The organism is Hyphomicrobium sp. MC8b, from assembly GCF_905067615.1.
GTDB lineage: Bacteria > Pseudomonadota > Alphaproteobacteria > Rhizobiales > Hyphomicrobiaceae > Hyphomicrobium_B.
In genome coordinates this window covers 1301271-1358196 of sequence record NZ_LR898465.1, presented here as the reverse complement: position 1 = coordinate 1358196, position 56926 = coordinate 1301271, and the positions used below count along the sequence as shown (strand labels likewise).

Annotated in this window: 54 protein-coding genes and 1 riboswitch (2 of these 55 only partly in view); of the genes, 32 read left to right on the top strand and 22 right to left on the bottom strand. The window is 60.4% G+C overall.

The window, feature by feature from the left end; all coding sequences use genetic code 11:
* A protein-coding gene (locus ACLB1Z_RS06610; RefSeq protein WP_409562586.1) for a sensor histidine kinase crosses the window boundary here: on the bottom strand, nt 1–221 show its start. Its footprint begins 910 nt before the window's first position; 221 of the gene's 1131 nt are visible here — the first part of the coding sequence; its start codon is at nt 219–221; the stop codon falls past the left edge of the window.
* A gap of 95 nt (nt 222–316) precedes the next feature.
* On the opposite strand from ACLB1Z_RS06610, the gene ACLB1Z_RS06605 reads away from it, so the two are divergent.
* The 7 genes from ACLB1Z_RS06605 (at nt 317) to ACLB1Z_RS06575 (ending at nt 6894) form a co-directional block, all read left to right on the top strand.
* Nucleotides 317–697, top strand: a complete 381-nt coding sequence (locus ACLB1Z_RS06605) for a DUF930 domain-containing protein (protein ID WP_013946719.1) — start codon at nt 317–319, stop codon at nt 695–697.
* Nucleotides 698–977: 280 nt separating this feature from the next.
* Nucleotides 978–2150, top strand: a complete 1173-nt coding sequence (locus ACLB1Z_RS06600; protein ID WP_409562585.1) for an acyltransferase family protein — start codon at nt 978–980, stop codon at nt 2148–2150.
* Nucleotides 2151–2332: 182 nt separating this feature from the next.
* Nucleotides 2333–3940, top strand: coding sequence for an OmpA family protein (locus tag ACLB1Z_RS06595; RefSeq protein WP_409562584.1), 1608 nt, complete (start codon nt 2333–2335; stop codon nt 3938–3940).
* 401 nt (nt 3941–4341) lie between these two features.
* On the top strand, nt 4342–4551 hold the full coding sequence (locus ACLB1Z_RS06590) for a cold-shock protein (protein WP_409562583.1): 210 nt from the start codon (nt 4342–4344) through the stop codon (nt 4549–4551).
* 125 nt (nt 4552–4676) lie between these two features.
* On the top strand, nt 4677–4859 hold the full coding sequence (locus tag ACLB1Z_RS06585) for a hypothetical protein (RefSeq protein ID WP_409563236.1): 183 nt from the start codon (nt 4677–4679) through the stop codon (nt 4857–4859).
* A 143-nt stretch (nt 4860–5002) separates the two neighbouring features.
* The gene (locus tag ACLB1Z_RS06580; protein WP_409562582.1) at nt 5003–5794 is read left to right on the top strand and encodes an alpha/beta fold hydrolase; all 792 of its coding nucleotides are present in this window, start codon (nt 5003–5005) and stop codon (nt 5792–5794) included.
* Between the two features lie 623 nt (nt 5795–6417).
* A complete protein-coding gene (locus ACLB1Z_RS06575) occupies nt 6418–6894 on the top strand; it encodes an HXXEE domain-containing protein (RefSeq protein ID WP_409562581.1) in 477 nt (158 codons plus the stop codon).
* 104 nt (nt 6895–6998) lie between these two features.
* Here the strand turns inward: ACLB1Z_RS06575 and ACLB1Z_RS06570 are convergent, their stop codons facing one another.
* From ACLB1Z_RS06570 to ACLB1Z_RS06560, 3 genes are all read right to left on the bottom strand, one after another.
* Nucleotides 6999–7616, bottom strand: a complete 618-nt coding sequence (locus tag ACLB1Z_RS06570) for a GNAT family N-acetyltransferase (RefSeq protein ID WP_409562580.1) — start codon at nt 7614–7616, stop codon at nt 6999–7001.
* A 129-nt stretch (nt 7617–7745) separates the two neighbouring features.
* On the bottom strand, nt 7746–9071 hold the full coding sequence (locus ACLB1Z_RS06565) for a DUF1254 domain-containing protein (protein ID WP_409562579.1): 1326 nt from the start codon (nt 9069–9071) through the stop codon (nt 7746–7748).
* A gap of 608 nt (nt 9072–9679) precedes the next feature.
* Complete coding sequence (locus ACLB1Z_RS06560; RefSeq protein ID WP_409562578.1) at nt 9680–10282, bottom strand: DUF1285 domain-containing protein; 603 nt, start codon at nt 10280–10282, stop codon at nt 9680–9682.
* Between the two features lie 189 nt (nt 10283–10471).
* On the opposite strand from ACLB1Z_RS06560, the gene ACLB1Z_RS06555 reads away from it, so the two are divergent.
* The 12 genes from ACLB1Z_RS06555 to ACLB1Z_RS06500 all read left to right on the top strand — a co-directional run bounded on the left by ACLB1Z_RS06555 (nt 10472) and on the right by ACLB1Z_RS06500 (nt 25647).
* Complete coding sequence (locus ACLB1Z_RS06555) at nt 10472–11470, top strand: AAA family ATPase (RefSeq protein ID WP_013946707.1); 999 nt, start codon at nt 10472–10474, stop codon at nt 11468–11470.
* 7 nt (nt 11471–11477) lie between these two features.
* Complete coding sequence (locus ACLB1Z_RS06550; RefSeq protein ID WP_409562577.1) at nt 11478–12473, top strand: DUF58 domain-containing protein; 996 nt, start codon at nt 11478–11480, stop codon at nt 12471–12473.
* Nucleotides 12473–15469 (top strand): DUF4159 domain-containing protein, encoded by a 2997-nt coding sequence (locus tag ACLB1Z_RS06545; RefSeq protein WP_409562576.1) that lies wholly within the window; start codon nt 12473–12475, stop codon nt 15467–15469. Before ACLB1Z_RS06550 ends, ACLB1Z_RS06545 begins: the two co-directional genes overlap by 1 nt.
* Before the next feature lie 12 nt (nt 15470–15481).
* Complete coding sequence (locus ACLB1Z_RS06540; RefSeq protein WP_409562575.1) at nt 15482–17623, top strand: hypothetical protein; 2142 nt, start codon at nt 15482–15484, stop codon at nt 17621–17623.
* Between the two features lie 19 nt (nt 17624–17642).
* Nucleotides 17643–18431, top strand: a complete 789-nt coding sequence (locus ACLB1Z_RS06535; RefSeq protein ID WP_409562574.1) for an NAD(P)-binding domain-containing protein — start codon at nt 17643–17645, stop codon at nt 18429–18431.
* Between the two features lie 118 nt (nt 18432–18549).
* Nucleotides 18550–20220 (top strand): DUF4332 domain-containing protein, encoded by a 1671-nt coding sequence (locus tag ACLB1Z_RS06530; protein ID WP_409562573.1) that lies wholly within the window; start codon nt 18550–18552, stop codon nt 20218–20220.
* A gap of 95 nt (nt 20221–20315) precedes the next feature.
* A riboswitch (TPP riboswitch) is annotated at nt 20316–20425 on the top strand.
* Between the two features lie 103 nt (nt 20426–20528).
* Nucleotides 20529–22373, top strand: a complete 1845-nt coding sequence (gene thiC / locus ACLB1Z_RS06525) for a phosphomethylpyrimidine synthase ThiC (protein WP_409562572.1) — start codon at nt 20529–20531, stop codon at nt 22371–22373.
* 118 nt (nt 22374–22491) lie between these two features.
* Nucleotides 22492–22881, top strand: a complete 390-nt coding sequence (locus ACLB1Z_RS06520) for a hypothetical protein (protein WP_409562571.1) — start codon at nt 22492–22494, stop codon at nt 22879–22881.
* Between the two features lie 5 nt (nt 22882–22886).
* A complete protein-coding gene (locus ACLB1Z_RS06515) occupies nt 22887–23618 on the top strand; it encodes a hypothetical protein (RefSeq protein ID WP_409562570.1) in 732 nt (243 codons plus the stop codon).
* Between the two features lie 129 nt (nt 23619–23747).
* Nucleotides 23748–24158, top strand: coding sequence for a hypothetical protein (locus ACLB1Z_RS06510; RefSeq protein WP_409562569.1), 411 nt, complete (start codon nt 23748–23750; stop codon nt 24156–24158).
* 17 nt (nt 24159–24175) lie between these two features.
* Nucleotides 24176–24874: a glutathione S-transferase C-terminal domain-containing protein gene (locus ACLB1Z_RS06505; protein ID WP_409562568.1), complete on the top strand. Its 699-nt coding sequence runs from the start codon at nt 24176–24178 to the stop codon at nt 24872–24874.
* A 122-nt stretch (nt 24875–24996) separates the two neighbouring features.
* Nucleotides 24997–25647, top strand: coding sequence for a hypothetical protein (locus tag ACLB1Z_RS06500; RefSeq protein WP_409562567.1), 651 nt, complete (start codon nt 24997–24999; stop codon nt 25645–25647).
* A gap of 641 nt (nt 25648–26288) precedes the next feature.
* On the opposite strand, the gene ACLB1Z_RS06495 is transcribed toward ACLB1Z_RS06500, so the two are convergent.
* Nucleotides 26289–27587 (bottom strand): polysaccharide deacetylase family protein, encoded by a 1299-nt coding sequence (locus tag ACLB1Z_RS06495; protein WP_409562566.1) that lies wholly within the window; start codon nt 27585–27587, stop codon nt 26289–26291.
* 221 nt (nt 27588–27808) lie between these two features.
* Here ACLB1Z_RS06495 and ACLB1Z_RS06490 point away from each other — a divergent pair, with 221 nt between their 5' ends.
* The gene (locus tag ACLB1Z_RS06490) at nt 27809–28138 is read left to right on the top strand and encodes a hypothetical protein (RefSeq protein WP_409562565.1); all 330 of its coding nucleotides are present in this window, start codon (nt 27809–27811) and stop codon (nt 28136–28138) included.
* A gap of 234 nt (nt 28139–28372) precedes the next feature.
* Nucleotides 28373–28888 (top strand): polymer-forming cytoskeletal protein, encoded by a 516-nt coding sequence (locus ACLB1Z_RS06485; RefSeq protein WP_409562564.1) that lies wholly within the window; start codon nt 28373–28375, stop codon nt 28886–28888.
* Nucleotides 28889–28976: 88 nt separating this feature from the next.
* Here ACLB1Z_RS06485 and ACLB1Z_RS06480 read toward each other — a convergent pair whose 3' ends face one another.
* Nucleotides 28977–29291, bottom strand: coding sequence for a hypothetical protein (locus ACLB1Z_RS06480; RefSeq protein ID WP_409562563.1), 315 nt, complete (start codon nt 29289–29291; stop codon nt 28977–28979).
* 209 nt (nt 29292–29500) lie between these two features.
* On the opposite strand from ACLB1Z_RS06480, the gene ACLB1Z_RS06475 reads away from it, so the two are divergent.
* The gene (locus ACLB1Z_RS06475; protein ID WP_409562562.1) at nt 29501–30466 is read left to right on the top strand and encodes a magnesium transporter CorA family protein; all 966 of its coding nucleotides are present in this window, start codon (nt 29501–29503) and stop codon (nt 30464–30466) included.
* A 2-nt stretch (nt 30467–30468) separates the two neighbouring features.
* Here the strand turns inward: ACLB1Z_RS06475 and chrA are convergent, their stop codons facing one another.
* A complete protein-coding gene (gene chrA / locus ACLB1Z_RS06470; RefSeq protein ID WP_409562561.1) occupies nt 30469–31797 on the bottom strand; it encodes a chromate efflux transporter in 1329 nt (442 codons plus the stop codon).
* Between the two features lie 613 nt (nt 31798–32410).
* On the opposite strand from chrA, the gene ACLB1Z_RS06465 reads away from it, so the two are divergent.
* Nucleotides 32411–32935, top strand: coding sequence for a septal ring lytic transglycosylase RlpA family protein (locus ACLB1Z_RS06465; RefSeq protein ID WP_409562560.1), 525 nt, complete (start codon nt 32411–32413; stop codon nt 32933–32935).
* A 139-nt stretch (nt 32936–33074) separates the two neighbouring features.
* Nucleotides 33075–33749 carry a septal ring lytic transglycosylase RlpA family protein gene (locus ACLB1Z_RS06460; protein WP_409562559.1) on the top strand — a complete coding sequence of 225 codons (675 nt, stop codon included), beginning with the start codon at nt 33075–33077 and terminating at the stop codon, nt 33747–33749.
* On the opposite strand, the gene ACLB1Z_RS06455 is transcribed toward ACLB1Z_RS06460, so the two are convergent.
* Nucleotides 33728–34111 (bottom strand): lysozyme inhibitor LprI family protein, encoded by a 384-nt coding sequence (locus ACLB1Z_RS06455; RefSeq protein ID WP_409562558.1) that lies wholly within the window; start codon nt 34109–34111, stop codon nt 33728–33730. The two genes, ACLB1Z_RS06460 and ACLB1Z_RS06455, sit on opposite strands and share 22 nt — an antisense overlap.
* 233 nt (nt 34112–34344) lie before the next feature.
* Here ACLB1Z_RS06455 and ACLB1Z_RS06450 point away from each other — a divergent pair, with 233 nt between their 5' ends.
* Nucleotides 34345–35142, top strand: a complete 798-nt coding sequence (locus ACLB1Z_RS06450; protein WP_409562557.1) for a helix-turn-helix domain-containing protein — start codon at nt 34345–34347, stop codon at nt 35140–35142.
* Between the two features lie 105 nt (nt 35143–35247).
* Here the strand turns inward: ACLB1Z_RS06450 and ACLB1Z_RS06445 are convergent, their stop codons facing one another.
* The 3 genes from ACLB1Z_RS06445 to ACLB1Z_RS06435 all read right to left on the bottom strand — a co-directional run bounded on the left by ACLB1Z_RS06445 (nt 35248) and on the right by ACLB1Z_RS06435 (nt 38187).
* On the bottom strand, nt 35248–35766 hold the full coding sequence (locus ACLB1Z_RS06445) for a DUF3280 domain-containing protein (RefSeq protein ID WP_409562556.1): 519 nt from the start codon (nt 35764–35766) through the stop codon (nt 35248–35250).
* A 98-nt stretch (nt 35767–35864) separates the two neighbouring features.
* Entirely contained in the window at nt 35865–36962 is a 1098-nt protein-coding gene (locus tag ACLB1Z_RS06440) for a patatin-like phospholipase family protein (RefSeq protein WP_409562555.1), read from the bottom strand.
* A 319-nt stretch (nt 36963–37281) separates the two neighbouring features.
* The gene (locus ACLB1Z_RS06435; RefSeq protein ID WP_409562554.1) at nt 37282–38187 is read right to left on the bottom strand and encodes a metallophosphoesterase family protein; all 906 of its coding nucleotides are present in this window, start codon (nt 38185–38187) and stop codon (nt 37282–37284) included.
* A gap of 95 nt (nt 38188–38282) precedes the next feature.
* On the opposite strand from ACLB1Z_RS06435, the gene ACLB1Z_RS06430 reads away from it, so the two are divergent.
* From ACLB1Z_RS06430 to ACLB1Z_RS06415, 4 genes are all read left to right on the top strand, one after another.
* A complete protein-coding gene (locus ACLB1Z_RS06430; protein ID WP_409562553.1) occupies nt 38283–38735 on the top strand; it encodes an NUDIX domain-containing protein in 453 nt (150 codons plus the stop codon).
* Between the two features lie 49 nt (nt 38736–38784).
* Complete coding sequence (locus ACLB1Z_RS06425; protein ID WP_409562552.1) at nt 38785–39303, top strand: GNAT family N-acetyltransferase; 519 nt, start codon at nt 38785–38787, stop codon at nt 39301–39303.
* 174 nt (nt 39304–39477) lie between these two features.
* Nucleotides 39478–41670, top strand: a complete 2193-nt coding sequence (locus ACLB1Z_RS06420) for a DUF1217 domain-containing protein (RefSeq protein WP_409562551.1) — start codon at nt 39478–39480, stop codon at nt 41668–41670.
* Between the two features lie 251 nt (nt 41671–41921).
* A complete protein-coding gene (locus ACLB1Z_RS06415) occupies nt 41922–42230 on the top strand; it encodes a hypothetical protein (protein WP_409562550.1) in 309 nt (102 codons plus the stop codon).
* 16 nt (nt 42231–42246) lie between these two features.
* Here ACLB1Z_RS06415 and ACLB1Z_RS06410 read toward each other — a convergent pair whose 3' ends face one another.
* From ACLB1Z_RS06410 to glmM, 8 genes are all read right to left on the bottom strand, one after another.
* On the bottom strand, nt 42247–43083 hold the full coding sequence (locus tag ACLB1Z_RS06410; RefSeq protein WP_409562549.1) for a hypothetical protein: 837 nt from the start codon (nt 43081–43083) through the stop codon (nt 42247–42249).
* A 239-nt stretch (nt 43084–43322) separates the two neighbouring features.
* Complete coding sequence (locus ACLB1Z_RS06405) at nt 43323–44117, bottom strand: YdcF family protein (protein WP_409562548.1); 795 nt, start codon at nt 44115–44117, stop codon at nt 43323–43325.
* Nucleotides 44118–44152: 35 nt separating this feature from the next.
* Nucleotides 44153–45442: an adenylosuccinate synthase gene (locus ACLB1Z_RS06400; protein ID WP_409562547.1), complete on the bottom strand. Its 1290-nt coding sequence runs from the start codon at nt 45440–45442 to the stop codon at nt 44153–44155.
* A gap of 100 nt (nt 45443–45542) precedes the next feature.
* The gene (locus ACLB1Z_RS06395) at nt 45543–47234 is read right to left on the bottom strand and encodes a mucoidy inhibitor MuiA family protein (RefSeq protein ID WP_409562546.1); all 1692 of its coding nucleotides are present in this window, start codon (nt 47232–47234) and stop codon (nt 45543–45545) included.
* A gap of 155 nt (nt 47235–47389) precedes the next feature.
* Entirely contained in the window at nt 47390–48559 is a 1170-nt protein-coding gene (locus tag ACLB1Z_RS06390; protein ID WP_409562545.1) for a phosphoserine transaminase, read from the bottom strand.
* 91 nt (nt 48560–48650) lie between these two features.
* Entirely contained in the window at nt 48651–49520 is an 870-nt protein-coding gene (locus ACLB1Z_RS06385; RefSeq protein ID WP_409562544.1) for an outer membrane beta-barrel protein, read from the bottom strand.
* 274 nt (nt 49521–49794) lie between these two features.
* Nucleotides 49795–50586 carry an outer membrane protein gene (locus ACLB1Z_RS06380; protein ID WP_409562543.1) on the bottom strand — a complete coding sequence of 264 codons (792 nt, stop codon included), beginning with the start codon at nt 50584–50586 and terminating at the stop codon, nt 49795–49797.
* A 242-nt stretch (nt 50587–50828) separates the two neighbouring features.
* Nucleotides 50829–52181 (bottom strand): phosphoglucosamine mutase, encoded by a 1353-nt coding sequence (glmM, locus tag ACLB1Z_RS06375; protein ID WP_409562542.1) that lies wholly within the window; start codon nt 52179–52181, stop codon nt 50829–50831.
* A gap of 352 nt (nt 52182–52533) precedes the next feature.
* Here glmM and ACLB1Z_RS06370 point away from each other — a divergent pair, with 352 nt between their 5' ends.
* From ACLB1Z_RS06370 to ACLB1Z_RS06360, 3 genes are read left to right on the top strand one after another with little or no spacing between them, the layout of a single operon-like run.
* Nucleotides 52534–53442, top strand: a complete 909-nt coding sequence (locus ACLB1Z_RS06370) for a ParA family protein (RefSeq protein WP_409562541.1) — start codon at nt 52534–52536, stop codon at nt 53440–53442.
* A gap of 26 nt (nt 53443–53468) precedes the next feature.
* Entirely contained in the window at nt 53469–53942 is a 474-nt protein-coding gene (locus ACLB1Z_RS06365) for a hypothetical protein (RefSeq protein ID WP_409562540.1), read from the top strand.
* Nucleotides 53943–53977: 35 nt separating this feature from the next.
* On the top strand, nt 53978–55306 hold the full coding sequence (locus ACLB1Z_RS06360) for an APC family permease (protein WP_409562539.1): 1329 nt from the start codon (nt 53978–53980) through the stop codon (nt 55304–55306).
* On the opposite strand, the gene ACLB1Z_RS06355 is transcribed toward ACLB1Z_RS06360, so the two are convergent.
* From ACLB1Z_RS06355 to folP, 3 genes are all read right to left on the bottom strand, one after another.
* On the bottom strand, nt 55307–55930 hold the full coding sequence (locus ACLB1Z_RS06355) for a pyridoxamine 5'-phosphate oxidase family protein (RefSeq protein ID WP_409562538.1): 624 nt from the start codon (nt 55928–55930) through the stop codon (nt 55307–55309).
* A 15-nt stretch (nt 55931–55945) separates the two neighbouring features.
* Nucleotides 55946–56539 (bottom strand): glutathione S-transferase family protein, encoded by a 594-nt coding sequence (locus ACLB1Z_RS06350; protein ID WP_409562537.1) that lies wholly within the window; start codon nt 56537–56539, stop codon nt 55946–55948.
* A 124-nt stretch (nt 56540–56663) separates the two neighbouring features.
* Nucleotides 56664–56926: the final stretch of a dihydropteroate synthase gene (gene folP, locus ACLB1Z_RS06345; protein WP_409562536.1), read on the bottom strand. The gene runs 841 nt beyond the window's last position; only the last 263 of its 1104 coding nucleotides appear in the window; the start codon falls outside the window, past its right edge — the gene reads right to left on this strand; the stop codon is at nt 56664–56666.

The window sequence follows — 56926 nt, the reverse complement described above, 5'->3', positions numbered from 1 at the left end:
ATTGTCAGCGCAACGAGAAGCACAGTGATCGTATAGCGTAGCGCCTTCGGCACGGAGCGGGCAGCAAGAGCAGCCCGGTGAATAGTAGCGACCCAAGTATCCATGCCGATCAATACGCTCCCGCCGCCAAAATCGTTCAAGTTGTCATATAGGACGTTCCAAGGCCCGTCTCGCAATGCAACCGAGAGCGGTTCACCTACGTTAACAAGCGTCAGCGTCAAGATTTCCTCCCTGTTGGCATAACTTTTTTGACGCCAGCCACGATGGGCGTTAAGTCGGGTCCGTCCGCAGCGTGACGCGCGACGAGGGAGGGGAAATGCATCTGTGGTTGCGACTATTGGCACTCATCGGCTTGATTACGCCGGCATCCGCAGCGTCCATGGATAAGACGCTGATGAAGCTCGAACCTGAAGAGCGTGCGCATCAGGCGTGCATTCTGCGCGGCATGGACACGCTCAAGCGCGCCAAAAAACTGAAAAAGATCGACCGGCTGAAAACGAGCATTCTTTCCCGAGCGACATTCGACGGCGCCACCGTAGTCGCCAAGGGCGCGGCCGTTCGGGCCGACGGCCACTGGTATCGGCTCAAGTTCACCTGCACTGTTGGCGAAAACCAGATGACAGCCACATCCTTCACCTACGATCTCGGGACCGAAATTCCGGAAGACCGCTACGAAGACCTGGGCCTCTGGAAATAATGGCAATCGCCGATCTGTACGAGGCTATTGAGTAATCGTTTGCACATTTGGCAAATTCGCGAACGAGCTTCGTATCGCTGCCTTCACGAGAAATGCCATGTTCACGACGCTGCGATATGTTTAACGGACGCGGTCTGCGGATCGCTCTCCGAATGGAGTAGCACGCCGCAAGCTTTCGGAACGTATACACCGTAATTAGTCTTTTCGGCGGAATGTCGAGGGCCCGAATCTTGCGCTAACCTTCAAGGCGGCCGCAAAAGCCAAATTCCGGGGGCCTTTCATGCGCGCCCACATATATCCGCTTGATGCAGTCCGCTTTTTTGCAGCGCTCTGCGTCATGCTCTTTCATCTGAGCTTTTACGATTGGGCATCGACGAACTCCGTCGTCGGCCAAATGTTCGCAAACGCGACGTCCTTTACGCAGGCTGCGCCCTTTACATCGTTCGGCTGGGTCGGCGTCGAGATATTCTTCGTCATTTCCGGCTTTGTAATCGCCAATTCTGCCAACAATTCATCGCCCATTGCGTTCCTCAAAAGCCGGGTGCTCAGACTCTATCCGGCCGCATGGATTTGCATTTGCTTCACAGTTGCAGCGTGGCTTCTCGCGGGCGGCGTGTCGGGACGTCATCTTAGCGGAGAATTCTTGCGCTCCATCACGCTTTGGATTTTCGGACCATGGGTCGATGGCATCTACTGGTCGCTCGCTGTGGAATTGGTGTTTTACGCGATCATCTTTTTCCTTCTACTCAGCAGCCGGTTCGATTGTCTGACGCATGTGGCGTGGGCGTTGACGACGATCTCAGGGGCATTTCTGATCTCCGTCAGTTTTGTCCCGAGCGCCCACAAATCCCATCTTGGCTGGCAGATCGTGGCGTATTCGGACGTACTGCAGCTCCGATATGGATGTTTTTTCGCTTTCGGAATCTGGATGTGGCTTTTTTCGAGGCGCACGCTGGGAGCAGTCAACGTGTTCGGCATGGTTTCTGCGTTTGCGATCTGTATTCTCGAAATCGTAAGCCGCTCACACGATATGGCGAAATGGGAAGTGCACCCCGGTGTTCCTGTTTCCCAGGTCCTGCCAGCCGCTGTGTGGATCGGCACGATCATGTTTATGCTGGTGATCGTCCGAGACGACAAGCGCTTCACACCAGAGTCGCCCAGGCTGCAAAATGCCTTCAAAAACCTGGGGCTGACGACGTATCCGCTTTATCTCATTCATTCCGTCGTCGGGGCCTTCTTGATCCGAGTGATGGTGCGATCCGGAATAAATCCTTGGATTGCTTTGACGATCGCTGTTCTGTCGATGCTGTCGATAGCTTACGAAGTTTCGCTCTATGGCGAGCCGCCCGTTCGCAGACTGTTGCGCGCAGCATGGGAGCGTGGCGAAGCCAGCCTTCGGAGTGTGCAATCGGCGGCGTTCCTGTTCAGATCCGGCGGCCGTATCGCGACGTAGAAACCTACGCACGTGAACCCGGAGCCGGGACACACGATGCGCTACGAGAATAAATTTTTACCTGGGAATATTGGCGGCCGATCGCGCCGCCTCGCTAACCAAAGGCTTTGAAACCCATCGCGGCCTGCCGCGCGCTTTGATTTAAGATCGACAAATCGCCCCTCGATGGACGCAGCAGTACGGTGACACGGACAACGACCATAATTCTCATCCTGCTCCCGACGCTATTTGCTTGCGCAGCGTCGGCTGGAGAAGTGGCCTACACGTGCAATTATCAGCTTGGCTCCGAAGCGGAAGCGACCCGAAGAAAAATCGGATCCGCCATCATCGGCATCAACATTGCCGCCAAAACCGCCAGGGTCGATTTCGGCAAGGGCTGGTTCAAGACGATGTCACTTTTGGTTGACGGCACGGACGTTAAGGAAACGTCTCCGCCAGCAAGCGGCGATGAACTCGGTTTTTTCTATTTCGACTTGGCAGCCAACAGCGGCGGCTTTTCGGGTGGCGGTAAAAATCGCGAATTTTTCGACTCGTGCGTGCGCACCAAAATCGCTGACATCGTCGCCCAATCGAACCGAGCCTCGGAAACCCCACAACGATCCGAGCCAGTTCCAGGCCAGACGGCATCGCCGCCTACTCAGAAGGCCGAGCCGAACATCGAACCAAAGCTCGCCGCTAAACCTGCGCCGAACGAAGCTCAACCACCACCGCTGTCAACGACGCCAAACATGTCTTCCGCACCTGCGGCGACGGACGACGCTAGGGTTGAAGCGAAAGGCGGCAAAAACCTTGCGGCAGGCGCGCCCGGCCCGCTGCCTGAACCCAATCCCGTCCCCGAACCGGAGAAAAATGCGGCCGAGCCGCTCTCCGCCGCGCCTCCGGCAAGTCTGACCACTGCGCCTCCGTCATCGGCACAGCCGACGAACGGCGATACCCTCAGCGCAGCGAAGGCATCCGAGCCACCGCCGGAACCACGTTCCGTCGAATCGCCCCAAAGCGCGCCTGGGCCGGCGCCCGCCGCGCCGCCGTCAAGCGTACCCGCCTCACCTCCGGCCGACGCCCAGGCCGCAACCGACTATTCCGGCAACATCAGCGATTCTGCGAAAACGCCGACCGCACGATCCGAACCGAGTGCGACCGTCGAACCCCGAAAAAATGCGCAGGTGTCGACACCCCACACACCGCCGTCAAGCACCTCGACGGCAACTGCTGACGCCGCGCAAGCTCCTGCAGCAAGTACCGGCACAGAAGAAAGACCGTTGCTACACGCCCCACCGTCACCGAGCGCGTCCACCGAACCCGCTGTGACCGTTCAGACCCCAGCGTCAAACCCTGGAGCGGAGGAAAAACCATCGGCACCCCGCACTCCTCCGCCATCCGCCGCGTCGACCGTCGCCGTCGTGCCTGCCGTGGAACCCTGCCGTCAAACGCTCGATAGCGAAATCCATGGCGCAGCGATCACGTTCGCGAACGCTAGCGCAATCCTCTCGAACGATAGCGTCGCCGAACTCAGAAAAATTGCCGAGATCGCCCGCAGTTGCACGAATGTAGCAATAGAGGTTGGCGGTCACACCGACACTTTCGGCACCCGCCTCGGCAATCGTGAGTTGTCGCAACATCGAGCCGATGCCGTAGTCGGCGTCCTCGTTAGCGAGGGCGTCCCAGCCGAGAAATTGCGCGCCGTCGGGTACGGGCAGGATCAACCGATCGCATCCAACGCTACTGCCGCAGGTCGCCGTCTGAACCGCCGCGTCGAATTCCACATCACGCCTGCCAAGTCATCAGGCTGAACGTCAATCTGGGCACAGCATCCAACGTAGCGCAAAAGCTTCCATTTGCTGTGGGCCCAACAACGGAATATGCGGTTCTTCCGTTCGCGGCATCAGGTCCACGAGACCCGGATTGTTCCTCACCTCGACCACCTAATCGTTAAAATCGCGATCGTCGCGCCGGCGAACTCCTCAGATCCTTGGCTTCGCGACGTCCGACTGAAAACACGTTTTCGCGCGCTGCGCCGATTGCGCTTGCATAGGAGCAGCATTTTTTCTATTGTTTATCCGTTCGAGCTTCGCTGATAACGACTTGGCCTCGCCCGCGAAGTGCGCGCCTGACCGACGACCTTCCCAACAAATCTCGACTGTCAGTCCCGGCATTGTCGGGAATAAACGCGCATAAACTAAGGATTTTACCTATGCAGACTGGTACCGTGAAATGGTTCAACGGCCAAAAAGGCTACGGCTTCATCCAGCCGGATGATGGCGGCAACGACGTTTTCGTGCACATCAGCGCCGTCGAGCGTGCGGGCTTGAACGGCCTTAACGAAGGCCAGAAGGTCTCGTTCGATGTCGTCGCAGACCGCCGCAGCGGCAAGTCGTCGGCCGATAACCTGCGCGCCGCTTAAATCTCGCGATAAAAATCGAGATCGGCCGGCGCCGACTGGCCACCAACAGGATGAACGAACCCGCGTCTGCTCGGCCAGCCGCGGGTTTTTGTTTGCCGTCACACGTAAGGAGCGATTGCATGGCTATGCCCCCGAAGGACCTGTCGAGTGCGGCTGCGCTCAAGCTGCGGAAGGCTCAGGAAGCATCGCAAGCGATGAAGGAACACGAGGCCGAACGCCAAGCCGTTCGCGCCAAAACCGAACGGCTTCGCGCCGAGCGGCTCGCCCGGGAAGCAGCCAATCCCCCCGCGACCAAAAAGAAACGCTGACGACGTTCTTCAAAAACGCCATAAACATCCCGACGGCACTCTCCGAATTGTACTTGCTCTCAGCGCTGCTGACAGCAATGCTACCCCTGCTCATCACGTCGATGGCTTATTTCCTGCAGGATCAGCCGTAGGGAACATACCGGATGCCATTCCTCGACAAGGACGGCATTGCCCTGCATTACGAAAGCATCGCGGGCGCGGCGCAACCGATCGTCTTCATCCATGGCTGGTGTTGTGATCACACGTTCTTCAAACCGCAAGCCGCGCATTTCGCTGCCCTCGGACACCACATAATTTCCCCCGACCTGCGCGGCCACGGCGAAAGCGATAAACCCGAACAATCGTATCCGATCGCTGCCTTTTCCGACGACGTCGTCTGGCTGTGTCGCGAGCTGAACGTGAATCGCCCGATCCTCATCGGCCACAGCATGGGTGGCATCATCGCGTTCGACATCGCGACGCGCTATCCCGATTTTCCGGCGGCCATTGTGATGCTGGATGCAGCAATCGTGTTGCCGGATACCGCGCGTGCAGTCATCCCTGCATTTCTGGAAAGTTTAGAGGGTCCAGACCACGCGAACGCACTGCGCGACTTCGTGGGCTCGGTTTTCTTCATCCCGACCGACGATCCGGATCGGAAACGCCGTATCCTGGACGTTATGGCGAAGGCCCCGCAGTACGTCATGGTGTCGGCCTATCGGGGACTTGCAGATTATGCTGCGGAAAAAACGCCGAGCCGCGTCGCCGTTCCCTCGCTCTATATCGTCGCCGACGAGCCCTCGGCGCGAACCGACATGGCGCGCCTCCAAATGCTCATTCCCGATTTACATATCGGCCGGACGGTCGGATCAGGCCATTTCTGCCAGCTCGAAGTGCCCGATGAAGTCAACGCCATGCTGTCACGTTTCATCGCGACAGCGGTGCTCCCCGACTGAGCTGCTCAACGCAACAGCCAACGCCATCGGCGGCCGGCTCCGCGTAGCGGAGTCGCCGATGGCATACCAAAGCCCCATCGGCGGCCGGCTGAAACTGGCATGCGCCGACGGCCGGCTCTGCGGAGCAGAGTCGGAGGCGCCAACAACCAAGGGCCAGGGCGGCGGGGCCTCGCTCTCATATCTTGTTGTACTTCGGATGCAGCCTTCGCCGCCCCGGGACAGTGCCAAGTCTTGTTCATGCACCCAGCGGCGGCCGAACCGGCATTCCGGGGCACTCGCAACCTGAAAGGAAGCGAGCTTCCTTTCGAGCCGTGAACCCACCATCCTCCCGTGCATCTCGAGTTGGAGCGGGAGTTGAACCGCGATACCACGCCATGGTGGTCCGCTCGCGGCCGGCAGGGATCCCCAGGCGCGCCGATATCGCTGGCGGCCCGGCACGCTCCCATCCGCACGCAAAACCCCATGCTCGAGTTTCGCGCCCTTGCAAGTCGCGGCGGGAGGAGAGGGAGTATGCGGGAGCGCGAGAGAGCGGGGATAAGTTTGATCGCAAATTATTTCCGCTCAGCGTAAAGACGATTGCCCGGACGTCGCGTATCGTGCCGCAAACCAAGGGAGCGCCCGCCATGGACCTCACGCACTGGATCTGGCTCGCGACTGGCGCCTACGGCGTCCACGCTTTCGAGGAATTCGAGCTCGACTGGCGCAACTGGGCGCGCGCCGTCATCAAGCTGCCGGTCGAATGGCACGACTTCTACGTCGTCAATTTCCTTGTGATCGTGCTCGGCATCGTCGCGGCGGAACTCGCGACCGCGATGCCGGGCGTGGCGCTCGCGTTCCCGGCGCTGATGCTGATCAACGCCGTCTTCTTCCACATCGCGCCCTACGTCGTGACGAGAGGACGCTTCTCGCCGGGACTGATCACCGCCGTGCTGCTGTTTCTGCCGATCGGAACGATCTGCTACGTCGTCGCGAACGATGCGGGCGTGCTCGACACCACCAACCTCATCGGATCGTTCGTGCTCGCAGCACTCCTGATGGCCATGCCGATCGTGCTCCTGCACATCAAGTCGCTGGCATATTTTCGGCAGGACCGACCGTGAGCTGAGCGACAGCCGGTTAGTTGCGTGCGCGCCCTTGCAAGTCGCGGCGGGACGAGAGGGAGTATGCGGGAGCGTGAGAGAGCGGGGATAAGTTTTTTTACCCGTCACCGCTCCAACAAAGGAATTTGCGGCGCGGCCGTTCGCGGCAGCAGGCCAGCGAGGCGCGGATCGTTCTCCACCTCGACCATAAAGGCATAGGGCCAAAAGCCGGACCGCCGATAGAACGCCAATGCGTCCGGATGATCGAAGCTGCAGGTGTGCAGCCACAGCCTGCGAATGGGATGCGCCCACGCCGTGTCGATTGCGAAATCCATCATGAACCGGCCCGCGCCTTTGCCGATCGCATCTTTGACAACGCCGAACCACGTAATCTCGCACTCTTGATCTTCACGAAAATCCAATTCGAGCAGACCGATGCGCGCGTCGCCGTCGTGCAGGACAAAAACTTCGATGCCCGGATCGCTGAGGACGGCCGCCAACGCCTCATCAGTCAGCCGGAGGCGCGACCACCACAACCAATCTTCACCGACGGCCCGGAACAGTGCGCGATACGCATCGAGATCGGGAGATCTCCACCGCGATATCGCAAGCGATGACGAGCCATTCGTGGCGCGCGGGGGCGTCGGCCGCTCGCACATCTCGACGAATGTCACAGCATTGACCAGCTTCCCCGCCGGTATCGGCGAATAGCCGTCTGGAAGGTGCGGATTAGGAGTTTCCATCGCGGGAGGGTATGGCGGAACGCGAAGCCGCAGGCAACGCGTCCAGCAGTCTCGGCAGGCGGCGGGTCCAAAGCGCCCGCGAGTCGAGCGGGCGGCGTCTTGGCGACAACCGCGCGCGTCTTGCGATCACTACTCGTTCTTACCCTTTTCGCCCGTGCTCGCACCCAATGTTCCGCTGTCAGGCGCAGCTGGACCGGTATTGACGACAGCGGGAGGCGTCCAGCTGCCGTACATCGGCGGCAGGATCGACGGCGGCGTTTCCTTCGGCCAATACATTCGCATCATGAGCAGGAACTCGCCCTTCGGCGACGGCAGCCAATTCGCTACCTTGTCGCTCCCCGGCGACGCATGCTGGAAGTACAGCGTCAACGAACCGTCATCATTGAACTTCGGATTGTCACGCATACTGACCGTGAACTTGTTGAGCGGGTTCGGGTAGAACCAATAACCGCCGTCGTCGTAGTACATCGTGATTGACCAGAAGCCATCGACCGGCGGAGTTTGTCCCTTGGGGAAGGTCACCGTATAGGCGTTGGCGCCATTCAAAGGCTGGCCGTCACCGTCCATTTTCGCGACCGGATAGATGGCATCTTTGGATAGATTGGCCGGCCAACCGACAGCGGCGATCAAGGCGCGTTGGGCGTAATTGGTCCCATATGACCCGGCAGACGCTGGGATAAGCCAGCCGTTCTCTATTTTACCGCCCGTCTTCTGCAGGGCCATGATTTGGTCGTAGCTGATCTTCGGTACATCCGTCAGCGCTGCCTGCACGGCCGGATCGAGCTTTGAAATGTCGAATGGTTGACCTGGCACGAGACCGATTTTCGCCATCTCAGCGACGATGGCCTTATCCTCGGGCAGCGGCGGCGCTGCGCCTCCCATCAGCGTTGCCATCATGTTGAAGTAGGTCGAGACGTCCATTGCATTGATGACGTCCTGAGGCTTGTCAGTCATGCTGAAGCCCGGGTTGGAATCCACTTTTCCCGGAGGCGGCGTGTACGGCTTTCCGAATGAACTCAGAGGAACCAGCGAGTACTGCTCCTGCAAAGCGTTGACCGCTTTGTAATCCTCCTCGGTTCCATCAGCGTAAGTGCGCCCGAGGATCACCAGATAGCGCGTCGGCGATTTTATCTCAGTCATGTTCGCCGGCACGGTGCCGCTCCAGCCCGGGCCGGTGATCAGATAATTTGCAGCCTTCCCGCCGGCCGTCCGCGCGCCGGGCGACTCAATCACCGGCATCCACAGACTGTACATGGGGAAGAGATAGTATCGCTTGCCCATGTCGGGGTGCGAAAAGACCATCGGCTCGGCGCCGACGTCGGCCCAAGCAAGTGAATAGAGAGTATCAGCATTGGGAGCTGAAACGCCGCGATAGTCGCCGGGCGGGTAACGTTTTACGTTCGTAAAGTGTCCCATCGGAGCGCGAAGCTCTTTTGCTTCGGCAACGTTGGTCATTTGTACGCGCGTGACTTCAGTGGTGATCAGCGAATATCCGTAAATATATGCGTCTGTCGCGATCGCGCGAGCCTGTTCCGGGGTAAGAGGTTCAGCCGCGCGTGCTGAAGTTCCACCGAAGAGCAAACAAAAAGCAGCCACGGCGGCCAAGCAATTTGCGAAGCGGTATGCGACTCTCTCGTATTTTGACATTGAATTTTCCTATCTGAAAAACCGGCGTTATTCCGCCAAGCGAAGCGGAATTTCGGCGTGGAGTATGCTTCGCCGATGACCGCGTCGCGGTGATCGGCATATGGGGAAATCTCAGTCGTCGAATTTGGAAAGTGTCGGCAGATCGCCTAGCCGCCCGAGCAGGCAGCGGGATCAATATCGATAGTTATGTGATTGGGTGGAGATCGCGGATCAAAATGCAGCACGGGCCGAGGAACGCCTCGGCCGAAATGACAACCCATCCCAACCTCCCGTCGGATAGGGTAGCGCCGCACCCATATCAACTTTAGCATATGATTTTCGCAAGATCAGCCGACGGATGAAAAAAAATTGCTTTGGCAAAATCGATGCGAAGTTAGGGCTGCCTTGGGTCATAAGAGGACATTCATCAACACGAATTACCCCATCCCCCACCACACGCCCCCACTCCACACACCCACCTCCTCGCCGCCCACATCCCCGGCCACCGCCAGTTCCACCAGCTCCGCATAAACAGCGCGCGTGCACAGCGCCTCCAGCCTCCCGCGCACGAGCACGTACGGCTTCAACCCACCATCGGGTCCGCTCGGCGCGAACCGCAACGGATGCTCCGCATCGACCGTCACGACGTCATCGAGATTGGTGCGGAACGTCAGCCGCTGCGCTTGCCCCTCGCCCTCGACTGCCATCTCGACGGCAAGGAACGGCGCGTCCTCGACTTGAACGTCGACCTTCTCCGCAGGCGTCACGAGATACGTTCGTCCGTCATCGTCCTTTCTCAGGATCGATGCGAACAGCTTGACGAGCGCGATGCGTCCGATCGGGCTCCCCTGATAGTGCCACGTCCCGTCGCGGCGGATCGCCATGCCGATGTCGCCGCAGTACGGCGGATCCCACTTTTCCACCGGTCTTATGCTCGACGCGCCACCTTCTGACGCCGCCCGCAAAAGCGCATCCAATCCACCCGGTCGTGCGTCAGAATTTCCATTCCCGGACGCAACTTGCAGTTTTTCATTCGGCATTTCTGCCCGCGCCCTCAAGGTGCCTTCAGATGCACCTCATCCTAACGTAACATTCACTTGACCCTATGAGGGCTGGGCAGGATCGTCTAGGCTGATGCTTAAGGCCGAGTACGCAGCCGCTCGGCCATTGTTTTGTAAGGCGAATTCGCCCCTAAGAATGACAAGAAGCAGCTGCGCGAGGCCCCCTTTATGAGCACTGTCGTCGAAACGCATACCGATATCGTGCCCCGGCTCGAAGCCGCCGCCGAGCGCGTACAGCGCGCCCACAAAGCGGCAGCCAGCGTCATATTCGGTCAGGATCAGGTGATCGAGCGGACGCTCATCACGATTTTGTCTGGCGGGCACGGCCTTCTGATCGGTGTTCCGGGTCTCGCCAAGACGCTGCTCGTCGAAACGCTCGGCCGCGTGCTGGGCCTCGACGCCAAGCGCATTCAGTTCACTCCGGACTTGATGCCGTCCGACATCATCGGCTCCGAAGTCCTCGAAGATGAGCCGGGCCGCGGCCGCGCCTTCCGCTTCATCAAAGGTCCGATCTTCACGCAGCTTCTGATGGCGGACGAAATCAACCGCGCTTCGCCGAAGACGCAGTCGGCGCTGCTGCAGGCGATGCAGGAGCATCACGTCACGGTCGCCGGTCAGCGCCACGATACGCCCGCGCCGTTCCACGTGCTCGCCACGCAGAACCCGCTGGAGCAGGAAGGCACTTATCCGCTGCCCGAAGCCCAGCTCGACCGCTTCCTGCTGCAGATCGACGTGACGTATCCCGATCTCGTCGCCGAGCGGCGCATGCTCTACGCTACGACCGGCACGGAAACGCCGAAGCTTGAAACCGTCATCTCGGCACAGGAACTGATGGCGACGCAGCGCCTCGTCCGCCAGATCCCGGTGCCCGATAAAGTTGTCGAGGCCATTCTGAAACTCGTGCGCTCGGCACGTCCGGGCACCGGCGCGAACGCCGACACGGATAAGTTCGTCGCCTGGGGCCCCGGCCCGCGCGCCAGCCAGGCGCTGATGCTCGCCGTCCGCGCCAAGGCGCTGATCGACGGCCGCCTCGCCCCGTCCGTCGATGACGTCATCGCGCTCGCGGAACCGATCCTGAAACACCGCATGGCGCTGACATTCGCCGCCCGCGCCGAAGGCGAAGATCTGAACCATATCATCGCGCGTCTCGCGGCGGCTGTGGAGTAGGTGCGGGATGGCGAGCCCAATAGGGCGGACAGGAACGTCAGGCGAAGGCAACAGCTCCGAAAGGCGGCGCGTCCTCACGCTTGAGCGCGAAGCCGTTACGCTTGTCGACCGGATGCCGGAACTGCTGATGGAAGCGGCGCGCATCGCCTCGACCGTGGCGCAGGGCATTCACGGACGGCGCCGCGCCGGACCCGGCGAAACGTTCTGGCAGTTCCGCCAATATCAGTCGGGCGAGAATGCGAGCCTCGTCGATTGGCGCCGCTCGGCAAGCTCCGATCATCTCTTCGTTCGCGAACGCGAGTGGGAAGCCGCGCACACGCTCTATCTCTGGCCCGACATTTCGCCGTCGATGGACTTCAAGAGCCATCTCGCGCCAGTCACCAAGCGCGACCGCGCGCTGGTGCTGACACTCGCCGCCGCCGAGATGCTTGTTCGCGGTGGTGAGCGCGTTGCATTGCTCGCGCAGATGCTGCCGACAGCCAGCCGCAACGCCGCGACGCGTATTGCCGAAACGATTGCCGCCAACGCCAATTCCGAAACGACGCAGAAAAGCCTGCCGCCCAACGCCGGCCTCAACCGCTTTTCCGGCCTGATCCTGTTCAGCGATTTTCTCGCCCCCGTGCATGCCATCCGCGAACGCCTCGAAGGCTACGCGGGCAACGGCGTCGGCGGTCATCTCGTGCAAGTCATCGACCCTGCGGAAGAGACGCTGCCTTATCATGGCCGCACCGAATTTCTGACGCCATCCGGCAGCCAGCGTTGGGTTGCCGATCGCGTTGAATCGCTCCGTCCGAAATATCAGGAACGTTTCGCCGCGCATCGCGCTGAAGTCGCAGAGATGGCGAAACGCTTCGGCTGGTCGCTGCTGACCCACCACACGGATCGCCCGGCCTCCGAGCCGCTGCTGTCGCTATTGATGCGTCTCAACGGTTCGGCCCAGGGCTACCGTTGGATGTCGTCCAGCTCCGACGCCGTCAGCTCCGACGATAAGGAGCGCGCCTGATGAGCTTCGGCCCGCTCGCCTTCCTCAATCCCTGGCTGCTCGCCGCGCTCGTCACGCTGCCGCTGATCTATTGGCTGCTGCGCGCGGTGCCGCCGCGCCCGACGCAGATCGAATTTCCCCCGACCCGCATTCTCGTCGGCATCGAGAACGACGAAAAGACCGCAGAGAAGACGCCGTGGTGGCTGACGCTCCTGCGCCTCATCGCGGCGACGCTCGTCATTCTCGCGCTCGCCGACCCGATGCTCAATCCCTCGAAGGAAAAAGGCCTGACCGGCACCGGCCCCGTTGTCATTTTCGTCGATAACGGCTGGGCGGCAGCATCGCGCTGGCCTGAGCGCGCCAACATCATGCAACGCCTCATCAGCGAAGCGGAAAGCGGCGGCCGCCCTGTCATGCTGGTGCCGACCGCCGCCGCCACGAAGCTGCCCGCGATCAAGATCGAGCCGCCCGGCGAAGCGCGCAGCACGGCAGCGGCAATCGAACCGCAACCATTCGAACCTGATCGCGAAGCCGCCGTCGCCGCCCTGCAAACGGCGCTGTCTGACGCCGCCGTGAAAAATTCCTCGATCGTCTGGATCGAAGACGGCATCGATCACAGAGGCAAAGTCAGCGACGTCGCAACGAAACTGCAGAATCTAGCTGGTGGCGGTACGCTTTCCGTCATCGATGAAACCAAAGGTCGCGAAGCCTTGGGCCTCGTCGCCGACCTCGCCGAGCGCGGCAAGCTCGAAGCAACGGTGCTCTCGACCGGTGGCCCGGCGCGCGAAGGTGTGGTCAACGCCTTTTCGGCTCGCGGCGAACGTCTCGGTGAAGCGCCCTTCAAGCTCGGTCCCGGCGCAACATCCGCGAAAGCTAAATTCGAAATGCCGCTCGAACTGCGCAACCAAGTCGCTCGCATCGAAATCGCAGGCGAACGCTCAGCGGGCGCCGTCAGCCTGATCGACGCCATGACGCAATGGCACCGCGTGGGTCTTCTCTCAGGCGAAAGCCGCGAGGAAGCTCAGCCGCTGCTCGCGCCACTCTACTACATCGAGAAGGCGCTGAAGCCTTACGCCGACGTCGTCGCTGCCAAAAACGCCAACCTCGTGGAAGGCCTCGACGCCGTCCTGAAGCAGAACATCTCCGTTCTGGTTCTCGCCGACATCGGCACGATCAGCGGCGAAGCCGAAGAAAAGGTCGACGAGTTCGTCAAACATGGCGGCCTGCTCGTGCGCTTCGCAGGACCGCGCCTCGAAAAGGCCGGCGACAATCTGCTGCCCGTCGTACTGCGCAGCGGCGGCCGCTCGCTCGGTGGCGCGCTCTCGTGGTCGTCACCTCAGGCGCTTGCACCGTTCGATGAGAACAGTCCGTTCGCCGGTCTGACCGTGCCGAAAGATGTCACCGTTACGCGCCAGGTACTGGCCGACCCGGCCGAGCTGACTCCTGACGTCGAGATCTGGGCGCGGCTGCAGGACGGCACGCCCCTCGTCACCTCCGCGAAACGCGGCAACGGCCGCCTCGTGCTCTTCCACGTCACCGCCAATTCCGACTGGTCGAACCTGCCGATGTCCGGGCTATTCGTCGAAATGCTTCGCCGCCTCTCGACCATGGGAACGGTCGGCGCTGCAGCATCGGCGGAACCGCAGTCGGATACGGCCGCAGCCGATACCGCAACGAAAGCCAATACCGTGTCGGCAAGCGTGCTTGCACCTCTGAAGACGCTGAGCGGCGTCGGAACGCTCGTCTCACCACCGCCGACTGCCGAACCTCTGAAGGCTGCCGAGATCGGCGCGATCCGGCCGAACTTCGAGCATCCGCCGGGCTACTACGGCCAGGCCGCGGCACCTCGCGCCGTCAACGTGTTGACCGTGAAGAGCACGCTTGCGCCGTTCCCGGAACTGCCCGCGAGCATCGAGAGGTTGACGTATGACAACGCTGCCAGCACTTCGCTGAAGCCTGCGCTGTTAGCATTGGCGCTCGGCCTGCTGTTCCTCGACATCATCGCCGTCATGATCCTCCAGGCGGGCGGCGTCGCCGGTCTCTTTTCACGCCGGCCCGGCTCGCGGCGCCGCGCCGCGACGGCTTCCACGATCGTGCTCGGTCTCCTTGCCTTGGGCGCAGGCGTCATCGCCGTCGGCACCGATGCCAAGGCGCAGGAATTTCCGTCCGAGTTTCGCGACGCCATTCCTCAGTTCGATGGCTTCAGTCCGGTAAGCCCGTCCCAGCAGCAAGGCCCGGTGATCGTACGCCCTCCTGCATCGCCCGCCGATAATGCCGCCATCGACGCAACGAGTAAGGTCACGCTCGCCTACGTGTTGAGCGGCGATCGAGAAACCGACGACACAAGCCGCGCGGGCTTGAAAGGCCTCGGCCGCGTGCTGCAAACCCGCACTGCTGTCGAGCCCGGCGAACCCGCAGCCGTCGACATCACGAAAGACGAGATCGCGTTCTATCCGGTGCTCTATTGGCCGGTGCTGAAGACGGCAAAGGCGTTGCCCGACGCAATCATCGCCAAGATCGACGCATATATGAAAGAAGGTGGCCTCATCATCTTCGACACCCGCGACTATGGCGACGGCGGCGCCGACATGCTGCCGATGGCAGGCCAGGGTGGCACCGCCATCCAGCGGCTGTTGAGCAAACTCGACGTTCCTCCGCTCGAACCTGTTCCCGAAAATCACGTCGTGACGAAATCGTTCTATCTGCTGCGCTCCTTCCCTGGCCGCTGGGACGGCGGCCAGCTTTGGGTCGAAGCGACACCGAAAGACGAAAACGAATCCCACAAGGCTCGCGTTTCAGATGGCGTGACCTCGATCATGATCACGTCGAACGATCTTGCTGCTGCCTGGGCGCTCGATGACCGCGGTCGCCCGCTTTATCCGGTCGTGCCCGGCGGCGAGATGCAGCGCGAGATGGCGTTCCGCGGCGGCATCAACATCGTCATGCACGCGTTGACCGGCAACTACAAAGCCGATCAGGTCCACGTTCCCGCGCTGCTTGAGCGGCTCGGTCAGTAGAGGCATTAGGTTTTGAACTGGTCGATTACCTTCGCGCCCCTGATTCCGATGCCGATCCTGATCGGCCTGTCGGTACTGGCGGCCGCGCTGATCCTCATTCTTCTGTTCCGCCGTTCACGTGGCGCTTTTCTGCGCGCTGGTGCGCTGGCGGCGTTGATCGCCGCGCTGTTCAATCCGATCCTGAAGGAAGAGCAGCGCGAAAGCCTCGCTAACGTCGCGATCGTCGTCCTCGACGAAAGCCCGAGCCAGAAGCTCGCCGACCGCAACAAGCAGATGGACGAGATCCGCGCCAATCTTGAAGCCAAGTTCGCCAAGATCCCGAACCTCGACATCAAATGGGTGACGGGCGGCGTGCCGTCCGATTCAGCGCCGCCAGGAACAAACCTTTTCACGGACTTGAATACAGCGCTGAACGACACCGCGCCGGATCGCATCGCGGGCGTCATCTTCGTCACCGACGGCGAAGTCCACGACGTGCCGAAGTCCGCCGCATCGCTCGGCTTTGACGCCCCCGTTCACACGCTGCTGACCGGCAAGCGCGATGAATTCGACCGCCGCATCGAGGTGATCGAAGCTCCGCGTTACGGTCTCGTTGGCCAGTCACGCGAAATCGAAGTTGCCGTCCGCCAGACCGGTACCGCCCCATCCGCGAACTCTGGCGCTGCGACGCTGAAAGTTCGCCGCGAAGGCCAACCCGACGAAACGATCCGCACCGAGGTCAACCGCAACGTCAAGATCGACATGCCGATCCCGCATACCGGGACGAACATCGTCGAAATCGAATTGCAACCTGTCGACGGCGAGTTGACGACGGCAAACAATCGCGCCGTCGTTGCGGCCGAAGGCGTGCGCGAAAACTTGCGCGTGCTGCTCGTCTCGGGCGAGCCGCACCCAGGCGAACGCACATGGCGCAACCTGCTGAAATCCGACGCCGCCGTCGATCTCGTCCACTTCACAATTTTGCGTCCGCCCGAGAAGCAGGACGGCACACCGATCAATCAGCTCTCGCTCATCGCATTCCCGACGCGCGAGCTGTTCTCGGAGAAGATCAACGAGTTCGACCTGATCATCTTCGATCGGTACGAGCACCGCGGAATTCTGCAGCTTCTCTACTACGACAACATTGCCCGCTACGTGAACGAGCACGGCGGCGCGCTGCTGGTTGCCGCGGGCGACGATTATGCAGGCCCCTACAGCATCTATAATACGCCGCTCGCGCCGGTGCTTCCTGCGGCACCGACTGGCCGCGTCCTCGAAATGCCTTTCAAAGCGAAGGTGACGGCCGAAGGCCAGAAGCACCCTGTCACGCGCAACCTTCCTGGCTGGAACGGCGCGCAGGTTGCCGACAATTCTCCGCAGCCGTCGTGGGGCAAGTGGTTCCGTCAGGCCGAGGTGACGCCGCTGCGCGGTCGCGTGCTGATGAATGGCGCCGAAGACAAGCCTCTTCTGATCCTCGACCGCAAAGGCAAAGGCCGCGTTGCGCTGCTAACGTCCGACCACTCCTGGCTCTGGGCGCGCGGCTACGACGGCGGCGGCCCGCACACCGACCTGCTCCGCCGCCTGTCGCACTGGCTGATGAAAGAGCCGGACCTTGAAGAAGAGCGCGTCATCGCGTCCGCTAAAGGTCTAAAGCTCACGATCGAGCGCCGCTCGATGGAAGACAAAATTCCGCCTGTGAAGGTGCTGGGTCCCGGCGGCGACACGTCTACGGTCACGCTTCAGCCTGTGCCCGTCGAGCCTGGTGTCTGGCGCTCGGCCATCGATGTCAAAATGCCGGGCCTCTACAAAGTCGAAACCGATGGCCCCAACGGCCAGCTGACCGCCGTCGCCAATGCCGGCGTCGAAGACCCTCGCGAAATGAGCGAAGTCACTGCGACAGACCAGAAAATGAAGCCCATCGCCGACGCGACCGGCGGCGGTATCTTCTGGACGAAGCCGTCAGGCCTCCTCGCGACTGCAACCGATATCGACGTGCCGCGTATCTCTATGATGTCAGCGGCCAAGGTGATGGCGGGCTCAGACTGGCTCGGTCTGAAAGATCGGCAAGCGTTTCTGACCCGCGGCGTCAAGCTGACGCCGATGTTTACGGGATTTGCGGCGCTTTCGCTGCTACTCGCTCTCATCGCCTTGGCGTGGTGGCGTGAGGGACGATAATGAGAGGGCACACAACCCCATGGGCAGCGCTTCGAATACCCGGCCAATCGGCGTCATAGGCAACGACGAATTTGGAACGGCAATTGCCGAACGCCTCGCCGCCTGCCGCATTCCAACACTTTACGCAGCTCTGCCGGGTGCCTCACCCGCCATTTACGGCGAGCATCTGGAGCCAGTCTCGCCGACCTCGAACGGCATGGCGGACTGTCCAGTCATCCTCATCGCCATCGAGGACACCGAAGCGTTCCGCGGCCTGCTGATAGGCCGCGACGCGTCCGATCTCGATTTTGCTCCGCTGTCGGGCGCTGTCATCGTCGATCTCGGTGCGCGGACGCCGCGTGAACTCGATGCGCTGCTCGAACTCCTTGAGCCGCGAGGCGTTTCGCTGACGGACGCGGCGCTGATCGGCGGCGGCGCCGCTGCTGCCGAAGGCCGAGCCAAAGTTCTTCTCGGCGGCGCCGAAATTGCGACCGAGATGGCAGCCAGCATCGTCTCGCTGTTCGGCACCGTCGAGCGTACTGGCCCGCTCGGGAGTGCGCACGCAGCCGCAGCCCTCATGGGCTACATCGAGGCCGCCCATGCCGTCGCCCGCGAGGAAGCCATGGCCCTTGGCGCCGCCTGCGGCCTGACGCCGGACATGATCGCCCGCGTCCTGTCCGAACGCGCGCCCCCGCACGGAATGAACATCGTGCAGATCGCCCGCCGCGCCGATCTCGCCCGCCGCATCGCCCGCGACCGCAATGCGGGAGCCGACATCATCGACCTTGCGGCTGAAAAACAGGCGCGCTCCAAGCGCGAAAACCGTTGATGACCTGCGGCGTCCCTGCCGCACGGATCGAGCGACAGCCCCGACTCGCGTAAGCATCTTGCACTTTCGTCGCGAGACTTCACCGCGAGCCCGTTCACCGCGAGCACTGGGGCCTCAAATGTCGCCGCTCTTTCGAATTGTGTATGCTACGCATGCCAACGGCACTCATCACAAGCTGGCGCTCGATGCGCTGGAAGCGATGACGCGCCCAGACAGCGCCGATTGGACCCGCCTGTTTCTGAAACACGTCGAGCGCTATCTCGAGGGCTCGAAAGCCCCTGACGTCACCTTCAAGGATTTCAAAAACCACGTCCTGCACGTATCCGAGAACTACTGGGGCGGCGCGCCGGAGAAGACGCAGGAGTGGTACAATCGCACCGTCTTCGAACTCAAAGCCGGTAATTGGCCGGAAGCCGTCTACGCCGCGGGCGTACTGAGCCACTACTTCACCGATCCGGTGATGCCGTTCCACACCGGCCAGACGGAAGCCGAGAATGCCATCCACCGCGCCACGGAATGGAGCATCAATCGCTCCTACAATACGCTGCGCGCACTCGGCGAAAAGCGCTTCGGGCGCTTGAGCATCGCCGTTCCTTCCGGCCAGAAATGGCTGCCTAAATTCGTCTGCGATGGCGCCGAGTTCTCGCACCGCTACTACGAGAAGCTCATCGCCCATTACGATATTCACAAAGGCGCTTCTCGTCCCGAGGAAGGCCTCGACGACATTGCCAAAACCGTCGTCGCGGAACTGCTGATCTATGCCTCCACGAGCTTCGGCAAGGTGCTCGACAGAGCCATCGCCGAATCCGGCATGTCCGCGCCTGAAGTGACGCTGACGGCGGAAACTTTCCTCGCTATGACGCAGATCCCGAGGAAGTTCATCGAAAAGCGGCTCTCGAACGAAGAAGACCGCAAGCTCGTCGCTGCCATCTACGACGAATTGAAGACCACCGGCCGCGTCGACAAATCTCTGTCCGAAGACGATCGCACGATCCGCGATCTTCACAACGCCGAAGTCCTGGCGCCGAAGCTCGCCGAGCGCAAAGCCGCCCGCGCCGCCCGCATCAACGGCCCCGACGACACGCCGCTCGAACTTGCCGTCGCGAAGTCGGCCGCGACCAAAATGGACATTTCCGAAACGCCGCCGACGATCCCGCTGTCGAAAACACCGCCGCCGATGCCACGTGCCGCGCCGAGCATTGCCGCGCGCATGGAGCCGCTCTGGACGCCCTCGCAACAACGCGCGGCGACAGTACCGCCAGCAGCGACGCCCCCAGCGGCATACACGCCCGCTCCGGCACCCGCCGCGGCAGCCGCGCCGATTTCAATCTCGCGGCCGTCCCCTGATCGTCCGTCGGAAACGCGCGTGTATCTGCGCGAAGGCGACGACCTCGAAGCGGCACCCTCCATCGGACCGAAAATCGCCGATCGCTTCGCGGCGATCGATATTCACACGGTCGCAGATTTCCTGAAGCAGGATCCCGAGCAGCTCGCGGAAAAACTCGACGACCCGCATTTCGATGCCGAGACACTTCTCGAATGGCAGGATCAGGCAAAACTCGTCATGGCCGTACCGGGCCTCCGCGGCACGCATGCACAGTTGCTTGTCGGGGCGGGCTACAAGACGGCCGAAGCCGTCGCCGAAGCCGATCCGCTCGCACTGTCCGCTAGCGTCCTGAAATTCGCGACCACATCGGCCGGCAAGCGTGTCCTGCGCGAAGGCCGCCCACCCGACATCGAAAAAATCAAAAGCTGGGTCGAGTTCGCCAAGCAGGCAGCAGCGGCCTAGCGCCATTCGGCTACGCCGAAAGATGTCATCCCTGGGCTTGTCCGAGGATCATCGGGCCACACTTGCCAAGCGCACCCCATCCGCGCAAGAATGTGCCCGTTTCCGAGGGGCGCCGGTTGTCCGGCTGAGATCGCGTAAGAAAGCGCGAGCACCCTTCGAACCTGATCCGGGTTATGCCGGCGAAGGGACGGGGCATTCCGCGGCAGAGCCGCATTCCGCACCTTTCCGGTCAACGCAATTCTGCGCGTGCGCGTGCAGCCATGGTGGAACACTCCCTTACCCAGGGAGTGGCCGAGAGGAGCAACGTCATGAACAAGCCAACCCGCACCGCCGACATCCAGACGCCGAAAGTCACTGTCGGCCCGATCAGCGCTTCGACAAAAGTCTATTCCTCGCCCGAAGGCCATTACGACGTCCGCGTACCATTCCGCGAGATCGCGCTTACGGATGTGAACGAGCCGTCGTTCCGCGTTTATGACTCGTCCGGCCCCTACACCGATCCGACCGTAACGATCGACGTGGCGACCGGTCTCCCGCGAATCCGCGACGCTTGGGTTGCCGAGCGCGGCGGCACGGAAGCCTATGACGGCCGCACGATCAAACCGGAAGACAACGGCAACGTGACGGGCGCCCACGCTGCGCGCGTGTTTCCGACCGTTTATCAACCGCGCTGTGCCACGTCTTCCGCTCCCCTCACCCAATTCGAATACGCGCGCGCAGGCATCATCACCAAAGAGATGATCTACGTCACCCATCGCGAAAACCTCGGTCGTGCGGCGGCGCTCGCGCGCGCCAAGGAAGCGCTCGCCGACGGCGAAAGTTTCGGCGCCGACATCCCCGAGCACATCACGCCGGAGTTTGTGCGTTCCGAAATCGCCCGCGGCCGCGCCATCATTCCGGCGAACATCAACCACGGCGAGCTTGAGCCGATGATCATCGGCCGGAACTTCCTCGTGAAGATCAACGCCAACATCGGCAATTCCGCCGTGACGTCGTCGGTCGAAGAGGAAGTCGAAAAGATGGTGTGGGCGATCCGCTGGGGCGCGGACACCGTCATGGATCTTTCGACGGGCCGCAACATCCACACCACGCGTGAATGGATCATCCGCAATTCGCCCGTGCCCATCGGCACCGTGCCGATCTATCAGGCGCTCGAAAAGTGCGGCGGCGATCCTGTGAAGCTCACATGGGAACTGTATCGCGACACGCTGATCGAGCAGTGCGAGCAAGGCGTCGATTACTTCACCATTCACGCCGGCGTGCGCCTGCCGTTCGTGCCGCTAACCGCCAATCGCGTCACGGGCATCGTTTCACGCGGCGGCTCGATCATGGCGAAGTGGTGCCTTGCTCACCACAAGGAAAGCTTCCTTTACGAACGCTTCGACGAGATCTGCGATCTGATGCGGAAGTATGACGTATCGTTCTCTCTCGGCGACGGCCTGCGGCCGGGCTCCATCGCCGATGCCAACGATCGCGCGCAATTCGCTGAGCTTGAAACGCTTGGCGAATTGACCAAGATCGCGTGGGACAAGGGCTGCCAGGTCATGATCGAAGGCCCAGGTCACGTGCCGATGCACAAGATCAAAGCCAACATGGACAAGCAGTTGAAGGCTTGCGGCGAGGCTCCGTTCTATACGCTCGGACCTCTGACGACCGACATCGCGCCAGGCTACGATCACATCACGTCCGGCATCGGCGCCGCGATGATTGGCTGGTTCGGAACCTCGATGCTCTGCTACGTCACGCCGAAGGAGCATCTGGGCCTGCCGAACCGCGACGATGTGAAGGTCGGCGTCATCACCTACAAGATCGCAGCACACGCCGCCGATCTCGCGAAAGGTCACCCCGCCGCGCAGCTTCGCGATGATGCGCTCTCGCGCGCCCGTTTCGAATTCCGCTGGCAGGATCAGTTCAATCTGTCGCTCGATCCCGACACAGCGATGTCGTTCCACGACGAGACGCTACCGAAGGACGCCCACAAGGTCGCGCACTTCTGTTCGATGTGCGGCCCGAAGTTCTGCTCGATGAAGATCACGCAGGACGTCCGCGACTACGCAGCAACCCTGAACGACCAGCAAGTCGGCATGGTCGAGATGAGCGCGAAGTTCAAGGAACTGGGGAACAACCTGTATATTGAGCCCAGCCCGAAGTGACGAGCGCACTATTTAAAAGTGAGATTTATGCGGATTTCCGACCTTTTTTGCTTGTGCACATTCTCGTCAGAAGGTACTGGCGAAAAAATAATTCTTCGATTTTGCGCCGGGCTCCGGAATGCCATTCGATTTGAATATTCCAGATGCACTGACCCAGTATTTGAACGCCCAAGCGTTAAACGAAACACGCATTCGTCTTGAGAGCTATGCTGCCGACTTGTTGCAAGAAGCTAGCCGTCTAGAAACGACGTCCAGCGCAGGAAACGGCGAGCCGCAGATTACCAGTTCTATGATCGCTGATGCAGACTTGTTGCTCCGACGCGGCTATCGGCAAGGCAGGCCCAACTACTGGCTGATTGCTGGTAAGATAATTTCCCCTATTGGAGCCCTTGCTACGGGCTTCTTCACTGACGCGGAGAAGCTCAAGCAGCCCCTCATGCTCGCGGCCTTTATCATTCTGCTAATCGTCACAGTCACCGCAACCGTCTTGGTAGTGGTAAAGGAATAGCCTCCATGGTCACCGACAATTTCTCGGAGAAACTAACTCCAGCGGCGAGGCAAACCCTCGAGGAAATTCTGAGTGACTACCGTGACGAAATTTTAGTGTCCGCCGCATACGAAGCGGCACGAATGACCGGAGAAATGCGCGAAATTTCCGTTCAGGACATAGTCAACGGCGCGCAACGGATGGCTCGAAAAAGCCGCATGCCACCGCGATCGGCAATCGACAAAATCCTCCCGCTGTATGCGGTACTAGGAATTCTTAGTTCGATGGCTGGATTCGGCATCTATGCTTTACGCCAATTAGCAAACAACATTGATGCGAGCCAACAACTTCCCCTGGTCATTGTATTTGTAGGTGTCATAATGACCGCGGCCAGTATTGCGCTAATTTATTTGAGAAAGACCGGAGTTCTCACACCTGAATTTCGCGACATATCGCGAAACGAGGACAATGAACTGTTCGCGAAATATTTGGTCACGTGGCGCAATATAGAGGTTGCGATGCGAAACCTCGCATCCTCTAAGCTTGGAGAATCTGTGGCACAAGAGCCAATCGCCTTTTTGATCGAGCGACTACAAAAAAAAGATGTCCTATCCGTTGACGAAGCTCGGGCTTTCAAAAAGCTGCTTAGCACTAGAAATTCAGTTGTGCATGGCGAACAGTCACCGGCAACGACTGAATTGCTAAAATCACTCGATCAAGCTCGAACATTACTTTATCGAATTCAGCACGCGCTTTGACGGTGACGGTTGGCAGGTCGCCCCTTGCCCTCGAAAAACCATAGTCAGCAAACGCCCTTTTGCTAGGATCGCGGTTGGCGGGATGGTGCGGAGAAGCACCGCCCCCAACGACAGCCGCGGGGGAAAGCGATGGGGTTCAAGACGTATCAGCTCGGTGAATTGTTCGGGATCATTCTGCTGCTCGGATCGACAGCGATGCAGATGTTCTATCTCGATCCATTGAAGCGCGAGATCGAATGGCGCCTTGCCGCGTTCAGCACGCAGCAATCGGCACAGATCCAGATCAAAGCCATTTACGACAATCGCATCGAGATGCTGCAAGCTCTCAATGCGCCCGCGGAAAAAATCACAGGGGCACGAACCGCACGCGACGAGACCCTGAACCGCTTCAAGTCGTCGGATGCCGATATCTCCGATTTCATGATCGCGAAGGAAGGCGTCGAGGATAACCTCCAATACGTCGTGCTGGCGTTATTTGCCGTGGGCACACTGCTTGCTGGGTTTGGCCGTGCCATGGAAATGCGTTCGCATAGATCTTAGACTTAAGGGTTCGTGCGATGCTCACGCTCTACTCTTACCCGACGCTGTTCGGCGTCGCCGACAACAACGGCTACGGCCTGAAAGTCTATGCCTTCCTGAAACTGGCAGGCGTACCGTTCGTGCACGAACACATCTTCGACGCCTCGTCCGCGCCGCGCGGTCAGCTTCCCTACATCGTCGACAATGGCGAAACGATCGGCGACAGCGGCGCGATCATCGCGCACGTCACGCGCAAGTACGGCGTGACGATGGATGACGCGCTGACACCCGCCCAGCGCGACACCGATCTCCTCGTCACGCGCCTGCTCGACGATCTTTATTGGGTCATGTCCTATTCACGCTGGAAGGACGAGCGCTATTGGAAGCAATTCCGCGATGCGTTGCTGCGCGAACATCCGCAACTGACGGAAGAGGGCCTCGCCGCTGCGAAAGAATTCAACGCCAAGCGCTATTACTATCAAGGGATCGGACGCTACGAGCCGGATCAGGCCATGGCGCGCGGCCTCGCAGACTTGCGGGTTCTGGCCAACCTCATCCCGGCCGAGGGCTTTGTTCACGGCCCCAAACCATCAACGATAGACGCCGGCATCTATGGCTTTATCGCCAACATCTATTTCTATGACATCGACACACCGCTGAAGAAATTCGTCGTCGCGCATGACAACATGGTGCACCACTGCCGCGCCATCCACGACGCCGTCAGCGGCTCTACATGAACGGCGTTGTTGGGGGAGAAACTTCCCGACATTGCAACGACCCTGGAATTGACGCAGGCGCCGTCTGACTATGGTCATATCTGCACGCTAGCCGTTCCGGAAAACCATCAAGGATGTGCTGCATGCGAAGTTCGCTGTTTCTGCTCGCCCTGTTCTGCACTTGGCCGGGATATGCTATCGCCGACGATACGGCCAAGCCCCCAAGCAGCCCATCCGCGCCGATCGTCATCTCGCCGATCTTTGGGAAGCTCGTGATGTTCACGCTGCCCGCAGACTTCACCACCGTTTATGAGCAGCCGACCGCCGACAACTATATTCGCGAAGCCGTGCTGAAAGGCGAGACAGCCGAGAAGTGGTCGCAGATGATCACTGTGACCGGCGCGAAAGCCGCCCCGACACATCCCGACCTCTCCGCACAATACTTCGCGGCGCAGATCGCGGCCGGATTTCAGAAGGCCTGCCCGAAAACATTCTCGGTAAAGCCGCTCGGCCAGACCGAGATCAGCGGCGAAGACGCATTCGTGGCCGTCGCGAATTGCGGCAAGATCGATGCGAGCGGCGGCGACGACAGCGAAACTGCCCTCGTCGTTGCAATCAAATCCGCGTCCGCCGTTTACACGGTGCAATGGGCCGAACGCACAGCCGCGAATGCCGAGAACCTGACGATCGACGAGAGCAAATGGAAAGACCGGCTGGCGAAGCTCACACCGATCCGCCTCTGCGCAATCAGACCGGACGAGAAACCGCCCTATCCGAGTTGCCTCAACAAATAACGCGAACCAGACTTAACAAAGCGTCATAAAACAAAGGCTTTTCAAAGCGCGCGAACAGTGTCAGCTTATCTCATCTTTCAACAACAGAGAGGAGGTGATCCGATGTCGAGTGGGATCTTGAGGCGGTCGATGTCGAGGTCGCTCGGGCTTGCACACGGAACTCTCCTGGAGTGCGCCTGACACCTAAGCGGCAGACATTGCAACTCCGCTTTCAGACGATGATCTCACGGGGCCGCTCTCACGAGCGGCCCTTCTCTTTGCGTAGTTCCCTCCGAAAGCAGCTATCCACAAGACTATAGTCTGAGTACTGAATATTCATTTTGTTGTATCCAATACGCCACACGATTTTGGATTCGAGCAAAACTGATTCGTTTTCTGTGGAAGCCCCCGTCAAGGTCCAATAGCGTCCCTCTCGTGGGCAGTCGATCGGGGGGTCGATTGGGGGACCAAGCCCACATGATGCCGGAAACGCTACGTCTCTGATTATCAGCGTCAGACCGTGGTGAACGCCCAAGAACTTGCCGTCGCGCTGTTGTGCGCTCGGGCAGAAAGCTTGGTTTGCGGCGGGCCCGGGGGGCCTTACAGGGCGTCCAAAATGAAATGGGTGGCAAACCCTGCCACCCATTTCATTTTTGTCGGCACTATTCGCCGAACCAGAACTGCCACGTCTCTTTCAGCTTCTCGGATATCGATTTCGGTGGCTCGCCCGGATGCGCGGGCTCAAGCGCGTCGACCTTCTTTGGCTCATCTATATGCGCTGTCCCCGAAACCGTCTTCACCGGTGAGGTCTCGGCCGCCGCGACAACGCTCACGGGCTTTGCCGCGCCGTCGACTGTCTCCGACACAGTCGCCACCGGAGATTTGACCTCCTGAGGCGCGGACTCCGCCGAAGATTGCTTTCCCGGAGCGGGCGCCGCTTCAGGAACGGATTGTGGAGCGGGCGGCGTCGCCGGAAAAGCCGGAAGCGGCGCAGCAGCCGGAGCGGACGACGCGGCTTCAGGCGATGGCGGCGCCGGCAACCCTTCCGGCTCGCCATTTTCCGATGAAGATGGCGCTTCGCTTGGCGGCGGCGTTCCACCAACCGTCTTGACGATACTCGAAAGCGGCTTCTCGGCGCCGACTTGCGGCAGGCCCTTCGCTTCCTTCTCGATGGCTTGATCGTATTCCGCGACCGTCGTCACTGGAGACTTCGCGGTCATATGAACGATCTTGTAGCCCTTGGCCTTGAGCTGCGCGAGCAGCATCGGCACGGCCTTGGCGGTCGTTTTATGAATATCATGCATCAAGAGGATGCCCTTGCCCCTCTTGTCGAGCTTCTGCATCAGCGACTTGACGAGATGATCAGCCGTTTGCGGCTTGTAGTCGACGCTGTCGATGTCGGTCGAAAAGATCGCGATGTTGCGCTTGCCGAGATACGCGACGGCCTCCTGCGTATCGACGAGCGTTGGAAACCGGAAGAAGGGTGCTATGGGACCACCGACCGCGCGGTGCACGGCGCTGACCCCGCGCTCGATCTCATCCTTGCCCGCATCGAACGTTTTGAGCTTGGCAAGCGCCTTGTGGCTCCACGTGTGCGTTCCGACCGTATGTCCGGCCTTCGCCACCTCGCGAATGATCTCCGGATAGCCCAGCGCCATTTTCCCGATCGAGAAGAACGTCGCCTTGACGCATTCGTCATTCAGCGCCTTGAGGACCGCTTCGGTCGTGTACTTTTGCGGACCGTCGTCGAATGTCAGGACGACTTCCTTGTCCTGTAGGAAGTCGTACGCCTTGTAGTGCTCCATTCCGAAGCCCGGCCCGCCGGTCGTATCGATCTCGACGGTGCGGGAAACGCCAAGCGTACCCGGACGCGGACACGCCGCTTCATCTGCCGCCGACGCCGGGCCATGCCCGAGAAGCGCCGTTAGGATAATGGCGAGCCCCACTCGGTGAATGACCATGACGACCTCCCCTTTTTGTTAACGAATCTAGCAGACTCCCGCGCTGTCGGAAGCCCAGACCCGCAGATTCTGCAGGGTACGTCGCATTAAGGCGTCAGGGATTGGATCGCGCCGAGCAAAAGAGGCAGCCGTTCAGCCAATTGCCGCATGGAAAAATGCGAACCAAAAGCTCACTTCGTCAGTTTTGAAAGCGTAGCAACAGAAACGAGAAGAGTATTGTCATGACGGCATTTTCCCGTTCCCTCATCGCAGTCACGGCAGCGCTGGCTTCGATGCTGGCGGTCTCCGTAACAGCCAACGCCTTCCCGGCTGCAAAGCCCGGCGCGGCCGATGCGCCGTCCAACCTGATCAAGGTCCATGACCGGTACGACCGGAATGGCCGCCCGATTTATCACCGTCACTATCACCGGGGCCGTAATGTTGTGCATGCGCCCTTCACGCGCGTCGAAAGCGGACGCCGGACAGTCGTCGATGCACCGTTCGCACACGTCTACAGTGATCGCCACGGCAGAACGCACGTCGTCGCGCCGTTCGTGAATTACTGGGACTGATCCCCGACACGAATTCACGATGGGAAATCCAGGGCGGGCCTCGCCAAACGCGATGGCCCGTTTCTCTTTTGATCAAGCGTCTTAACGATTGCTGCCCCGGCCCGCCGAATTCTGCGCCGCGGCGAAACAATCCTGGCGCCAGTGCTGACTTGGACATAATGTACCCAAACTAGCGTGATGCTGTGCCTCAGCGGGAAGGGCGACAGCAGTTCTTTTTTGTTTGGGGGTAGACCGATGTTCAACCGCGTAGCGACGCCGGAACCACGCGTCGCAGAGCCAGCCAAGACACTCACGCCACACGCTTCATCGATCCCATCGATGGCACCCAAGACCCCGGCACCGCCGCTTTTCGGCTCGCCGATCCAGCAGACCGCCAATCACTCTCACACACACGCCATCGACGCGCCGACATCGGTCCTCGGACAAGACATCACCATCTCGGGCCAGCAGCTCGTAATCAAGACGAAGGGCTCGCTGCTCATCGCCGGGCACATCCAGGGCGATGTTCATGGCGAAGCTGTCACCGTCGGTGAAACGGGTAGCGTTGCCGGCACCATCACGGCTCGCACCATCACCGTTCAGGGTGAAGTCAGCGGCGCCCTCAAAGGCTCGTCCGTGAACCTCAACGCCACCTCGCGCGTTGACGGCGACATCGTCAAGCAGACGCTTTCGATCGACGAAGGCGCCCAGTTCGACGGCAGCGTCCGCCGCGCCAAGGACATCAGCGAAGTGACGCCAGATCTCGGCTGAGACCTGACGTTTTTTCGATGCCATCCCGGTGATGATCGTACCAAGCGATCATCACCTTTTTTGTGCCTGGTGGCCTACGATAACGGCATCAGTAAAATCCGCGCCCCGGAACCGGCGTTACCTCGCTACAGGTCTCTTTGATCCGGATATCCTGGCCGATGAAACGGCAAAGACGCTGCTTGAACATCGGGTTGTTGCGAACCTCCGCCGCTGTCGCCTTAAACCCATATTCATGGGCTACCTGGGCAACCAGTGCGTCCTGGCAGTAGGGCGTGGAAAGCCAAGAGCCTTGCACTAGCTGAAAGCCGTTCTTGCACTGAATTCCTCCGGCGCCAGCCGACGTCGCCAATCCGCAAAACAGAATTCCGGCCACACCAGAAACGATCGTCAATCGCGGAGACATGGAAGCCGCTCCAATTAAAGATGCATTCGTCATATCGGACTCGCGACCGCCGGGCAAAGCCCGAAACGCCGACGGCCAGAACAAGCTCGGCCGTTCGGCGGGCTTGTTCGGCCCGGAGGCGCCGTGGAATGGCTGCGCCGCGAGCTTGAGGCCTATCGACGGCGTTCTAGCATCCACGCCGCACGCATTTCACAGCAAGGTTGAAATCAATGATAACGGTCTATGACGCCCTCGGCGGCAAATTGATCAAGCGCACAGAGCCGGGCGATCTTACGTCGAGCGTGTGGATCGACCTGATTAATCCCGGCGAAAACGAAGACAAGGGTATCGAAGACGCTCTCGGCATCGAAATCCCGACCCGCTCCGAAATGCGCGAGATCGAAGCGTCGAACCGCTTCTATTCGGAGAACGGCGCCTACTACATGACCAGCATTATCCTGCATCACAACGCACAGGATATGCCGATGACGTCGGTCATCACGTTCATTCTGTCCGGCAACCACCTCGTCACCGTGCGCTACGCCGAGCCGAAGGCCTTTCCGGTTTACGTCACCCGCGCCGCGAAAGGCGACGCCGATTGCGTGACGGGCGCGGGCGTCATGATCGGCCTGCTCGAAATGCTGATCGAGCGCGAAGCTGACCTGATCGAACGCGTTCAAGATGAAATCGAACGTATCGCCCCAGTCGTCTTTGCCCAAAAGGGACAGGCTGCGCACAACCGGCGACTGGACGTTTTACTCAGGACGGTCGGCAAGGAAGGCGACATTACCGCGAGAGCGCAGGAAAGCGCCATGTCGCTTCACCGCCTGTCGCTCTATTTCGCCAATGCCGCTCGCGAACGCCAAGACGACACGCGCGTGCTCAGTCGCATCGAAGCCGCCAACCACGACATCCTATCGCTGATGGAAAGCATGCGCTTTCTCTCGGCCCGCACCAGCTTCCTGCTCGACGCGGCGCTTGGCATGATCTCGACGGAGCAGAACCAGATCATCAAGCTGTTCTCGGTCATGGCCGTGATGCTGATGCCACCGACCCTCGTCGCCTCGATCTACGGCATGAATTTCAAAGTCATGCCGGAGCTTGATTTCCCGTTCGGGTATCCGATGGCCCTCGTCTTGATGTTCATCTCCGGCCTGATCCCGTTCCTCTATTTCAAGAAGAAGGGTTGGCTCTGACGTCACATCGCCCAAGCCAGCAGCAACGATGCCAAGGCTGAAACGCCGAGCGTCGTTACGATTCCGAGGCGAAAAACGAACAGCAGCACGGCGGCAAGAACCGCCAACCCGACAGCCCGGGCATCGACGCTGGCGAGCAAGGGCACGTCGAGCCGCGCCGGCCCAAACCCCACTTCAGCCTGCACCCTGAAAAACACATGCAACGCAAACCAGAGCGACAGATTGAAGATGACGCCGACGACAGCCGCCGTGATCATTGATAAGGCCGCTTTCAGCTTCGGCGACGCCTTCAGCCACTCGATGTACGGCGCACCGGCGAAGACATAGAGAAAGCACGGCGCAAACGTCGCCCACAACGTAACGACAGCGCCGAGCACTCCGAACAGCAAAGCTGGCCCGCCGCCATGTCGCGCCGCCGCAAGGTAGCCGACGAACTCGGTAACGAGGATCAACGGTCCCGGCGTCGTCTCGGCGAGACCCAGTCCGTCCAGCATTTCGCCAGGCCTGAGCCACCCGTATTTTTCGACGACATCCTGAGCCATGTAGGCGAGCACGGCATAAGCGCCGCCAAACGTCACGACCGCCAGCTTCGAAAAAAAGAGGGCAAGCCGCGCCAGTACATGATCGAACCCGAAAACCAGCGCCACGGCCAGCAGCGGCAGGAGCCACACTGCCAGCCAAAGCCCGACCGTGTTAAGTGTCGATGCGATCGGCACAACCAAAGTTGACGCCGCTGCTGCCGATGCGGAATTGCCGCCGCCGGAAGCCAGTGTCCGGCCCCAGCCCGCCAGCGCCGCCGCCAGCACGATGACCGGAAACGGCACCTTGAACAGAAAGATCCCAATGAACGATGCCGTAGCGACCAGCCATTCCGTCCGGCTTGTCAGCGCGCGCCGTGCGATCCGCCACAGCGCTTCGGCGACGATTGCCAGCACCGCCGCCTTGATCCCCTCGAACAGGGTGGCAACGATCGGCACCTGCCCGAAGTTGCCGTAGAGAATGGAGATCGCAAGGATCAGCAGGGCGCCCGGCAGAACGAACAGCAGCCCAGCCGTCAGACCGCCACGCACACCATGCATCCGCCATCCTGCATAGGTCGCGAGTTGCATCGCCTCCGGACCGGGTAGCAATGTGCAGAAGTTCAGCGCCAGCAGGAACGTCCCCTCGTCCAACCATCGCTTCTGATCGACGAGGACCTTGTGCATCAGAGCGATCTGTCCGGCGGGACCGCCAAACGACATCAGCCCAATACGCAACCAAACCGCGCGTGCCTCAGCGAATGATGGCGTCGGCACCGGCTGATCGTGCTGCTGTCGCCGGACATCCGCCATCGCATTCGATCCATCTCATCGCGCTAGTCTCTCGCGCATGGAGGGCCAATAACATGCGCGGACATCTCGCGACACGGCAGCCGACGAGAGCTCGGCAACGCGATTTAAAAGTGCATTTTCGAAAACGGGTAATCGGCGCATACGGAGCGTCCGGCCTGGCCGATCGAGATAGGCTTTTGATTGGTAAACGAAATATGACGAATGGCCCGTTAAGATTTTTGTTCCGTGAAAGATTGTTAAATTCTGCGACCTGGCGTCGCGCAACCTAAAGATGCAGTTAAAATAAATGATATATTTCCGACAGTTACCAATTATGGTTAAAAAGTGTTAGCAGCAACGGGTTGACCGCGGGAGCCAGTCGGTGCTCGTTGGCCGCTGCCAGGACGGGGGTAACCCCAGTCAACAAGCACGGGCAGCAGTACGAACTGGGTTCTGGAGTTCAGTAACGGGTCACACGGGGTTTTCCGAGACAGGGGCAACTTTCTCCCAACATACACGGACGGTGCCGCCACCGAGGCGGTTGACCCGTGATCGCTGAAGGAAGCGGATCACGGGCGGGGGAAACCGCCCATTCGACCCGAAACCACTGCTGCTCCTGATGAAGGAGTGCATTATGCGTTCAACTATCGCGGTAGCCGCGTTCACGTTGGCGGGAATCACAGCGGCAGCCATGCCCGCAAACGCGGCCTGGAAGTGCGAAGGCGCAGCCTATGTCTGCGGGCATTCTCACAAGAAAGCCGTCTATCGCAAGTCGTCGTATAAATCCTACCACAAGTCTTCTAAGTCGCGGTATGCCCGCAAAGTATCTCGCAAGCACTATGCACAGGGTTCGTCGCGTAAGCGCCACTACGCTTCTGGCGGCGGCGGCGGTATGGCGTCGTACTACTGGCAGGGCCAGCGCACGGCTTCGGGCGCGCGCTTCAACCCGGACGGTCTGACCGCGGCGCATCGCTCGCTTCCTTTCGGCACCCGCGTGCGCGTCACGAACCAGTCGAACGGCCAGTCCGTCGTCGTTACCATCAACGATCGCGGACCGTTTGTCGGCGGTCGCGTCATCGACCTGTCGCGCGGCGCAGCCCGTGCCATCAACATGACCGGTGCCGGCGTGGCCCGTGTCTCATTGCAGGTCTTGAACTAAAGACGCTTATGCTCTGACTATAACGACGGGAGGCGTTGGATAACCTGCGCCTCCCGACGTTTTTCCGCCATTAGAATCGTCATAATCACAGTGATTCGGGGATGTTCCGGGGGGAATGTGCGTGCGCCGAAGCACTCGTGTGGCTTATGTTGCCGTTTTAGTGAGTTCAGCCGTTTTCGCTGGAAGCGGCTCATCACAGGCTCAATCGCTTTCAGAAGCTCTGTCGGGGCCGGCAAGCAACGCCGTCGTCGCAACGTCGGCGGCCACAACATCGGCCGCGACCGCATCCGTCGGCGTCTGGGCCACGAACACCCAGCCCGAGCCTGATCCGCCGAAACCGCCCGCCATCAAATTCGATCACTGGCGAGCCAAGATCACACTGAACAAGCCGGCGATCAAACGCGTTAAGGCGACCGCCACAGTGGCTACCCCGCCGTTCGGCCTGCACGGTCCGATTACCGAGGGCACCGCTAAGCCCCATGCCATGAAGGGCATCGCGTCGTATTACGGCTCGGGCAAGAAGACTGCTTCCGGCGAAGCGTTCGATCCGAACGCCCTTACCGCCGCCCACCGAACGCTGCCCTTCGGAACCCGTGTCCGCATTACGCGGGTCGACACCGGGCAAAGCGTCATCGTTCGCATCAACGACCGCGGCCCATTCAAACCAGGCCGCGTCATTGATTTGTCTCGCAGGGCCGCCGAAGACCTCTCGATGACGGATAAGGGCCTGACCGCCGTGAAACTCGAAGTCGTCGACCGGCAGGATCCGCCCCACGTCGTCGAAAACCTCGATCAACGTTCGGTGCGCCGGTAAACCTGCTCAAGGCGCGCCTCCAGCACGCTGATCTGATCGAGATACGCACCTTTGATGCATTCCGTATCGCGCCCACACGCGTCGCGCGCATCGAGAAATTGCCGCTGATAGGCTTTGAGACCGTTACGCTGGTAGCGGGTGCCGTAAGCGGCCTTCAAATCCCGATAGAGTTCGTTCATCCGCTCATCGAGCGCCGACAGCCGGCCGCTGCCGCAGATGGTCATCTCGGATGCGAATTCGGCGTTCCGGCAATCGAACTCCTGCGCCGCGGCCGGCCGAACGCTGCCCGCCATGATGGCGAGCGCCAGCAGCGAGCCCATGGAAATCGCCGCCGCCAATTTTGAAGTAACCGTGTCCGACATGGTGTCCATCTCCTCGGGTTGCGCGCCGAAGCGGCGCACCGCGTCACCCCGGCGGTGACGACGCGAGAAGAATGCCGAATACATCGCGGAAACATGAGCCCGTCCGGCCCCAGTAAGCAGCAACGGGAAGAAGCCTGGAATTGACGTCCGATTCCGATTGCTTCCAGGCGGAAAAAATCGGTATTTTCCGGCAACGGCGGCGTCCCGTCGCCACGCATCGAAACTCGTGGGCCATGAAAAAAGTCGCCGACCAGATTGCGCCCGCCACCACTCGCACCGAGGCGCTCGACCGCATCAAGACGGCGATGGTCGAAAAGAAGCTAACGCAAGCCGAGCTCGCCGATGCTGCCGACTGCCACGAAAAGACGATCCAGAATTTGCTCGGCGGCCGCTCGGTCAGAGACCAGACGCTGTTTGACGTCTGCATGGTGCTCGGCCTCGATTTCCACGGCCTGCGGGACGCTTGGCACGGTGAAACGGTCGCCGTCGAAAGCGCCAGCGGTCCGCTCGAATTTGCTCGCAACGGCGGCGGCATCGCGCCGATCTACATGGGCGCCTACACACAAGCCGCCGTCGATCACTACATCGGCAGCTACCTGACGCTTCGCCGCTCCTTCTCGCTGCCAGATACCATCGTCGCCTACCGCACCGACATCAGTTGGGACCCGGAATGGCCGAGCCTGCTCTTCCAGGAGCGTGACCGGCCGGACGCTCCGTATGCCCATCGCGGCCGCCTCTACATTCCGGCATCATCGAGCTTCATCCACCTCGTCTCGCTGACGAAAGGCGCGATGCGCATGGTCGTCGTCTCCCAGCTCGATCGCGCGGGAGAGATGCGCGGCATCATCACGACTCTGAACAAACAGCGCGCGACCTTCATCCCGGTCGCAACGCCCATTCTGTATTCCCACCGCCAAAACTTCGACGGCGACACCTTCGGCGAAGTAACACCGAAAAACAAAGCTTATGCGGAATACAAACGCCTGCTTGATGAAACCGTCGCTGAAGGCTACGCCAAACTCGTCGGATGATCTTGCCGCCCACTCGTTGTCATCTTCCCCAAAAAACAAATGGCCGCGAAAGGCGGCCATCTACGCAAAATTATAGGTTCCTCACCGAAGACGGCGGCACCTGCGCTAAGACTTCCGTTCAAAGAAGTAATTGTCGAGCAGGTATTTCAGACTGCGTGACCACGATTCATCCGTGTTGCCGCGAATATCGACGCTCTTGATGAACGTATATTTGTCTGTCGTCACGTCGGCGATGTAGACATTCATATTCAGGATCAGGTTTGAAACTTTCTGCACCGTGATCCACGCGACGCGATCGGCTTTCAGTGTCTTGCCGTAATCGGCCTCGCAGCCACCGCAATGCCCAACGGACTGTCCGCGCGCGATCTCGGCGCGAATATCGTCTGTCAACGGTACGATTTTATAGTCGCCGGACGTCACCAGCGCATCGGTGAACTGCTTACCGATCGCCGCCATGCGCTTGCGCTCCGCATCGGTCGTCGGCTCCAAGCCTTCGTTGTCGTTTTGGATGCGCACGCCGAGGAAAGCCAAGCGCTGCGGCGCGGCCTCGGCAATTGAAATCGGCAACGATGGCAGCAATAACGCCGCCATCAACGTCACAAAGAGAGTTCTGCAATTGATCATTGCTCGTATTCCTTCGAATTCCGAAAGGAATACCGCCGCGAGACCAATTTGTTGCAGGCAAATCCCACGATTGTGACCGGGAGATTTGCCCGACGAAGCTACTTCGCGCGTTTAACGCCACCGCCGAGGCCGCGACGCCCGGTGTGACGCTTTGGCGTGGCAACCGTGCGGAACTGCACGCCATCTTCGACTGGTGGAAAGAAATAGTTCGCGAGGTCCACGGTTTCGAGCCGGCCGACGGCAGAACGAGCGACGTCCATCCACTTCTCCGCATGGTCGCGCCCGGCGCCGTGCAGATACGTGATGACATCCCAATCGGGCTGCATCGTCGTCTCGGGATTGAGCGTGCCCGTGATCGGACCACCGTCGATCAAATGAAAGCGATGTCGGCAGATCGGCGCCAAACGGCCCTTTGCCATGAGCGGCCCGGACGTTTCGCGCACCGCTGTCACGACTTCGATATCGCGCAACAGCGGCGCATTGAACGTCAGCCGGTTGGCGTGATTGGAAATATCGCGCGCCGTCGTGGGCAGATGTTCATTCACGCGCGGCGACACCATCACCAGCAGCGTATCGGGAACCGGGCTTTCGCTCGCCAGCGTCACGATATCGGGATTGGCCGAAAAGCCGCCGTCCCAATAGGCCGCGCCTTCGATTTCTACGGCGTGATGCATGACCGGGAGACAGGCGGACGCCAATACCGCGTCGACGGTGATCTCATCTTCGCGGAAAAGACGTGCGCGGCCCGTTGCAACATGCGTCGCAGCAATCAGCAGCTCGACCGGCGAGCGCGTGCGGATCAGATCGAAATCGACATGCTCGGTAATCAGCCGGCGGAGCGGATCGAAGCCCAGCGGATTGAATTCGTATGGCGACAGCATCGTCGCGAGATGCGTCGTCAACTGCGTCGGACGAACCAATCCGTTCAGAAACGGATTGAGACGCGTGAGATCCGGCACACCGGCTTGATGGATCGCATGCCAGATCTTGTAGAGCTTCTCGCGCGCTTTGGCACGAGAGCCTTCAGCCAGACCGGCTGCCAGCGCTACCGCATTGACGGCACCAGCACTCGTTGCGCTGATCCATCCGAACTGTAGCGTTTCATCCTCCAACAGACGGTCGAGAACGCCCCACGTGAAGGCGCCGTGTGCTCCACCGCCCTGAAGGGCGAGATTGATTTCGACAGGTTTAGGCAAATTGCAGTGCTCCCCGCAGGCCACCTAAAAATGAAAGCCAGCGCGTCTTCATATCATGACCGCTCGCGGCGAGCTTGTGTCAATGGCGCCGCGTCAGAACGACAGGCTTTCACCCAGATTATGCACTAGCGCGTAAATATAACACACGCGCTGCACGCCTTTCCTGCCCATCGTATGGCCAGCCACGCTGTCATACTTGCTCAGAACACAAGCATACCTGCGCTGCATGGAGAGAAGACGCGTCACGACGAGGCATCGCAACGCTGCTTTCATTTGCGCGTGGCATATGGCCGCGACACGAAAATGGGCTGCCAGAAATTTATGCCGGCGCCTTCAATACCGTTTCGCTGATCTTCCTGACCGCGCTTTCCGGCCCATCGATACCGCGCACGATATGACGAATGCGCAATCCCTTTTCGTTTTTAAAGAACGTGAAGAGATTGTAGTTCGCTGGCGGCTCTTCGCCATGCGCGATCGCTGCTGACGCCGATGCTGCGCCGATGATCGGAACGGCTTTGCCGCGCGAATGTAGCCAATCGAGCCGCGGTTGATGATTGTGTCCATAGAGCACGAGTTCAGCATTCCCGCGTTCGAGCAAATGCGAAAGATGCGCCGCATCGCTCAATGCCCGTCGTGTCGGCGCGAGATCCGGCAATGGCGGATGATGGATCAGCACAACGCGAATGACGCCTTCTTGGCCAAGCGCATCAAGAAGCTCGCTGGCAATTTCGAGTTGATGGCGACCAAGTTTGCCGCCGGCATAAAACGGCGGTGTCTCGACGGCCGAGTTCAAGCCGACGAGCGCGAGCGGCCCGACGCGGCGGACGAACGGAAATGCCAGCGTGTCGTCTTCATCGCCCATATACTGCGCCCACCGACCAATTCCGGCATGACCATGCAGGCTTGAATAAATGTCGTGATTGCCGGGAACGACCGTCACGTCCCGAGGCGCCCCGACGGTCCTCAGCCAACAGAGCGCCGCCTCGTACTCTCCCGGCAACCCCAGATTGATAAGGTCGCCCGTGATGGCGATATGATCGGGCCTCAACGCTTTCGCGTCCGCCACTAATCTGTCGGCGACCGAACGCACGTGAACACGCCGCCGCTTGCGCATCCAATTGGCGTACCCGAGCAGACGTTTTGCATTCCAAAAAGGCCACGCCGCCCGCACGGTAGACGGCAGGTGCACGTCGGAAAAATGCGCGAGCGTGAAAGCTTCGGTCATTGGCGGCGGGAACGATATATAGAGAAACGCACGTCTAGATCACCCTGCGGATGGGAAATGTCCAGCGACGGGCATTGCCGAAGGAGAGTTTGCCGTTGAAAGAAGACATTCCGCTGCTCGGTCGATGGATTGCCCGCGTGTTTCAAAAGTATTGGCGGGTAGCGCGTGGGCTGAACCTCTCCGTCGAAGCCTGTGTCATCGACGAAGCGGGGCGCACTCTTATGGTCCAAAACGAAAGTGGCAGCACCTGGGAATTGCCGGTGGGATTGGTTCATAACAGCGAAAATCTTGAAGCGGCCCTCCGCCGCGTCCTGCGCGAGGTCGCCGGCATCGAGGTTAACGGCCAACCGGATCTGTCGTTCTTCTATGCCAGGGGGAAAAATGAGCAAACGGGAGTGTACCTCGTTCGCCGTTGGCGGCGTGTAACCGCGCTCTCCACCCGCGAGGTGGGTTTTTTCCCGATCGAATCCCTTCCGCCGGACACGGGCGCTCAGACGGCCGAGCGAATTCGCCGCTCCCTCGAGGATCGCATGGCGCCGGAAGTGTGATAGAAGCCGCGGCTGCATTCCTTCGGCCTCCAGCTTTCTGTGTTCGCGCATGTCCCCGTCCCTGACCATCCGCCCCGCGCTTCCCGACGATATCGCCGAGATATCCAAGTTGCATGCGCGCGTGTTCGGTCCGGGACGCTTTGCCCGCTCCGCCTATCGCGTGCGCGAGGGCAAGGGGCACCTGTCGCGGTTTTGCCTTGTCGCCTGTCTCGGCAAAACGGTTATTGCCTCGATCCGCACGACTGAGATCGCCATTGGCGGCAAGACGGGTGCGGTCCTGCTCGGACCGATCGCCGTTGACAACGAACACCGCAGCCTTGGCCTCGGCAGTAAGCTGATCGCGGCAGCACTGGAAGCTGCGCGCAACGGCGGCGCCCGCCTTATCGTGCTCGTCGGCGATCATCCCTATTACGGCCGCTTCGGCTTCAATCCCGTGCCGATGGGCCAGATCGTTTTTCCCGGCCCGGTCAATCCGCAGCGCATCCTGGCCTACGAACTCGCGGCCGATGCCCTCGCCGAGTATCGCGGTCTTGTGGTTGCAGAACCCCCTGCTCGAAAACCCGCCTGATTGGACCAAGGCCGTCTGCGATCGTAACGCCCTCGTAACCGAATCGCCGGAGGATTCCGCGCGGGCATCATCACACGAGTTGTATCAAGTATCGAAACGCGCCAGGGGCAGGCCCACGCAAGCTGCCTCGGCGACAGTCCCCTCGATGCAAGCCACGGAATGGGAAAGCCGGCGATGACCTCAACGTATCTCCTCTATCAGAGCTACGCAGCCGACCTCTCCAAAACGCTTGCCCGCATCAGTTCTCAGTCGGACGTTTCCACTGCCGCACAGTATTATCAAGACAACATCGGCAAGGTGAAGTCCGTCGATGATTTCCTGAACAACCAGCGCCTGTTCTCATATGCGATGACGGCTTACGGGCTAAGCGACATGGCCTACGCCAAGGCCTTCATGAAAAAGGTGCTGACCAGCGACCTGAGCGACAGCAGTAGCTTCGTCAACAAGCTCACCGATCCGCGCTTTCTCACCTTCGCCAAGGCCTATCAATTCTCGACCGACGGCACCGTCGCTCAGCAGGCAGTGACCGCGCAGAATACCAACGACGAAGACGATACGATTGATCTCTACACGCAGGCGCAGGTCAACAAAGCGACCTCAGCCCAAACCGAAGCGACGTACTATCAGGCCAACATCGGCAACATCACGTCCGTCGATCAGCTGATGGCAAACCCTCGCCTATACGATGTCGCGGTCAGATCCTATGGCATCGATCCAGATCTTATTTCGAAATCGACGATCCGCGCGGTCCTAACGAGCGATCTGTCCGATCCCAACAGTGTCGCGAACACGCTGAACAATTCGAATTATAAAACGCTGGCTGCAGCCTTTAATTTCAATACCGACGGCACCGTCAACGGCACAGCCCAATCGGCAGCGAACACGGCCACAACCGTCTATCAATATTTCAACGCGACTGGCACGAACGCCAGCCAGCAGGCCGCCGACTACAAAACGCAATACTACAAATCGACTATCGGCACGGTGTCCAACGTTGATGATTTCCTCGCCAACAACGCCCTCGTCGATGTTGCACTGACAGCCTTTGGGCTCACCCCCAGCCTCACATCCAGAACGCTGCTTAAGCAGGTGCTGACGAGCGATCTTTCCGATCCCAACAGCGTCGCCAATCAGCAAACCAATACCGCCTACAAAAAGCTCGCCCAGGCCTTCAACTTCAACACTGACGGCTCCATCAACGGCTCGATCCAAACGACAGATCAGCTCAACAACGTGGTCAATCTTTATTCGAACACCTTCGATGACAACCTGCAGGCCTCGAACGATCGCGCCATTACCGCGTATAAGAGCACGGTCGAAGGCATCACGACCGTCAGCGATCTCTTGAGCGGCACCGCATACTCTTTCATCATGGCCGCCTACGGACTCAATTCCGATACGACGTCGAAATATACGCTGACCAAGATACTGACGAGCGATCCCAACGATCCGCACAGCTTTGCGAACCAGTCGCACAACGTCGCCTACATCAAGCTGGCGCAGGATTTCAATTTCGACGCCGATGGCAATGCGAAAACGGCCAACGTTGCGCAAACCAACACCAATCTCGCGACAACGGTAACGGCATACACGAGACACAACGGTGGCGCGGTCGCCTCCGGCGCGACAGCCACACAGCAGCAGACATTGGCTACAGCCGAAAGCAATTACTACACATCGACGATCGGCTCGATCACGAATGTCGACGACTTCCTGAAGGACCAGCGCCTCGTCAACTACGCGCTCGATGCCTACAATTTAAAGGACGCCAATCTTACCACTACGGATTTGCGCAAAATCCTAACCAGCGATCCGACCGACCCGACCAGCTACATCAACAAGCCTGAAAATGCGCAGTATCGCGCTCTCGACGTCGCCTTCAATTTCGGGACAGACGGCAATACGCTCAGCGTGCCGATCAATCAGGTCCAGGATCGCAGCCAGATCGTCACTACCAAGGACGGTTACGTCGAGCAGACGATGGAAACGCAAGCGGGCGACCAGAGCACCGGCGTGCAGCTCGCTCTTTATTTCTTGAAAAAGGCTCCGACCATCACGTCAGCTTACCAGATCCTGGGCGACAAAGCGCTTCTGCAATTCACCCAGACCGCCCTTGGCCTGTCGAGCTATATGTCGAACGCCGATATCGATACCCAGGCCACGATGATCACTAAGAAGCTCAACCTCACAGACCTCCAAGACCCGCAAAAGCTGACCAAGCTCATCGCACAATTCTCAGCACTTTATGACATCAACAATTCTGACGTGACCTCGACTTCTCCGGTCCTCCAGATCCTGCAGGGAAGCTCCAACTCTTCAAACGGCATTATCACCATCGACCCGATCACAGTCCCGACCAGCTCCTGATCCTCGCAATTGCGGGGGGCCATTTAACGGATTTGCGTCGTTCCGCATGTAATGTGAAGCCGCCTGCACTGCGTGAACTCTGGGGTCAGCGCCCATTTTCTCGCGTGGTTCAAGGCTCTTTGTCCCGCTTGTGCCCTTTAAGCAGCAGCCGAGAGGATACGGTCGGATGGTCTTTCCGTCTCCGGCGCCAGAGATTAATCTAGCGATTGATCTTTGGCCGGATGTGCCACGCTCTCGCAGAGGACAGCCAGATGAGACCCCTCGCCATCTCCAGTGCCGCCGCGGCCTTGCTGGCCCTGTCGGTTGGTGCGGCCGGCGCGGAACCCCGTTCAGGTTCAGGGCCGCGCGGCCCAGCCGGAGACGTTCCGGTGGCGCCCGTCGATCGCTTAGGCCCAACGTTGCCGCCCGACACCATGCTCGGCCCCGATTCTGGCTGGAACGGCAGCAACAGCGGCGGTGCAGCCGGTCCCAACTATAATCTCGTGCAGCCGCTGTTCGGACCGCCCTTGCCGACGCTACCGAAACCGCGCCGCAAGCCGCGCATCATCCTGGGCCAATAACCGGCCGGTCCTCACCTCACCAACCGCCGAACCTCAGGCGGCCGGGCATGTTCTCGTCACGGCTCTTGCCGCCGCGGACCCCGCCATACCAAGCCGCCGCGAGGCCGATCAGCAGACCGATACCTGTCAGCAGCCCGGACAGCTCGGTGGCCTTCTTCGCTTTGTCGAGAGCTGCGACTGCATCCGCATAAGCCACATCGACTCTCGTCTCGGCATCGCTCAACGGAATACCGGCTTTTGCCGCGACGATGTTTGCCACGAACGATTTATCCTTCGGCGCCATTCCGCTACTGCCGACCGATTTCAGAAAAACGCCTTCGATGGTGCGCGTCTCGTCGGCCGTGAACAGCGGCACCGCCGCCGTCACCGGCTTACCTTCGGGTGGCGCCGACAGCGTCGACACTATTGCCGACAGCGGGCTTGACGATGTTCGATCCGAGAATTTGGCGACGGCCGACGTCGCGTGCAGGGCAAGACCGCTCGCGCCGACTGCGATCAGTCCCGCAAACAACACGCACACTGCCCACGCGACGAACCCTTGCACGCCGTCGCGAAATTCGACTTCGTCCGCAGGTACATCTGCAACACGCGGCCGCACGCGCGCCGCAACAAATCCGGCAATCAGGAACGAAGCGATCGTCGCGATCAAACTCCAAGCTGCCGCTACGCTTGCCGCCAATCCAGTGTGCGACTGACCCGGCCACGGCGACAGCAGCGACAAGCCACCCGCAAGTCCAAGGGAAATAAGTACCAGAGAAAACGCTGAACCTGCTGCCGCCCCGGCGAGAATACCTCGCCAGCTCAGGAAGGATTCAGCTGGGGTCGTCGCCTCGATTTCGATGACATCGGCCATCTGCGCATCTCCTTCGATCATCTAAAACCCAGAAGGCTCAGAAGAAACGAGATGACCACGATTAGTCCGATCAGATAGATGATCTCGTGCACTGCACACGTCTCCTCGCCAAGATTCGAGGTTTCAACAGTGTCGCGGCGTGATTGTTCCAGCCGAAAATACCGAAAGCGCACTGGGTCGTCCGTGTGCGCCGCACTCGTCAAGCGAACGGCGCTAGCACGACTGCGCGGCGGCGCGGTTCAAGGACCGGGAAAAATCGCCGAGCTTCGACCCGTGACCCAATAGGCGACGAGCCCAATCCATTCCTTGACGGCCAGATCCGTGCGCTGCAATCCCGCCGCGAAGCTGTCGAACGGACGGAACGCATCGTCCCAGTCGCGCGTGCGGAAATCGACAGGATACGGCACAACGTCGAAGCCGACCTTGCGAAACACGCCGATCGAACGGGGCATGTGATAGGCCGACGTCACGAGCAGCCAGCGATCTTGCTGAACGGGCCTTAGCAGCGCCTTCGTGAAGACGGCGTTCTGATAGGTATTGCGCGAGTCGTTTTCGATGATGATGCGGTCGGGCGCGATTCCTGCGTCGATGAAGAACTGCTTCACCGCATCCGCGATGCCATTGTCGCCGAACAGCGCCCCGCTGCCGCCGGTAAAAACGACCTTGGCCTCGGGCAGTTCATGAGCGAGCCGAAGCGTCTCGGTCAAACGCTCAGCGGCTTCGTTGAGCGCCAATCCGCCGCGCGCCCGCGTGATGGAAATATCCTCGAAGCCACCCAGCAGAATAATGCCGCTGATCTTCTCGTGCGGCACAGCCGGAACGCGCGAGGCGAAGCGCTCTTCGAGTGGCAGGACCAGAATGTTCCCGCCAGGCAGATAGCCGAACAGCACGATACCGGCGAGACCGACATAGAGCAGCCGCCGCCCCCACTTTGGAGACCAGCCGAGAAGCAGCGTGCCACCGAGCAGCGCAAAGAACACCAGGTTCGAAGGCTGAATGCAGAAGAAAATAACTTTCGACGCGACGAAAAACATCAGCTTCGCTCCCCCTCGCGCCGAAACTCGTCAGATCAGATAAATGGGTCCTTCATCAGGATCGTGTCGTCGCGCTCGGGGCTCGTCGAGAGTAGCGTGACCGGACATTCGATCAACTCTTCGACGCGGCGAACGTATTTCACCGCCTGTGCCGGCAGATCGGCCCAGCGCCGCGCACCGTAGGTCGATTCCGACCAGCCCTCGAACTCTTCATAGATCGGTTCGATCTCGGCCTGTGCCGTGGCGCTTGCAGGCAGCCGGTCGAGCCGCTCGCCGCGAAGCTTATAACCGACGCAAATGCGGATCGTGTCGAAGCCGTCGAGCACGTCGAGCTTCGTCAGCGCAATGCCGTCAATGCCGGACACCTTGGCCACCTGCCGGACGAGGACGCTGTCGAACCAGCCGCAGCGGCGCTTGCGTCCCGTCACGGTACCGAACTCTCGGCCGCGCTCACCGATCTTCTCGCCGATGGCATCCGTCAGCTCCGACGGAAACGGACCCGAGCCAACACGCGTCGTATAGGCCTTCGCGATCCCGAGCACGTAGCCGACGTGGCGCGGACCGATACCGGAGCCGGTCGCAGCCTGCGCCGCAACGGTGTTCGACGAGGTAACGAACGGATACGTGCCATGATCGACATCGAGCAGCGCGCCCTGCGCACCCTCGAACAGAATGCGCTTTCCCTGCCGCCACGCATCGTCGAGGAATTCCCAGGTCACGTCCGAGTAAGGCAGAACCTTCGGCGCGATCGTGACGAGATCATCGATCAGCTTCGCCTTCGAAATCTCTTCCTGACCAAGCCCGCGCCGCAACGCGTTGTGATGCGCCAGCAAACGATCGACCTTCGGCCCGAGCGTCTCGGGCGTCGCCAAATCCTGGAATCGGATCGCCCGGCGGCCGACCTTGTCTTCATAGGCCGGACCGATGCCCCTGCCCGTCGTACCGATCTTCTCCGTGCCGGCTGCGGCTTCGCGCACGACGTCGAGTTCGCGATGCAGGGGCAGGATCAGCGCCGCGTTCTCGGCGATGCGCAGATTATCCGGCGTGATCGAAATCCCCTGCTCCCTTAGCCGCTCGATCTCGCTCACGAGCGCCCACGGATCAATGACGACGCCGTTGCCGATCACCGACATCTTGTCCGGCCGCACCACGCCCGACGGCAGAAGCGACAGCTTGAACGTCTTGTCGCCGATCACCAGCGTATGCCCGGCGTTATGCCCACCTTGAAAACGCACGACGACGTCGGCGCGCTCCGAGAGCCAGTCCACGATTTTGCCTTTGCCCTCGTCGCCCCACTGGGCTCCGATCACGACGACATTCGCCATAAGTCTTAAACCTTCTCAGCCTTCTCATGAATTGGCCCCGGCTCGAGCCAGGGCCATGCGGCACACCCGCTTGTTAAACCTGGGACTTGAAGCGCCCGCCTCAAGGCCCGTAAACGACCGACTTCGACGCAGGCCACGAAACCCGATAGCCATACTCGAGGATTTTCTCCTCGTCCGGCTCCAGCTTCGCCTGGAAGGCGATGACGCCGCGCTTGTCATCGACGTTGGTCGTAGTGGGCGACGCCTTGCCCGTCATCTCGACCTTGATGTCGTCGTTCTGCGAGACCGGAACGCGATCGAGAATCGTTACGTCGATCGGCCGCTCATGCATGTTCTTGACGTTGACCTGGAAATTCCGGCTATCGACATGCGACGTCGAAATCAGCCCGGTCTCGCCGCGCTTATCTTCCAGCACCGCATGCTTGACTTTCACCTGATCGTCAACGCCGAAACCGATATCGTGGTCTTCTCCGGGGCGCAAAAGTGGTAAATTTCCGGTTCCGACGAACGTCCCATCCCGGAAAAGATAGACGGTGCCCGGCAGCATGGGGCTCCCCTTGGCCACATTGATCCGGGCGTAGAGGTAGGCGTTAGTATCAACCTTCGGGACTGAGCGGCAGCCAAGCGTCGGCTCGCTACTTTCGGACGCGATCAAGACGCGCTTGGGCTCGCCGTTCGCCGCCACGGTCACCCGCCCCGGAACCCCAAACGTCGCATCGAACGGCGCACTTTTGAGCTGTGCAACGGCTTCTTCAGCCGCGACGGGGGCGTTAGCCTCCGCACCCGCACCGAGTGTAGCGTCAAGCTCCGCATCCATCTTACGACGCGCCATCAGCGTCGGAGCGGGTGGCGGAGCCGGCATTGCCGCTACAGGCTTTGGCTCCGGCTCGAAATCGACGAACTGCGTCTCAATATCCGGCGCCGCAGATCCATCCGACGGACGCGCCGTCGAAAGTTCCATTGAAACGCCGTTCCAGTCCTCGCCTGTCACCTGCGAAATGGCAGCCCGCCGGTCGATCGAAAGCTTCGGCGGCTCGGTTTTGGTGCCCGTCGAAAGGCGCGCATCATAAAGCGGCGTCCAATGTGCATCCGGCACCTGATAGTGAATGCTCAAATCGACATCGAGCGGGCTCTGCGCGATCACATGAATGCGCACTTCCGTCTGCCGCGTACGCGCCGGAGCAAGCGACGACATCTGCGCCTTGGCGTCGGCGATCTGCCGGTCGATGTCTCGTGTCTTCTGCTCGGCATCGAGCGCGAGCTTGCCCGCATCGGTCGTTCCCTGCGCGATGAGCGCCAGAACCTTTGTCCAGTCATCGAGCGCCGTCGCAGGCTCGCCCTGCGGGGCGGGCCGCGTCGGCAATTGCGCCAGGTTGGCGATCAGCTTCTGCTGCGTCTTTGCCGCCAGCGCCTGGGCCTCGATAGTTTTCCGCTGATCCTTCAGCGTCTGTATCTTGTCTTCGAGAATTTTACGCTGCGCATCCGCCGCTTCGCTTTCAGCACGCTGCAGCATTTTCTGCGCCGTATCGACAGAACCGATATCGAGCTTACCGGACGCCCGCCCTTCGACGCGGATCGACCCGGGAATAGCGCTCGCCGGCAGGTCGCCGACGACAATGGTGTGCTCGCCCTTATCGAGATGCACCTTCGCCAGTCGCGTCACTTCTGCCCCCGACAGGAACACCGTCACCGCATCAACGGCCGACGTTGCCGGAACCTGAGCCGCAAATGCCGGTGCGGACAAGGCGGAAAACCAGACAGCCGCCCAAACAGCCGCTAAGACAAAGCGCATCGCGTTGAGACCTCTCGTTGATCGTTTCTGACACGTGGGGAAGACCGCACCCTAGCGCGCTGGTGAGCCCAGCCGATTATGACCGATGGTATGCGCGAGAAAAAGGCATTGACACGACCAGTTTTAACCAGTTTGCGAGCGGCATCGGCTCATTTTTAGGCCGCAATGACGGCACGGGCCTCCGCATAGGCCCAATCGAGCCAGGGCAGAAGCGCGGCGATGTCTTGCGTTTCGACCGTCGCGCCGCACCAGATCCGCAGACCCGCGGGCATTCCACGATAAGCCGCGATATCGAACGCCGCCGCTTCGGCTTCGAGTAACTGCACCATCGCGCGCATGACATCAGCGCGCACGCTCTCCGAGGCAGCAGCAAGTTGCGGTTCTACAAAGCGCATCGCGACCGACGTGTGCGACCGCGTCTGCGGATCGACGGCCAAGGGCGCAATCCAATCCGTCCGCTCGATCCAATCGTAAAGCAGCGCTGCGTTAGCGTCGGCACGCGCGATCGTCGCTTCTAGTCCGCCAATCTCTGTGGCCCAGGCGAGTGCATCGAGATAGTCCTCGACGCATAGCATCGACGGCGTATTGAGCGTCACACCTTCGAACACGTCGCGCAGGACGCCGTCGGCATTCCATAGCCGGAAAAGCTTCGGCACCGGCCAAGGCGGCCGATGCGTTTCCAGCCGTTCGAGCGCGCGCGGCGACAGGATCAGCATGCCGTGCGCGCCCTCGCCGCCAAGCACCTTCTGCCAGGAATACGTCAGCACATCGATCTTGCGGAAGTCGATCTCTTCTGCGAGCAGCGCCGACGTCGCGTCGCACATGACGAGGCCATCGCGATCCGATGCGATCCAGTTCGCATCCGGCACACGCACACCCGTCGTCGTCCCATTCCAGGTGAAAAGAACGTCGCGCGAAAAATCGACCTGACCGAGATCAGGTAAATGCCCGGGTTCGGCCTCGAACGTTCTGAGATCGGCAAGCTTCAATTCTGTCGTCGCGTCACGAAGCCAATTGCGACCGAACACGTCCCAGGCAAGAACATCGACGCCGCGTTGCCCGAGTAAATTCCACATCGCCATTTCGAACGCACCGGTGTCCGATCCCGGAACGATGGCCACTTCATAACCGGGCGGCAATCGCAGAAGCTCATGCGTGCGCGTGACGGCAAGCTTCAATCGCTCCCGACCCTCCGCCGAGCGGTGCGAGCGCCCGACCAGCGCATTGCTGAGTGCATCCGGCCGCCACCCCAGCCGCTTGGCGCAGGGCCCGGACGAAAAGAACGGCCTTTCAGGAGTGGTTTTGGGCTTCAAAATCTTCGGCATGGGGGCCTCTTAGCATGGCCTCCCCCCAAAGAAAAAGGCGGCCGCGAACGGCCGCCTTTCGGCACCAAAGCAACACAAGGGTGCACGCTTTCTAATCAAACTTGATGCGAATGCCCGAGCGGAACTGCTGCAGGATTGAATCTTTGAAGGTCAGGCGATTATTGCCGGAAATCGAATCGCCATCGATTGAGATGCCGCCACTCTCCCACAGCATCTGCCAGCCATTGTCCCAAACGATCGAGTCCGTGAGGTCTGTCGAAACGCCCGCCTGAACCGCTGCGGCAAAATTGATCTGGTTCTTGGAACTCGAGCCGGACGTACTCGAAGATGGCGGCGATCCAGGATTGCAACTAATGCCGGGAAAATCGAAGGTATCGGCACAGCTCGCATTCTCGGTATAGCTGCGCTCCAAACGCCGCCACGTCAATCCGAAGCCGCCACCGAGATAAGGCGTGAAGCGCGTTCCAGTCGGAATATCGTAAAGCAGATTGAAGAGCGCTGTCGTTCGCGAGAGCTTCACAGTGTCATTGCGAAATACACCGTACTGTTGCGTCTCGATAGCCGTGCCAGGCTCACCAAACGTTCGATACTTAACCTGCCCGTCGATCAAGTTGGTATTGGGGGTATAATCGACTGCAATTTCCCAACGTAGCGACGGTGTGATGTAGCGGCCGAAAGTCAGTCCAAATGTCGGGGACGAAGCAATATCATTGCCGTCCTTGACTGGCATGTTGGGATCGGAATCTTTAATCGTAGCGTCCGTCAGCAGATTTCCGCCAAGCGACAGCCCGATATACCAATCGCTGTCCGCATCATATGTCGGGACCGGTGCAGGAGCAGGCACCGGGATCGGCACGCCGCCGCCCATGTCTTTGACGCCTCCCCAATCGGCTGCCATCGCAGGCGCCGCACCGGAAGCCATCACAAATATCGTCGCAATCCACGCAATGGTAGATTTCATCGCCCCACCCTTTGAAGTCGGCGCTCAAGACAAAACGCACGCCACTAGTGACTCTGCTCGACGCTACGCTTGCGCTAACAAAGCCAAGGGAGGGAAAAACGGTCTTCGGACGGTGTCCTGTGCGCTTCCCTTAAAGGGAAGCGCACGACGCAACAACGTGGACACACGTACGCGAAACACCGCAGTACAAACCGCACCTGTTGGCATTCCAAGCAGACGCAGCCCCCCGCGTCTGCCTACTCATTTACTTGGCGGACAAAACGCGTCCGCCCCCCTAATTCAGGTCGTAACGCACACCGATACGAAACTGGTGCGCGGTGATTTCTTTGAGCTTCTCGGCCGCCGTCGTGCCGTCGGCATCGAATGCCACAGTCTTGGCGTCGCCGAGGTAGAGAAAGCGGTATCCGAAATCGAGATAGACCGCGTGCCCCGTATTGACCTCGACGGGATCGGCATCTTTCGTGCTGCCCGAAACATACATCGTCCGGCCGCCCCACAGGCGCCACGAGATGCCGGCCATCGCTGCAGCTGCGAAGTTATCGGTCGATTGTCCGCCGTATGACGATGTGCCCGCCGCCGTCGTGACCGTTCCCGAATTCGTTTCGTTATGCGCCCAGCCGATGCCGCCGCCGATATAAGGCACGAAGCGCCCGCCGCGATTGAATTCGTAATAGAGGTTCGCAAGCACGACCGTGCTGTTGAAATCGAGTTGCGAGGAACCGAAATCGAAATCGGTTTCGTTCTTGGCGTCGAACATATGATCGACGGTGATGTCGCCGCGGAAGCCCCAGGCGTAATACTGACCGATGCCGCCGCCGACGGTCCATGCGCCTTCCGACTTCGTATAGTGCGTGTCGAAATCGCTGAAAGACATGCCCGGCGTCGGATACCACGTGTACCCGCCATCGGCGCGCAAGTACCATTTCCACGTGAATTGCTGAGGCATCGGCGCCATCGTCGGCGCAGTGTCGAGATCGGGCGACCCGAGATCGGCCGCAGACGCCCCAACGGCGCCTCCGAACAGAAGCGCAGCGCTGACAAACGGAACTGTGCGCGCAAAAAACATACGGGTTCCCTAGGAACCGGTCCGCGCGATTCGCCCGAACCGGATTTAAAATCGAACCCGAATATTGCCGAGAGTGTTTAAGGGAGCCTTAATCGCCGTCGAATTGTGGCACGCCTAGCCGTGGCCATAGTCCTAACGAAAGGTAAATGCCGCACGCTGACTTGTGGCCGTGCAGCCCTGTGCCTGCACCTAAGTCTATTACCATCGAGAACGAACCCGAGGATGCCAGGACAAACGTCCCACTAAGCCGCGGCTGCTGCCGACTTCACGGCATCGACGATGTCGCCCACGATGCTGGATACGATTTTCTCATCGTCGCCTTCCGCCATCACGCGAATGACAGGCTCCGTGCCCGATGGCCGGATGACGAGGCGCCCGTTCTCGCCAAGCTTTGCTTTCGCGCCTTCGATCGCCTTGACCACGCGCGTGTCCTCGAGCGGCTGCCCGTTTGAATAGCGCACGTTCTGCAAAATCTGCGGCAACGGGCGAAAGCGATTGCAGACTTCCGATACTGTCTTTCCGGTCGCCACGACGCAGGCGAGAATCTGCAGCGCAGAAACCAGTCCATCACCCGTCGTCGTGAAATCCGACAACACGATATGGCCCGACTGCTCGCCTCCGACGTTGAAACCGTGTTTCCGCATGTATTCGGTCACATAACGGTCGCCAACCGGCGTGCGCGCCAGGGAGAGACCAATAGACCGCAAGTACCGCTCAAGCCCGAGATTGCTCATCACCGTCGCGACGATACCGCCACCCGCGAGCTTGCCGGTGCGATGCCAGCTTTCGGCGATCACTGCCATCAGCTGATCGCCATCGACGATATCGCCCTTCTCATCGACGATCACGACTCGGTCGGCGTCGCCGTCAAGCGCGATGCCAATGTCGGCGCGCAACTCCTTGACCTTGTCGACCAGCGTCTGCGGCGAAGTCGAACCGCAGTTCAAATTGATGTTGAGACCGTTTGGCTCGACGCCAATCTTAATGACTTCCGCACCAAGCTCCCACAACGCTTCCGGCGCGACCTTGTAGGCAGCGCCGTTGGCGCAGTCGATGACGATCCGGAGCCCTGCGAGGCGCAGCTGCTTCGGCATCGTCCGCTTGGCGAATTCGATATAGCGTTCCTGCGCGCTCTCGACCCGGGTTGCCCGTCCGATCCGATCGGCATCGACAAGCAGCGTCCGGCTGTCCGCGTCGATCAGATCCTCGATCTGCTGTTCCATGTCGTCGGACAGCTTGTAACCGTCAGGGTCGAACAGCTTGATGCCGTTATCGTGCGATGGGTTATGCGATGCCGATAGCATCACGCCGAGATCGGCGCGCAGCGACCGCGTCAGCATGGCGACCGCCGGCGTCGGCATGGGCCCAAGCAGAAACACATCCATGCCGACAGCGGTGAAGCCCGACATCAGTGCGGCTTCGAGCATATAGCCTGAGAGCCGCGTGTCCTTGCCGATGACGACGCGATGGCGATGCGTACCGGACCGGAAAACGGTTCCGGCCGCCATGCCGACCTTCAACGCCAGTTCCGACGTCATCGGGTGACGATTGGCGAGACCGCGAATGCCGTCCGTCCCGAAATACCGCCGTGCCATGCTATCCTCCCGTAGAGCCGGAACGCTTGCAGCCGGCCTTTTTGGCCCCGGCGAAGCAATCCGGAATTGGCGGAGAAACGCGTGTCGCACCGAGACGACCTGCTTCCCCCTCACCCCTCGCCATCATAGATGCCCGAGAGCTGTTCCGCATTCCATCCCCATGGTTGAATGAAACAAAATTTTGCACGGAATTCCACTGAGGGTTGAAAACAGCGCTAATAAAGCCGCACCTGCCGAGCGTCCTCGCGCGGGGTGGCGAAGCGACATGGAATCGGCCCATAGCTCGGCTATTGATGAATCGCGCGCCTCAGAGGACTGAATTGGCGTGCGCGATCTGAGAGGTAACGCAATTATGGCAGTCTTTCTTGCGGTCGCAAACCGAAAGGGCGGCGTCGGCAAATCCACGGTTTCGGTGATGCTCGCGCACGGCCTGGCGGTCTATGGCAACAAGCGCGTCCTTCTGATCGACCTCGACTCCCAGTGCAACGCTTCCCTGATCCTGATGGGCGGCCAGGGCTGGAATGAATCTCGCAAGGCCGGCAAGACGATCGCCGACTATTTCTACGATCTTTTCGACGGCATACCGGCGAATGCGCGCGACTATGTCGCCAAGAACGTCGGCGACGTCTCTGCGGCAAACGGCAAGCCCGCGCCGATCTCGCTCGTGCCGGGATCTCTTCTGCTCGAGGATATCCAGGGCGAGCTGTACCTGAAGCAGGCGAACCAGAGCAACGTGCCCGAGGTCGTCGCCAACCGTGTACGCGGCCGCATGGAAAGCCTCATCCGCCGCTTCGAAGGCGACTATGACGTCGTCATTCTCGATTGTGCGCCAGGCCTCTCGTTCGCGGCGCTCGCGGCGCTCAAGACGGCTGACAAGGTGATAGTGCCATTCCGCCCCGACTACGTCTCGCAGCTTGCCGTCGACCGCGTCGCCATGCTGATCGAGGACATGCGCAACCTCGACGATCTGGCCGAGATGCCGCCGGAAGACCGCCGTTACGTCTGCCTCGCAAACTACGTGCGCAACGACGACCGCGACTATATGATGATCGAAGAAATTAGCCTCGTGCATCCTGTGCTCGAGACGTTCCTGCCGCAGCGCAACGGCATCGCCAACGCTTTCGACTATCTTGGCAAGCTCCGCCCGATCGACGCCAAATACGCCGATGCTGCCGGTGACGTGAAAGAGCTTCACCAGGAAATCGCGCGACTGGTCGAAACGGTCGCCGCGAAAAAGAAAGCCGCAGTCGCTGTTTCTTAACCGTTGAGAGCGAAAAGACGTCGATCATGAGCAAAGGCAAACAGCTCTGGCCCGGCGATGAGATGCTCAACTTCTTTCGTGCCCACATCCGGCGCGAAACGTCTCTCGATGCGGAAACAGCCGAAAAACTTGCAGCCGCGCTGACGAAGTCCGTCAATCGCATGCTGGTGTGGGAGGTCCCTGCCGACCTGCCGGAAGCTGCCGCGACGCCTCCTCCGCCACCAAAGATCGAAAGCGAGATCGCCGTTCAGGAGCGGCACGACCGCGCCGAGAACTTTAATCCATACCTGTTCTCCGCGCTTGTCGCCTTGGCGAAGCATGGCCGCGACGGCCTGATGCTGCGGCTGAAAGATATCAAGTCGGCCGAAAATCTACGTGCCTTCGCCGAAGCGCAACATGTCCCGGTTGACGCGTCGCTGAAACGAACCGACGATATCCGCAAGGCCATCGTGGCAGGCGTCGAACGCCGGCTCACGGATCGCAAAGCCGCCGCAAGCTAACCGGCCGCAATCCTTAAACCGGGAGAAGCCTATTGGTGACCGACAGTGTGAGCGACGGACCCCCTCATCTCCGCCGCTCCGTCGGGCCGACTCAGCTTGCACTCTATGCGCTCGGCAGCATGGTCGGCTCAGGTATCTACGGCCTGATCGGCAAGGCTGCAGGCGAAGCCGGCTCCGCTGTCTGGCTGTCATTCCTGGCCGCGCTCGTTGCGGCGCTGCTGACGTCGCTGTCTTATGCCTCTCTCGGCTCACGGTACCCGCGCGCGGGCGGCGCCGCCTACGTCACCGACCGCGCCTTCGGCATTCCAGTTCTGAGCTTCACCATTGGTTTGGCGCTCGTTGCCTCCGGGCTGACGTCGGTCGCGACGCAATCAAAAATCTTCGCCGCCATCGTCGCCGATCTGGCTGGCTGGGAAGCCTCGTCGCCGAACATCATCGCCATCGGCTTCCTTCTCATTCTTTCCGGCATCGTCTTCCGCGGCATTCGCGAAAGCATGTGGGTGAACGTCGTCTGCACGTTGATGGAAGTCTCGGGCCTCCTCCTCGTCATCGCCTCCGGCCTCTCGTACTGGGGCACCGTCGACTATTTCCAAATCCCGCCCGAGCGCGCCGATCTCGGCCTCGGGGTCGTCGTCTTGCAGGCTTCCGTGCTCGCCTTCTTCGCGTTCATCGGCTTCGAGGATGCCGTGAACGTCGCGGAAGAATGCAAAGATCCCGAGCGCACGATCCCGCGCGGCTTGATCGTGGCCACCCTCGCCGCAGCGGTGCTGTACGTCGCCGTCTCGATCACGGCCGTTTCCGTCGTGCCGTGGCAGGAACTCGCCGCTGCGCCGAGCCCGCTGACGGCCGTCCTCGAAAAGAGTGCGCCGAGCATCCCGGCGGAACTAATGACGCTCATCGCGCTTTTCTCGGTCGCCAACACCGCGCTCGTCAATTACGTGACAGCCTCGCGCCTCATCTACGGCATGTCGGGACAAGGCCTGTTGCCGAGCTTTATCGGCCGCGTGCATGAGACCCGCCGGACACCGCACATCGCCATCGCAGCGCTGCTCGGACTGCTCCTGCTATTGGTCGTCGCCGGCCAGATTGCCGACCTCGCTGCGGCCACGGTCCTGCTACTGCTGGTGATCTTCATTGCGGTGAATGCGGCGCTCGTCGTTCTGAAGCGCCGCCCCGGTGAAGCGCGGGGCCGCTTCGAAATCCCGATTGCGCTACCGATTGCCGGTATCGGCGTCTGCAGCGTGTTGCTGATCACCCGTCTCGCGAGCGCAGACTGGCGCGCGCCGGCACTCGCCGCCGCGCTCCTCGCCGGCATTCTCGCGCTCTACGCAATATTGCGGCTGACGAAGGCAAGCCAGCGCTGATCAGTGCGCGGCGGCGGCAAGTTCGTCTTGCAGGCGCTGGTTTTCAGCCTCCAGATCGGCGATGCGGGACTGCAACCGGCCGATCGCGTCTTTCACTTCGTCGAACGGCAGCATGCGTGGAATATGCTGCGGGCAATTCAGATCCCACGCTTCGAGTGTGAAGACGATCGCCCGCTCCGGCCTGCCGCGGTAGCCCGGATCGCTGAGCTGCGACAGCAGCGCGTCGTCACCCTCGACCACCTTTGCGGTGCCCCAGAGTTTGGCGCGGCGCAGGTTCACATAGTCCATGATGAATATGAACGCCTTCGCGTTCTCACCCAGATTGCCGACGGTGATGTATTGCTTGTTGCCGCCGAAATCCGCGAACGCCAGCGTCTTCTCGTCGAGAACCTTGACAAACCCCGCTGGGCCGCCGCGATGCTGCACATAAGGCTGCCCGTCGGCGCTCGCCGTCGCCAAATAGAACGAACGCGTTTCCGCAATCCGTTCCGCGAGATCTTCAGTGATCGTCGTCGGCCAGCCCCTGAGCCGCTCCATGCGCTCGTATTGCTGGCGCGACCCATGCCGAGCCTGCTCGGCCTTCACCGCAGGCGTAAACGCAATGTCAGACGCGACACGATCCACAGCACATACCTTTCGTCAAAGACCCGGCATACCGATGAAGCTAGGAAGTTTCTTGATGCGCTCGACCCAAGCAGCAATTGCCGGATATGGGTCGAGCGGTACGCCACCCTCCCAACCGAGCGCGACATAAGGCATGCACGCGATGTCTGCGACCGTAGGCCTATCGAGAACCAGCCACTCCCGCTTTTCAAGATGCCGATCCATGATCGTCAGAATGCGCGCCGCCTTCTCTCGCGCCGCCGCGATGTCGATATTCATTTTGAACTTGTCATGCAGGCGCGCATCACCCGGCCCGCGTGCGATTTCGTTCTCCGCCACCATGAGCCACTGCATGACCCGCGCCATCGACTCCGCGTCGGTGGGCAGCCAAGCCTCCCCGCCCCACTTACGAGCGACGTAAACGAGGATCGCCTGACTATCTCTGAGGATAACATCGCCGTCTTCAAGGACGGGCACCTGGGCAAACGCATTGAGATCGATAACGGGACTGCGTTTATGCGCGCCGCCCATAAAGTCGACTGGGATTAGCTCGACCGTGACGCCGAGCAGCGAACAAAGCAGTCGGACCTTGTAGCAATTTCCGGAAACATCGAGATCGTATAATTTCATCGCCTTTGCCCTCTCTCACCGTCTCTGGAAACCGGAGATAGGGCATGCTAGCCGGCGGCGGCAGTCCGGATTTCCAGCAAGGACCTTCTCGAAAAATGAGAGGGAGGATCGGCCACCGTGCCGCTCAGTCCAGTCCTTTCTCCGTTCCTGCCGAGCACGCCCGCCAGACCTCGACGGCCTGCTTCGTTTCCGCCACGTCGTGCACGCGAACCATCTGAACGCCTGCCGCAACGCCCGCGATGGCGCAGGCCAGAGAACCCGGCACTCGGTTCTTGGCACCATCCACGTTGCAGAGCTGACCGATCATCTTCTTACGGCTCGCGCCGAGAAGCAGCGGCACGCCGAGCCCATGATAGAGCGACAACCCTGCCATCACCGCCACGTTGT

Bases quoted from the DNA above. Each gene is read 5' to 3' on its own strand.
- ACLB1Z_RS06605 (WP_013946719.1), top strand. From the start codon at position 317: ATGCATCTGTGGTTGCGACTATTGGCACTCATCGGCTTGATTACGCCG.
- ACLB1Z_RS06600 (WP_409562585.1), top strand. From the start codon at position 978: ATGCGCGCCCACATATATCCGCTTGATGCAGTCCGCTTTTTTGCAGCG.
- ACLB1Z_RS06590 (WP_409562583.1), top strand. From the start codon at position 4,342: ATGCAGACTGGTACCGTGAAATGGTTCAACGGCCAAAAAGGCTACGGC.
- ACLB1Z_RS06585 (WP_409563236.1), top strand. From the start codon at position 4,677: ATGCCCCCGAAGGACCTGTCGAGTGCGGCTGCGCTCAAGCTGCGGAAG.
- ACLB1Z_RS06580 (WP_409562582.1), top strand. From the start codon at position 5,003: ATGCCATTCCTCGACAAGGACGGCATTGCCCTGCATTACGAAAGCATC.
- ACLB1Z_RS06575 (WP_409562581.1), top strand. From the start codon at position 6,418: ATGGACCTCACGCACTGGATCTGGCTCGCGACTGGCGCCTACGGCGTC.
- ACLB1Z_RS06570 (WP_409562580.1), bottom strand. From the start codon at position 7,616: ATGGAAACTCCTAATCCGCACCTTCCAGACGGCTATTCGCCGATACCG.
- ACLB1Z_RS06565 (WP_409562579.1), bottom strand. From the start codon at position 9,071: ATGACCAACGTTGCCGAAGCAAAAGAGCTTCGCGCTCCGATGGGACAC.
- ACLB1Z_RS06560 (WP_409562578.1), bottom strand. From the start codon at position 10,282: ATGCCGAATGAAAAACTGCAAGTTGCGTCCGGGAATGGAAATTCTGAC.
- ACLB1Z_RS06555 (WP_013946707.1), top strand. From the start codon at position 10,472: ATGAGCACTGTCGTCGAAACGCATACCGATATCGTGCCCCGGCTCGAA.
- ACLB1Z_RS06550 (WP_409562577.1), top strand. From the start codon at position 11,478: ATGGCGAGCCCAATAGGGCGGACAGGAACGTCAGGCGAAGGCAACAGC.
- ACLB1Z_RS06545 (WP_409562576.1), top strand. From the start codon at position 12,473: ATGAGCTTCGGCCCGCTCGCCTTCCTCAATCCCTGGCTGCTCGCCGCG.
- ACLB1Z_RS06535 (WP_409562574.1), top strand. From the start codon at position 17,643: ATGGGCAGCGCTTCGAATACCCGGCCAATCGGCGTCATAGGCAACGAC.
- ACLB1Z_RS06530 (WP_409562573.1), top strand. From the start codon at position 18,550: ATGTCGCCGCTCTTTCGAATTGTGTATGCTACGCATGCCAACGGCACT.
- thiC (WP_409562572.1), top strand. From the start codon at position 20,529: ATGAACAAGCCAACCCGCACCGCCGACATCCAGACGCCGAAAGTCACT.
- ACLB1Z_RS06520 (WP_409562571.1), top strand. From the start codon at position 22,492: ATGCCATTCGATTTGAATATTCCAGATGCACTGACCCAGTATTTGAAC.
- ACLB1Z_RS06515 (WP_409562570.1), top strand. From the start codon at position 22,887: ATGGTCACCGACAATTTCTCGGAGAAACTAACTCCAGCGGCGAGGCAA.
- ACLB1Z_RS06510 (WP_409562569.1), top strand. From the start codon at position 23,748: ATGGGGTTCAAGACGTATCAGCTCGGTGAATTGTTCGGGATCATTCTG.
- ACLB1Z_RS06505 (WP_409562568.1), top strand. From the start codon at position 24,176: ATGCTCACGCTCTACTCTTACCCGACGCTGTTCGGCGTCGCCGACAAC.
- ACLB1Z_RS06500 (WP_409562567.1), top strand. From the start codon at position 24,997: ATGCGAAGTTCGCTGTTTCTGCTCGCCCTGTTCTGCACTTGGCCGGGA.
- ACLB1Z_RS06495 (WP_409562566.1), bottom strand. From the start codon at position 27,587: ATGGTCATTCACCGAGTGGGGCTCGCCATTATCCTAACGGCGCTTCTC.
- ACLB1Z_RS06490 (WP_409562565.1), top strand. From the start codon at position 27,809: ATGACGGCATTTTCCCGTTCCCTCATCGCAGTCACGGCAGCGCTGGCT.
- ACLB1Z_RS06485 (WP_409562564.1), top strand. From the start codon at position 28,373: ATGTTCAACCGCGTAGCGACGCCGGAACCACGCGTCGCAGAGCCAGCC.
- ACLB1Z_RS06480 (WP_409562563.1), bottom strand. From the start codon at position 29,291: ATGTCTCCGCGATTGACGATCGTTTCTGGTGTGGCCGGAATTCTGTTT.
- ACLB1Z_RS06475 (WP_409562562.1), top strand. From the start codon at position 29,501: ATGATAACGGTCTATGACGCCCTCGGCGGCAAATTGATCAAGCGCACA.
- chrA (WP_409562561.1), bottom strand. From the start codon at position 31,797: ATGGCGGATGTCCGGCGACAGCAGCACGATCAGCCGGTGCCGACGCCA.
- ACLB1Z_RS06465 (WP_409562560.1), top strand. From the start codon at position 32,411: ATGCGTTCAACTATCGCGGTAGCCGCGTTCACGTTGGCGGGAATCACA.
- ACLB1Z_RS06455 (WP_409562558.1), bottom strand. From the start codon at position 34,111: ATGTCGGACACGGTTACTTCAAAATTGGCGGCGGCGATTTCCATGGGC.
- ACLB1Z_RS06450 (WP_409562557.1), top strand. From the start codon at position 34,345: ATGAAAAAAGTCGCCGACCAGATTGCGCCCGCCACCACTCGCACCGAG.
- ACLB1Z_RS06445 (WP_409562556.1), bottom strand. From the start codon at position 35,766: ATGATCAATTGCAGAACTCTCTTTGTGACGTTGATGGCGGCGTTATTG.
- ACLB1Z_RS06435 (WP_409562554.1), bottom strand. From the start codon at position 38,187: ATGACCGAAGCTTTCACGCTCGCGCATTTTTCCGACGTGCACCTGCCG.
- ACLB1Z_RS06425 (WP_409562552.1), top strand. From the start codon at position 38,785: ATGTCCCCGTCCCTGACCATCCGCCCCGCGCTTCCCGACGATATCGCC.
- ACLB1Z_RS06420 (WP_409562551.1), top strand. From the start codon at position 39,478: ATGACCTCAACGTATCTCCTCTATCAGAGCTACGCAGCCGACCTCTCC.
- ACLB1Z_RS06415 (WP_409562550.1), top strand. From the start codon at position 41,922: ATGAGACCCCTCGCCATCTCCAGTGCCGCCGCGGCCTTGCTGGCCCTG.
- ACLB1Z_RS06410 (WP_409562549.1), bottom strand. From the start codon at position 43,083: ATGGCCGATGTCATCGAAATCGAGGCGACGACCCCAGCTGAATCCTTC.
- ACLB1Z_RS06405 (WP_409562548.1), bottom strand. From the start codon at position 44,117: ATGTTTTTCGTCGCGTCGAAAGTTATTTTCTTCTGCATTCAGCCTTCG.
- ACLB1Z_RS06400 (WP_409562547.1), bottom strand. From the start codon at position 45,442: ATGGCGAATGTCGTCGTGATCGGAGCCCAGTGGGGCGACGAGGGCAAA.
- ACLB1Z_RS06395 (WP_409562546.1), bottom strand. From the start codon at position 47,234: ATGCGCTTTGTCTTAGCGGCTGTTTGGGCGGCTGTCTGGTTTTCCGCC.
- ACLB1Z_RS06390 (WP_409562545.1), bottom strand. From the start codon at position 48,559: ATGCCGAAGATTTTGAAGCCCAAAACCACTCCTGAAAGGCCGTTCTTT.
- ACLB1Z_RS06385 (WP_409562544.1), bottom strand. From the start codon at position 49,520: ATGAAATCTACCATTGCGTGGATTGCGACGATATTTGTGATGGCTTCC.
- ACLB1Z_RS06380 (WP_409562543.1), bottom strand. From the start codon at position 50,586: ATGTTTTTTGCGCGCACAGTTCCGTTTGTCAGCGCTGCGCTTCTGTTC.
- glmM (WP_409562542.1), bottom strand. From the start codon at position 52,181: ATGGCACGGCGGTATTTCGGGACGGACGGCATTCGCGGTCTCGCCAAT.
- ACLB1Z_RS06370 (WP_409562541.1), top strand. From the start codon at position 52,534: ATGGCAGTCTTTCTTGCGGTCGCAAACCGAAAGGGCGGCGTCGGCAAA.
- ACLB1Z_RS06365 (WP_409562540.1), top strand. From the start codon at position 53,469: ATGAGCAAAGGCAAACAGCTCTGGCCCGGCGATGAGATGCTCAACTTC.
- ACLB1Z_RS06350 (WP_409562537.1), bottom strand. From the start codon at position 56,539: ATGAAATTATACGATCTCGATGTTTCCGGAAATTGCTACAAGGTCCGA.